This is a genomic window from Thiohalocapsa sp., assembly GCF_022340605.1.
Classification (GTDB): Bacteria; Pseudomonadota; Gammaproteobacteria; order Chromatiales; family Chromatiaceae; genus Thiohalocapsa.
In genome coordinates this window covers 1-57,671 of the sequence record NZ_JAJDNQ010000136.1, presented here as the reverse complement: position 1 = coordinate 57,671, position 57,671 = coordinate 1, and the positions used below count along the sequence as shown (strand labels likewise).

Here is a 57,671-nt window from a genome sequence, read left to right as displayed (position 1 = left end):
GGCCAGCTCGCAGTTGCCGGCCAGGAAGCGGCACGCCGCATCGCCCGGCGCCCGCGCGCCGAGGTGGCTGCGCCACAGCGCCAGGCGCTCGTCGAAGCCGGGTAGCGGGAACTCCAGGATCACGTCCAGCCGGCGGGTGAAGGCGGGGTCGATGCGCTCGCGGCTGTTGGTGGTGAGCAGCACGATGCCGGGATGGGTCTCGATGCGCGCCAGCAGAAAGTCGGTGAGCATGTTGGCGTAGCGCTCGCCGGTGTCCTTGCCGTCGGTGCGCCGCCCGAAGACGCCGTCCGCCTCGTCGAACAGCAGCACCACGTCCGCCGCCGCGGCCCGGTCCAGGAGCTGCGCCAGGTTCTTCTCGGACTCGCCGATGTACTTGTTCATGACGGCGGACAGGTCCACGCGGAACAGCGGCGCGCCGAGCCGGGTGGCGATGTGCCCGGCCGCCAGCGTCTTGCCGGTGCCGCTCTCGCCGACGAACAGCGCCCGCACGCCCGGCGTCGCGGTGGCCGCGAGCGTCGGCCCAAGGTGCTGCCACAGGATCTCGCGGCGGCGGGCGCGCAGGATCACCTCCTCGACGCCGGCGGCCACCGCGGCGGGCAGCACCAGCGCCTCCGCGGCCACGTCGCGCCCGAGCGGCTGCGCCAGGAGCCGAAGGTCGGCCGCCGCCTGCTCGCGGCGCGCCGCGGCCACGTGGGCCAGTGCGAGATCCTGTTCCGACTGCGCCGCCCGGGTACGCGCCTCGGCGCCGAGCCGCAGAATGACCGGGGCGCTGAGGCGGGCGCTGGCGAGGGTGTCCAGCAGCTCGGCCGGCGGCGGCCCGGTGCGCGGCCGGGCCTGTGCCGACCCGGTGCCGCGCGCCTTGGCTGGCGCATGGAGCCCGGCGCTCGCCGGCCCGGCCAGCGCCGCCAGCCAGAGGGCGCGCCGCTCCGCCGGGTCCGGCAGCGGCATGACGAGCTCGACGGCGCGGGCGCCGGCCACGCTCCCTTGCTCGCCGAGCAGCAGCACCAGCGGCAGGCGCGGCTGCACCCGCGGCAGCGCCAGCGCCTCGCCGGGGCCGGGTGCGGCGCGCAGCGCAACCAGCCGGCCGGCCAGCGCACAGCCGAGCCGCAGCGCGGGCTCCGCGAGCCAGTGCGCCAGATCCACGAGCAGTCCGCGCCGCCCCAGCAGCGCGGCCAGCGCCCCGGCCGCCTCGGCACGGCCGGAGCCCGGACCGCCGCGCAGCAGCACGCAGTCCGCGGCGTCGCCGCCCAACCCATCATCGGGCCCAGCGTCGAGCCCATGGCCCAATCGGGCCGCGAGGCCCGGCAGGGCGGCCTGAGCGGCGTTCGGCAGCACGTCGGCGGTGGGCAGGGGCTCGCAGCCGGGCCAATGCGGCTCGCCGCCGCAAAGGAGCTGCCACAGTCGCGGGTCCATGCGCAGGGTGCGCAGCGGCATGGGCAGATCGCCGGGGTGCTCCAGCAGGCCCAGATGCAGCGGCCGGCGCAGGGTCGCCTCGGCGTCCGGGGTTGGCTGGCCTAGCACGTCGCGCAGCAGGGCATTGCACAGGTGCAGCGTGGGCCGGGGCTCCCGCGCGGGTGCCTGCAGCGCGGCCAGGGCCACGCAGACCAGGTGCTCGCGCTCGACGCTCCCCACGAGACAGATCAGCAACAGCGCCGCGTCGGACAGGTGCTGCGTGTCGGTCAGCCGGGCCAGCGGCCGGTCGCCGTCGCGCAGTGCCGCCAGAGCCGCGACGATGTGCTCCCGCAGCAGCGCATCGGGCCAGTGGTCACCGGCAACCGCCGGCAGCGTCGGTGCTGTCTGCCGCAGCGCGTCGAGCAGGAGCCGGTAGCAGTCGTCGTCACGCGGCAGCGCCCGGCGCCAGAACAGCGCCAGCGTGGCCAGCACGAGCGAGCGCGCGAGGTCCGCAGGTGACGCGTCCCGGTCCGGCTCGGTGGGGATCGATGGGGACAGCACGCAGCTCATACCGGTGCCGGTTCGTCGTAATGGAAGGTCACGACCCGGCCCAGCCACGGCACCCAGCCCGGGTCGATGTCCAGCGCCGCCAGGCGCACCGGCAGCCGTACCGCCGCCAGCGGCCAGTGCAGGTCCAGGTGGGTGGGCGTGTGAAGCAGCCGCCCCGGCACCTGGAGCAGGGCGGGTTGCCAGACGGCGTCGACCGGGTAGAGCCGGCGGGCCAGGTCCATCAGCGGTGGCACGGCGGGCCAGGGCGGCAGCTCGAGCAGGTCCACGGGATCAGCCACGCCGATCCGCTCCGCCAGGAAGCGCGCCGCGGTACCGTCGGCGGACAGCGCCAGCGCGCGGCCCAGCCACCAGAGCCGCAGCCAGCCGTCCTCCGGCGTGCCGGATGCCGCCAGCAACGGCGCGACCTCCGGACGGTTCAGGAAGTTGATCAGGTAGAACAATCCGGCCTCGTCCACCGGCGGCCCGCCGGGCTCGGCATCGGCGGACGGTGACGATGGCCGCGGCTCCGACCGGGCCTCGGCAGCAGACGTAGTCTTGGACCTCGTCTCCGCCCCGGGTTCGGCCCTGATCTCGGTCCCGGTCTCGGTTGGCGCGGCGGCCGGCGTGACGGCAAGGGCTGCTCCCGTGGGCGGCTGGTCTGCGTGCGGCAACTCGCGAACGCGCAAGAGCGGATGCGGCCGCGCCGCCGGCGGGCGTGGGTTGCCGGGGGTTCCGGGCCTGTCACCCAAGCGGTGGTGCGAGAGAGGTTCCAATGCGGGGTCAGAGCCCATTGTCGACAGGGGCTCTGCGCCCCTTGGGGATGGCGGTGGCGCTGCTGTTGTCAGCGCCTCGTGCGTCGAAACGGGCTCTGATTCCTGGTCGCGGGGTGCGGTGGCCGGGGATGCGGTGAGGGCCAGCGTCACGGCATCGATGGCGGCGGCCGGCCCCGCCTGTGCTTGCGCCCGTGTCTGCGCCTGGAGGCGGCTGGGGCGCCACTCCAGCAGCAGCACGCAGGCCGCGAGCCGCGCGCGCTCGTCGCTGGTGGACAGGCCGGTGAGCGCCGGACGCCAGCGCTGTTCCTGGTGCGCGGGCAGCGGGTCCGTCCATGCCGGCGGCGGGGATGCCAACCGCCCGTCCGCGGCTGGGAGCTCCAGGCCCGTGGCGTGGGCCAGGCGCAATTGCAGGTCGCGGGCGGCGGCTTGATCCAGCAGCCGCCAGACCCGCGCCAGCGCGTGCAGCTCGCTGAGCCGCGCGCAGACGCTGCCGAGCCGCAGTGGCTCGCGCGCCAGCAGGGCGTGGATGGCGACGGCCGACGCCGGATCGCCGGCATCATTGGCCCGGCCTTGTAGCCGCAGCCGCGGGAGAAGCCGCCGCCAGTACCAGCGCGCGCCGGCCAGCCCGCGGGCGAGGTCGGCACAGAGCAGGGCGAGCAGGTCGTCGTAGTCGTCGAAGTAGACCGCCGGGGCATCGGCGGCACCGACATGCCCCGCGTGCACCGCGCCGTCCAGCAGGACGCGCGTCCGGGCCGCCGTCTCGCGGGCGACGCGCCCGAGGTCGGTGCGCACCCGGAGCTGTCGCAGGACCACCCACCGGCCGCCGCCGGCGCCCGGGCCGGACAGCCGCGGCCAGGCCGTGCGGTCCAGGGCGGCCAGTGCCCGCTCCCGGCGCGCGGCGTCCGCCCGCAGCCGCAGCCGGCCGACGACGACGTCGTCCGCGGCGAGGCGGGCCGGGTCCCGGGTTGGGGCTCGGATTGGGTCCCGGGCTGGGTCCACGCTGGCGGGGGATGGGCCGGTCATGAGCGGCGGCCTAGGCGAGCTTCTGCACCGCGGCGTTGGCCAGCACGGTGAAGCGCGTGGTGACCGTCGCCTGTACCGCGTCCAGGCGCACGATGTCGGCGACCGCGCCGCGCTCGTCCTGGTCCTGCACCCGGATCAGGCCGACGGGCCGCCGGGCGTCGTCGAGCAATTGCAGTTGTGCGCCGATGGCCGCCGGTCGGTTGAGCTGCACCCGCAGCACCTCGCCGAGGGCGAGCCTGCGCGGCGGCACGGCCACCTTGCCGCGGAGGATTTCCTGCGGGTCGGCACGGGCGGCGACGATAACGGTGGCGCGGATCATGTCTCTCAGCGCCGAGCGGGCGTCGGCGCCGGCCGCGTCGGCGAGCTGGCGGAACCACCAGCCCACCAGCTCGGCGGCGGTGCGGGTGTTGTCGAAGTCGGCCGCCTCGGCGTCGGCGAGGCCCGGCCAGCGGCCCACCTGGTCCACGAGCAGCCGGTCGTCCTCGGCGAGCTGCGCCCAGCGCAGCCGGAGCGACGGCTGCATGGCCGCGAGGCGCCGGCGCAGGCAGCCGATGCACTGTTCCAGCCGGTTGTGCAGTTGCTGCGCGGCGCGCTGGAGGCCGCCGCTGCCGCCGCTGAGGAGGTCGGACAGGGACAGCACCTGGGCGCTGGCGTCGTTGTAGCCGGCCAGGGAGCCCGCCGGCCGCGGCGCGCGCTTAGCACCGAAGGCGCCGAGCAGGGTGGTGTTGGCCAGCAGCAGCGGCGCCAGGTGGCCGGCGAGGGCGGCGCTGTAGACGGGCGCGACCGCGCGCTGGGTGCGCTGCTTCAGCCGCTCGCCGCGCAGCGCGTAGAGGTATTCCTGGCGCACCGGGGCCGGCAGTTGCTGGCGCAGCGGCCGCAGCACCGCCCAGGCGTCCATGGGCACCTCCAGCAAGGCGTCGAAGAACGGGCTCAGCTCGGCGTCCAGCGCGATGTCCGTCTCCCAGTCGCAGCCGGGTACCGGGTCGCCGGGGTTGGCGTGGCGCAGCGACAGCGGGTCCGCCAGCGCCATGCTCACCGGCGCGGCGCGCTCGCGCACGTAGAAGAGTCCGCGCACGCGGGTGCCCAGGATGTCCATGCGTTGCAGGTGCTCGCCGCGCACCCGTGCGAAGTCCTCGGTGCTGAGGGTGCGGGCGACGCCGTAGTCGCCCAGGCGCTCCTCGCGGCGGCGCTCGAGGCCGTCCAGGCGCTGGCGGCTCTCCTCGATCTGGCTGGCGAGCTTCTCCAGGCTGGTCTCCTGGCTGATGCGCAGCCGCAGCGCCGCCTCCAGCTCCGACTCGATGGCGTCGTAACGCCCCTCCATCAGCGCGATGCGGCGGGTCAGGAGCTGGCCGGCGGCGAACAGCCCCTGGTAGCGCGCCTGGATGCCGTTGATCTCGCCGCTGTCGGCGCTCGCGCCACCGGCGGGCAGGTCGGGCAGGTCCTTGGGGTCCGTCAGGCCGCCGAGGCCCTCCAGCTCGCCGCGGATCTGCGCCGCCTCGGCCTCTTCGAACTGCGCGCCCAGGGTCTCCAGCAGCTGCGTCATGCCGCGGAAGGCCACCGCGTAGGCGTTGACCTCCGGGCGGATCTGGTCGAGGGCCCCGAAGCGGTAGCTCTGGCCCTGGAACGCCGGCTCGGTGATGGCGCGCTTGGGCGCTGCCTTGAGCCGGTTCAACTGCGCGAACTTCAGGCCCAGCTCCACGGTGGAGGCATTCGCGTCCCGCAGCCTGGAGCTGGCCGGGATGCCCTTCACGGCGGACTGGAGGAAGCTCCCCCGCGCGCCCGCGGCCTGGATGCCGGAGCCGCTGGTATTGGTGCTGCCGCCGGTGGTGGCCCTCGCCGCCTGGACGCCGCTGAAGGCGTTGGCGAAGTTGAACGAGTCCGCGAGCTGCACGGGCTGGTCCAGGCTGAGGGTGCCGATGGAGCTGAGCGAGATCCCGGCGCCGGTGCCGCCGCTCGGGGGCGCGCTGCCGCCGCTGTCGCCGCCGCCGTCGGCCTGGCCACCCCCGCTGGCGTCGCCGCCGCCGTCGCTGCCGCTGGCGCCCACCAGCTCGGTGAAGGGCAGCCAGCGTGCCACCTGCAGCCCGCTGCCGTCGCCGGCGACGCCGCCGGCCAGGGACGCGAGCGACACGGTCTGGCTGTCGAGCTGCTGGCGTTGCAGCAGCACGTAGTCGCGGGTCTTCTCCAGACGCTGGCGCAGCGTGCGGATGCGGTTGTCCGTGCGCTCCATCTCCACCTGGGTGGTGCGGTACTGCACCACCAGGCCGTTGACGGCGGGTGTCGGCGGCGCCGGCGGCGCGCCGTCGTTGGCGGCGAGCCAGTCGGCGTAGCCCTGCGGCGCTGCCGGATTCGGCGCGTCGTAGGGGTAGAGATCGGGCGGGTCGGCCGGCCCGGCCGTCAGCGCATCGCGCCGGGCGCCCTTGAAGCGGTCGTAGAAGGCCGCCGGCGTCTCCAGCACGGGCTCCGGCGTCGGCAGCGCCAGGGCCTTGACCTCGGCGGTGCTGAGGTCGCCCTGGTCGAGCAGGTGGTAGAGCCGGTCGAATTCCCGGTGCCAGTCCAGCCAGGCCAGGTGGGCGCGGCGGTGGCAGCGGTACAGGTCGTCCGCGAGCTTGGCGTCGATGACCGGGATGTCCAGCAGGTCCGGCCGATAGTCCGCGGCGGATAGCGCCAGCAGCAGGCGCAGGCGCTCGCCGTTGGGTTGGCGCAGGTCCACCGGGTTGCGCTCCAGGTGGCGCTGCACCAGGTCCGGCACGGCGGCCTCGCGCACCGGCACCATGTCCACGGCGACGTGCGCCGGCAGCCAGCGCAGCCGCGGGCGCGCCGGCGCGCGGGCGGCCGCGTCCTCCAGCAGCTCCAGCGGCAGCTCGCCGGCGGCGGGCAGGAGGCCGAGCTTGAGGCCCGCTTCCAGGGCGTCGCCGACATTGCCGCCAGCGCCGAGGGCCGCGTCCCGCGCCGCGAACAGGGCGTCGCGGCTCTGCGCCAGCAGCACCCGGTGGCCGGCGCCCGCCAACGCCGGGTAGCGGCCGGCGGACTGGGAGAACCAGCCCAGCGCATAACCGAGGTCGGCAAGCGGGGTGTCCGCATCGGCGTCCTGCCAGCGCACCGTGGGGTCGCCCGCGAGGGCCTCCAGGCGCAGCAGGCCCAGCGGCACCGCGTGGCCCATGTCGCGCAGGAAGGCGCCGTCCACGTTGTCCGCGGCGATGCGGTTGGCCAGCTCCGCGGCCGTCATCGCGGCGAGGGCCGCGGCGCTGATGGGCAGGCGCCGCAGCGCCAGGCTGCCGATGGCCACGGTGCGCAGATCCCGGTTTGGGTCCAGCTCGGCGCGCTGGCAAGGGTCGATGCCGGGGCTCGCGTCCCAGGGCAGGTAGCGGCGGCCGAGCACCAGGTAGTGCACGCCGGCGGCGCTGCCGGCGCCGGTGTCGCGCAGGTAGCGGCGCACGAGATCACACCAGGTATCCCGCACGGTGCCGTAGAGCCCGAGCGCCCGGCCGTTGCCGGCCACCGCGAGCCCGGCGCGCACCCGCAGGCCCTCGCCGGCCGGGGCGCCGTCGCGGGGCGGCAGCAGATCCACCTCCAGGCCGTGCAGCACGCCCGGCGCGTGGCCCGCGAGCAGCGGTGCCAGGCGGGCGTCGGCGTATGCCTGGAGCTGGTCGAAAGCCTGCTCGCCCATGGCACGGCTCGGGAACAGGTTCGGGCGGGACAGGGCGCCGGTGTCGAGGGCGGTGAGTTGGATCATGCGGGGGTGCTCCTCGTGCGGGGCGCGGCGGGTCAGGCCTCGGCGCGGGCGGCTTCGTCCCAGCGCTTGCGCAGGTCCGTGTCGGCGCCGAGGTCTTTCAGCACTTGCGCCATGGCCGCGGCGGTGCCGGTGTCGGCCAGCCGCTCCACCAGCAGGTCCAGCGCCTTGCGCAGGGACTCGGCCTTGGCCAGGGCCAGCAGGGTCTGCCAGGTCATGGCGTCGTAGCGCTGGCCGATGACCATGAGCAGCTCGGCGCAGGCGTAGACGGTGTCGGCGTCGTCCTTGGCGCCGGCGCGGAGCTGCTTGAAGGCGTCGGTGGCGGCCGTGCCCTGCGGCGGGCGCAGGCGCCCGAGGTGCGTCCAGTCCAGGCGCTCCAGCAGCAGGGCGTTCTCGTCGACGATGCGCTCCGGGACTTCGGTGGGTGTGGCGGGCGGCGTGCTCGTGCTGTCCCCGGGCGGCGCATCCGGTGCCGGCACGCTGCTGCCGCGCGCCAGCACGATGCCGCTGATGGTGGTCTCGGCGGTGCGGGTGGGGCGGCGCACGTAGCGCAGCCCGTCTTGGGGCACCAGCGCCCAGATGGCCTGCCAGGTGGTGGTGTCGAGGTCGAGCTGATGCCGCGCCGGCAGCGGGTTCAGGCGCAGGCTGAGCGGGTCCAGGCGTGGCAGGAGCCGCGGCGGCGTGTCCGTGGGCTTCGGCGCCGCCGACTCCAGCGCGGTGGCGTAGCGGCCGAAGTCGAGGTTGCCGAGTGGCGCCAGCACGATGATGTCGGCGCCCTCGGCGCTGCCACCGGCGCTCAGGTTGAGCGGCGGCAGCGGCATGGACTCGCGCAGCACCAGGTCCAGGTCGGCGCGGCGGATGGGGCTGATCCAGACATTGTATTGCTCCGGGAAGAAGCCCTGACGCCCGCTGACGGGGTCGAAGGCGTCCTTCGGCGCGCTGCCCGCCGGCGGCAGCAGCGGGAAGTACTCCGCCGCCGGGAAGTCGGCGCCGAGACCGCCGGCGCGCCGCCGCGCCAGCACGTCCGCGAGCAGCGCCTGGTAGCGGCGGTGCAGGTCCCATTGCACGTCGTCCGGGTCCGGCGCCGTGCGCGCCGGCTGGCGCAGCAGCTCCGGGTCCAGCCACTGCGGGCGGTCGTCGGCGATGGCGAGCACGCCGAGCGGCAGGCCGTCCTCCGGCAGCGTCGGGATGGCCAGCTCGCCGACGGCGGCGCGGGCCATCAGCTCGGCGCGGATGGCGAGCGGCTGACCGATGGGCGAGGCGCCGGGAATCGGCACCAGCCCCAGTGTCGCGCCTTCCACGGTAATGGCGTACTGTCCGGTGCGCGGCGCGGCGAGGTCCGTCGGAAAGACCTCGGCGCGGCCGTCGCCCTGCTCGGCGTACTTCAGCACCAGGGCGTAGAGCCCCCGCGGCAGGCGGGTGTACTCGCCGGCGTTGAGGCTGGCGATGGCGGCGCGGTCGCCCAGGTCTACCGTGAGGGGATCGGTCAGCTCCAGCACCCGGCCGGCGCCGCTGATGCCGAGGCCGGGCGCGACGGTGAGGACGCTCGTGTTGGTGTCCAGCACCGCCGCCAGCCCCTGCACGACGCCACTGCCGACCACACGGCCGAACTCCCGCAGCCGCCGATCCAGGTAGATCTGATCGCGGGTGAGGTCGTCGGCGGTGAGCAGGCGGCCGTCGAAGTAGCGGCTGCGGGTGAGCCGCGGGTCGAGGTCGGCGCTGCCCTGGACGGTCTCCGCCGCGAGACCGGCGGTGCCAAGGGGGACGAAGGCGGGCGTTGTGCTCATGCTTGGCCTCGTTTCTCTTGCGGGGCGGTGGCGGCCGGGCGGCGCTGGCATCAGCCGCCGCGCGCCAGGCGCGCGAGCTGGGCGGCGGTGGTGACGAAGGGCCGGATCAGGTTGTCCACGGCGATGTGCGCCGGGTTGACGACGATGTTGTCCAGGTCCGGCGCCTGCATGCTGAGCCTGGCCAGCGGCACCTTCGCCGCGGCGGCCGGGTCCGGCGGCTCCGGGGCGGGCGTGGCGTCGTCGTCGAACAGGTGCAGCAGTCGGGCGTGCAGCCGCAATTGCGCCGCGGCCTCCGGCGTGTCGGTCGTCGCCTGCACGGCGGCTTCCTCGTCGGCCGTCAGCTCCGGCACTGCCGGGTGGCGCGGCCAGGGGTGATAACCGGCCGCGGCGGCGGCGGGCGGCTCGGGCGCCAGGGTCAGTGCCACGCCGTCGGCGATGCGGCTCGGCTGTACCGCGTCGGTGGAAAGGTTGAGCTTGCGTGCCAGCACCGGCTGCGCCGCCACCGGGCAGTCCGCGTAGCGCACCGTGAGCAGCAGCCGCAGCGTGCCGCCGTCGGTGCCCTCGGCCAGCGCCGTGGCGGATTGCGCCTGGAGCCAGGCGCGCAGATCCAGGCAATGGGTTTCGGTGATCATGAGCTCACGGCCCAGGGCGTCGATGGCGAGCCCGGGGCCCACCAGCACGCGGGTCAGCATGTCCGCGTCCGGCGTGTCGCTCTCGGCCGGGTCCAGCCAGACCCTTAAGCCTGCAATGGTGCCGGCGCCGTGCAGCCAGTACTGCTGGCGGGTGAGCCGGCGGCGGTGATACGTCTGCTCGGCGCGGGTGGCCTCGAGCCCGAGCAGCATGCCGGCCTCGTAGGCGACCCGGCGCAGCGGCTCGTCCAGCGCGCTGTCCTCGCGCAGCGTGGTGTCGTCGCCCGGGCTGGAATCCGTGCTGCTCATGGGTTGGAACCTCCGGTGCGGGCGCCGGGTATGCGGCTCATGCCGCCGGCCCCCGTTGCAGGTGGATGGGCGACAGCGCGGGGGCGTTCACCAGCAGACCCTCCCGGCCGATGTAGGTGTCGTCGAGCCGCACCCGGCGCGGTGGTGGCCGCCGCTCGAGGAAGGTGTCCACGGCCAGCAGCGGCGCCAGGCCCAGCACGAAGGGGTGCTCGGTGGGCACGATGCGCCACTGCACCCGCGCGGGCATCTCGGCGGCGAGGCAGTCGCGCACCTGTGCCTCCTGCGCCCGCGCCGGGCCGTGCAGCAGCACGCTGACGCGGTGGGCGTAGCGCTCGAAGAACGCCGTGACGGCGGCCTGCTCCTCCAGGCCGGCGACCTCGGGGGCGAACAGGGCCAGTACCTCCGGCACGTCGGCCTCGGACAGGAACAGGCTGTCGCCGACGATGCTGTTGGCGTTGGCGCCGGTGCCGAGGGTGAGCGGGTGGTCGCTGTCGTCCATGTCGAGCCCGAGCACCGTCGCCATGGTGCGTCGTAGCCGAAAGTTCTCCACCACGACGACCTCGCCACGGCCGACGCCGCCGTCGGTGACGATGTCCAGCGCCAACTGCACGCCGGCCAGGGTGCCGCGGCGGCGCTGGATCTCGGTGCCCTCGCGGAGTTGCCGGCGGCGGCGCTGCTCCGGCCACCAGTCCGGCGCGCTCATGCCGAGAGCCTCGGCGAGCCAGCCGATCTGCGCTGCCGGCATGCTGTCAGGGTGCAGCAGGGCCTCGCCGGCCTTGATGCGCCCCTCGATGGGGGTCAGCACGCCCTCGAAGGCGGCCAGCAGCCGCTCGCGCACGTCGGCGCCGTTGGCGGGTGCATCGGGCGTCGGCGGGGCGTTGGGGTCCAGTTGCTGGCGGAACAGCTCGGGCAGGTACGCCTCTTGGTAGGAGAACCGCGGCGCGTAGACGCGGATGCCGTGGATGGCCGGGGTCTGCCTGCCGTCGGAGGTGAACAGGAAGCGCAGTTGCAGGAAGCGCCCGCGCAACCCGCGGCTCGCGCCGGTGCGCCGCTGCAGCAGCAGCTCGAACAGCCCGGACTCGCCGCGCACGGGCGCCAGCAGCGGCCGGCTGCCGGGCAGCTCGGTGCCGATGGGGTTCCAGGCGAGCGCCGGCTGCTCGATGAAGGGCAGCGCCGCGCGGGTGTCGGGGTCGTCGAAGACCTTGGCGAAGATGCGAATGCCGCAGCCGGGCGGGATGCAGCCCTCGAGGTACAGCCGGTGCCAGAGGTTGCCGGCGGCACCGGAGTCCAGCCCCTTGCCATGGTCACCGAGCCTGGGCGTCACCCGGGCGGCCGAGTGGTATGCGGGCCGCGGCAGCGAAAGCAGCACCGGGGTTGGTTGCAGCGTTGGTGCCGGGCGAGCCGGCTCGGGCCGGGCCGGGTAGCGCAGGCGCCCGTCCGCGGAAGCGATCAAGCGGTCGCCGGCGGGCCGGCGCAGCGGGTGGCGCTCGCGGATCAGGCGGGCCGGGGGCGGGGCTTCGGCGGCGTCGCCGTCTGCCGCCAGGTCGGGTGACAGCTCCCAGACGGGACAGTCCGGGTGGCGGAGGGCGCTGGCGGGCACGGCCTCGGCGGGCGGCTCCGGCGTGGGCGGCAGGGTCGCGAGCCGGCCGTCCGGCAGCAGGCCCAGATCGATGCAGAAGGGGGCGCCGGCCAGCGTGAAGACCTGCCAGGGCGCCGCCGGGTCGTCGCTCGCCGGTCGCGTCAGGATGGCCTGGTCGTCGCCGTCGTGGGCGAGCAGGAACAGGGCGTCGGCGTCCGCCGCCAGCGCCAGCGGCGCCCAGGGTGCCGGCAGCGGCCAGGTCCAGTCGACGCGCAGCGGGTGCGGGTTGACGGTGCGCGGCTCGAAGCGCTCCGGCCGCGGCTGGTAGGGCAGCGGCAGGGGCTCGCCCAGCAGGCGCAGCAGGGTGGTGTCGCTCAGGGCCCAGACGGTGGCGTCCGCGGCGACGACCGCCCGCAGCAGCGGGGCGTCCAGCGCCAGCGCCACATGCCAGCGCCGGCGCAGGTCGAACAACAGCAGCCCGTGCGCGGCGGCGCCGTCGCTGTAGGGCGCGGCGAGCCGGGCGGTCTGGCCCGGGCCGTCGTCGCCGACGGTGCCGATAGTGAGGTCCGTGAAGCGCCCGGCGGGGGCGGTGACCGGGTGCAGGTCGCCGTCCAGCAGCGGCGTGGCGCCGTCGCCCACGTCGATGTGGATACCGCTGCCGTCCGCGGCGAGCCTGCCGAGCTGGCCGAAGGCGTCCCGCACCAGGGGTTTCGCATCGCGCCAGCGCGTGAGCGCCTCCGCCATCGGCAGGTCCGGCAGGTTCAGGGTTTGATCCTGGGCCAGCACCAGCGCGCGGCGCCCGGCGTCCCAGCGGAAGCGGGACGAGCCGTGCGCGAGCTCCTCGGGCTCGCGCATCAAAAAGAACGGGGTGCCGTTGATGTCCACGCGCGTGCGGCTCCGATCAGCACAGGTCCGGGATTACCGGCGCCGGCACGCGGCGGTGGTCACCGCCGCCGGCCGGCAGGTCGCCGAGGCCGGCGGGCAGGGTCGGGTCGGCGCTGCCGCCTCGCACCTGCACGCCCACCAGGTCGGGCAACTGATAGTCGGTGAGCACCAACTCGCCGGTGGACACCGCGCGCCAGGGTCCGGCATTGGGGCCGGCGTTGGACGGGCCGCGGGCGAACAGGGTCAGCTTGTTCACCGCGCGTACGCCGCCGACGCGGGCGACCTGCACCGCGATCTCCGCCGCCCGCACCGCGGTGCCCAGCCCCCAGCCCTGGCCGCTCGCGCCGCCCGGCGCCAGCGGCCACAGGAAGCCGGCCAGCGCCTGGCGCACGGCGAGCAGGGTCGCCTGCTCGGTGGTGGCGTCCGCCACGTCCACGGCGACGCCCAAGGCAAGCTGCACGTATTCCGCGCTCAGCACGTAGAGCTCGGTGCCGACGCTGACCCGCGCCAGCAGGTAGTCGAAGACGTCCCGCAGCAGCCCCGGGGTCGGGCGCGGCGTGGCGGCCACCGCCGCCGGCGGCCCCGGCGGCACCACGAAGACGCTCACCACACCGGGCACGTCCCGGCGCAGGGTGCGGATGCTGGTGCCCGGTAGCAGTCCCGGCACGACCTCGGCGCGGGCGACGGGGTTGATGGGGTTGTCCGCTGCCAGCAGCCGGAAGTCCGCGGCGGTGACGGCGCGGTTGCGGTGGGCGAGGAACTGCGGGATGCGGCGCTCGGCGCGGGCGACGTCCTCGGCGTCGATGCCGCCCTCGAGCGGGCGCTCCTGGCGCACGCGCAGGTCCGGCGTGCTGGCGACGGACTTGAGGCTGTCCTTGGGCAGGTTGGACGCCGCACCGCCGCCGTGGCGGTAGCGGGCGGCGCGGATGCGCTTGCCGGCCCGCGGGCGGCGGCCGTTGATGCCGTCGCCGAAGTGCACGCGCCCGGCGCGGGCGTCGAGCCGGTAGACCTGCGCGCTGTCCGGCTGGCCGTAGAGGATGTCCACCCCGGTCCAGTCCACCCAGCGGCCGGTGTCTTCCACTTGCAGCGCCAGGCTGGCGGGGTCCACGTCCAGGTCCGGCAGGTCCAGCACCTGGTCCGGCTGGCCGGTGCCGAGGCCGAGCATGAGGTCGGTGCGCAGACCCTGGGCGGTGACGGCGACCGCGTTGATGCCGATCCAGCCGAGCGGGAAGTCCGGCTCGCCGGGGCAGGCGAGCCTGAGCCAAAGCGCCACTCGCGCCGGGTCCACCTGCTCCGGCAGCTCCGGCGGGCGCTGGCCGACGCCGGCCTCCAGCGGGTCGGCGACGGCGAGGTCCTGCATCAGCGTGGCGTTGCGCGGCAGTCTGAGCCGCACGACGCCGGGGCGCCGGGCGCCGCCGCTGGCATCGGCCGCCACCTCCAGCGGCAGGGCGCGGATCTGCTCGACCCCGGCGCCGTCGGTCTCGCGCACCAGGAGCTCCCAGGTGAGCGCGCGGTCCGGCAGCTCGGCGGCGAGGCCGTCGGCGTCCGTGCCGGTTGCGGCGGGGGGCATGAGACCGATGTTCAGCACCTTGCCGGCGAGGTCGGCGCGCAGCTCGCCAATGTTGCCGCCGGCGCTGCGGGGCAGCGCCAGGGCCAGGTAGTAGCAGTGATCCAGGCTGCCGGCGAGGGTCAGGGGCTCGTCGGCGGGCTGGAAGTGCCGGGGTCGGAAGGCCTGCGGTGTCTCGTCGGCGGCGAGGCCGTGCTGGGCACGCAGGTCCTCCAGCGTGTAGCCGAGGGTCTCCAGCAGGTCCGGCGCCAGGGCCTCCTTGGCGACCACGTGCAGGAGCAGCGGCAGCGGCTGCACCTCGCCCTCGGTGGTGCAGTCGATGCCGGCGCCCGAGACGGTGCTGTCCGCCGGCACCAGCGGCTGCACCCGGCTGCTGCGCGCCGGTGGGTCGATGCACGCCAGCCCGCGGGCCGGCCGGGCGGCGCGGATGGGCACCTGGAGCAGGTTCAGGACCACCCGGCGCTGGCGCTCCGGGATGGCGTTGGCCCGGAACAGGATGGTCTCGGTGAGCCAGGCGAACAGGTCCGTGAACGCGTGCAGCGGGTCGCCGGGGGCGATCTGGGTCAGCTCCGGCAGGTGCCCGGCGAGCCGCGCCCGGGCCTCGGCCACGAGGTCGTCGAAGCGGCGGTCGTCCAGGTTCGGCACGGGCAGTGGCATGGTGAGGGGCTCCGTTGTGCTGCGCGCGCTGCTCAGGCGCCGCCGGCGCCGAAGGCGGGTGCCCCGGCGGCCGCATCGCTCAGGGCGAGGCTCAGGGTGAGGCCGAGCGCCGTCGGCACGCCGGTGTGCTTCGGCAGGTAGCGGATGGTGATGTGCGCGGCGGCCGGGTCCTGCGGGTCCGCGACCACCTCGACGGCCTGCACGCGGATGCGCGGCTCCCAGTGCGCCAGCGCCTTGCGCACGCGGGCGGCGATCATGGAGCGGGTGGTCTCGTTGTTCGGCTCGTGCACGAAGTCCAGCAGCCCGGCGCCGAAGGTGGGCCGCAGCAGCCGCTCGCCCGGGCGGGTGAGCAGGATGGCGAGGATCACCTGGCGGAAGCTGTCGTCGTCCCGTGCCCAGGCGTAGCGGCCGTCCTTGTTCAGGCCGTCGAGGCTCCAGCTCAGGATGGTGGGCGTGGCGGTGCTCATGCGGGCGTCGGCTCCGGGCCGTCAGGTGCGCTTGGGGAAGGGCAGGCAGATGCGCACCCAGGGCAGCCAGAAGAAAAGGATGTTCAACAGCGCGATCATGATCATCAGCAGGATCATGGCCACCAGGGTGATCACCGGCAGGCTGAAGGAGCAGATCCACTGGATACCGAGGCCGGGACCGCCGGGCTCGCCGATGACGTCTTCCGACGCGCCCTTGTTGAGCTTCAGCGCGTTGATCAGGTTCTGGGTGTCCGGCGGAATCAGCATGGCCGCGCCCTTGGCCATGCCGCGGCGCAGATCGTCCAGCGACGGCATCTGCACCAGGGTCGGGCGGCTCGCGTCCGGGTCGAAGGGGGCGGCGACGCGAAAGCGCGTGCTGCGCACGGCGTTGCCCCAGGTGACGCGCTCGCAGCCGTCGTCGTCGCGGGTGCGCAGGAAGGGCAGCACCTGGAACAGGTCGTCCGGACCCTGCTGGAACTTCGGTACCGGGACCTCGCTACCGAGGCGCTCGGCGATGGCGAGGACCCGGCCGCCGAGGGCCTCGCGCAGCTCCTCGGCGTCGTCGGCGGTGATGGTAAGCGAGGCGTCCAGCGCGCCGCCGTCTCGGGGGCGTGCCGGCAGCGGCGTGTCGGCCGTATCGCCCGCGCGGTCGCGTTCGGCGAGCCAGCGCACCAGGGCGTTGGGCTGTCCGCTCGACTGGACGGCCGCGTGGGCGGACAGGTAATCCAGCAAGCTGAAGCCGGCGCTGAAGCGCTGCGCCGCGGCCCAGGCGGCGAGGTCGAGGTTGTCGTCGTCGCGTGCCGGCGCCTCGCCCAGGTGATAGCGCTGCACCAGGAGCCGCAGCACGGCCACGAAGATCGCGTTGGGCCGGCCCGCCTGCACCAGCCGCGCCTGGCTCGTGTGCCAATGGCGGGCCAGGCTGCCGGTGCGGTTCAGCGGGTCGGGGAGCGTGCCGCGGTCCGCGGCGATCAGCGCGTTGCCGGCGGCGTTGTCCAGTGCCTTTCCCGGCGGGTGGTACTGTCCGCCGAGGGGCAGGAAGCCGAACAGCACCGTGCGCGGGCGCCCGTCCGGGCCGGTCACCGCGAGCGGTTGCAGCGGGTGGGTCTCCTCGCCGGTGTAGGCGGCGGGCGCCGGCGCCGGGCGCGGGCGGGCGCGGCTGCCCGGGTTGCGCAGGCGCTCCAGTTTCAGGCGGCGCTGGTGGAGGCGGCGCTTGAGGTCCGGGTCGCGGTCGGGCGCGGCCGCGCCGCCGGGGCTGTCCTGGGCCAGCGGCTGCCAGCCGGCGGGGCTGCCGTCGTCGATGCGCCAGAGCCGCTCGGCGCCGCCGCCGACGCGGCGGATCACGAAGCCGGCGGAGACGATGCGCGCCGGGTCCAGCGCCGGGCGGCCGGGGCGCTCGCAGACCGCCTCGCAGGCGATGAGATAAAACGTCCGATGCAGCGGCAGCCGCAGCACCAGGGCGTCGTCGTGGCGGCTGAAGCGGTCCGTCTGCTGCCAGTCGGCCGCGGCCGGGTCGGCGAGGGTGCCGGCGTCGAGCGCCTGGCGGAAGCGCGGCACGAAGTCCGTGTCCAGGTAGCGGTGCAGCGCGCAGCCGCCGCCCGGTGCGTAGTGCGGCGCGGTGAGCAGGACGGGATGAGTGCTCGCTGGCATGGCCGTCACCAGATGTTCCCGGCGCCGGGGCTGTAGCTGGCGCTCACCACGGCGTTGGCGATGAGGGTGTCGGTCTGCACCACACCGGAGAAGCGGCTCATGGCGGCGTTGACGGAGACCATGGACGCGTTCACCTCCACGTCGGCGCCGGCGTTGACCGTGACCTTGGCGCTGCTGGTGATGCTGATGCCGTCGGCGGCGAGCTTGACCTCGTCGCCGTCGCGGTTGATGCGCACCTCGCCGGCGCCGTCGTCGATGACGACGCTGTGGCCGGACGGGGTCTGCACCGTCACCCGGGGGCCGTCGCCGTCGTCCAGGCGCACGACGCAGCCCCGCGGCGTGCGCAGCAAATAGTGCTCGTCCAGCGGGTCGGCGTCCTCCGGCGGGGTTCTGGCGCCGTGCCAGACGCTGCCCAGCACCAGCGGCTGGTCAGGGCCGACGAAGGCCACCACCACCAGCTCGTCCACCCGTGGGATGCAGGCGACGCCATAGCCGCCGCCGGCGCCGAGCGTCACCACCGGCGCCCAGAGCGCCAGTTGCAGCGAGACCAGGTTGACGCGGATGCGCCCCCGGTCGTCGGGGTCGGCGGTGTCCGTCACCACGGCGTAGTGCAGGGCGTCGAGCGCGCCGATGCCGTGCAGGTTCATGCCGCACCCCCGCCCGCATCGCCCCAGCCGCCGCGGCGGAGCTTCAGCCGCGCGCGGTAGCCGCTGCCGGTATCGAAGCTGTGCACGCAGTGGCTGACGCCCCAGGTGCCGGCCATGCGCGGGGAGACGTTCTCGAGCCGCACCTCGCGGCCGGCGCGCAGCCGCGGGTCGCCGGTGCAGACCACCTCGCCGCTGCAGAAGACGCGGGCGCGGCGCTCGAAGTGGCCGCGGGCGTAGGCGCGGGCCAGCGCCGCGGTCGCCGGCCAGGGCCGCGGGACGATCTCCGCGCCGTCCCAGCCGAGGGTGCCGAGCAGGTCCGCCGCGCTACTGCCGGCGGGTGCGGGCTCCAGGCGGTCGCGCTCGCCGGCGACCGCGCTGCCGGCGCCGAGGTCGAAGCCGTTCACCGCGCTGCGCGTGGGCTGGTGGGCGAGGTCCGCCAGCAGCCGCGCGGTCATGGCGTTGTCGGCGGTATCCAGGGTGATGGGCGCCGGGTCCGGCTCCTCGGCGCGGGCGCGCAGCACGCCGTTGTGCATGCGCAGCGCAATGCCGAACGGCCCGATCACCCGCAGCAGGAAGGCGAGGTCGCTTTCGTTGAGCTGGTGCCAGTCGCTGGCGGCGTCGGAGACGGCAACGTCGTGCGCCAGCCCGGCGCGCTCGGCGACCGCGCGCAGCAGGTCGTCCACCGTGGTGGCCGCGTAGACCCGCGGCGCGCGGGCGCGGCCCAGGCGGTGCAGCGGGTCCTGGAGCAGCAGCACCAGCCGCGGGGCGCCGTCGCCGTAGCGCTCCTCGATGCCGGTGATCTCGCCGTCGAAGACCCGCAGCGCCGCATCCTCGCCGAAGCCCACCTGCACCCGGTCGCCCAGGGCGATGTCGGTGAAGCGGAAGTCCGGCGCCGAGTCGTCCGCGTCGGCGCCGAAGAAGTTGAGCAGCAGTTCGCCGTGGGCCATGCCGTGCAGCGGCATGTTCAGCGTTGCCGCCTGCAGGGCGTCGGCGAGGTCCGCGCGCTCGGCATCGCCGACCTTGAGGCGGGGGCGGGCGCTGCTGTAGGCGGGATCAGGCATGGGTCATCACGTCGGCGGGCGCGTGGGCTCAGTCCACCAGCAGGCGCGCGCGGCGCTCGTCGGCCAGGGCCAGCAGGGTCAGGACCTCCTGCTCCGCGGGCGTGACCGGCGTCACGCTTGCCAGCGGGTCCGTGGCCGGCGCCGGCTCGCCGCCGGGCTCGATGTCCAGTTCCAGCTCGTCGATGAGGATGGGCATAGTGGGTCTCCGGTCAGTCGAAGCCGACGCTGGTGGCGGCGGAGGCGCGGGCGCCGGTGGATGCATTGGCCGATGCATTGGCCGACGCATTGGCCGACGCATTGGCGGATGCGCTGGCCGAGGCGCTGGCGCTGGCGCCCGCGGATGCGCCGGCGGATGCATTGGCAGATAGGCCGGCCGATGCCCCGAGGGATGCACCGGCCGAGAGATTGGCCGACGCCCCCAGACCCGCGCCGCCGCCGAGCCCGGCGGACAGCGACGGCCCGGAGACGCTGAGCGAGGCACCGGCGAGCCCGCCGCCGAGGCTGGTGCTGGCGCTCGCCGACAGCCCGGCGGCCGAGAACGCCCCGGCGATGCCGGTGCCGATGGACGCCGAGGCGCCGAAGCTGAAGCCCGCGCCGGCGACGCCGGCGCCGGCCTTGAGCGACAGCCCGGCCGTGCCGCCGACCGCCGCCGCGGCGTCCACGCCCGGCAGGCTGAGCGCGCGGCCCAGCGCATCGCGCGGCGACTCCAGGCCGTTGAAGGCGGTGTTGCTGCGCCAGTCGGTGCTGGGCGCCGGTGGGCTCCAGTCGGGCGGCGCCGTGCTGAGGTCGGCGAAGGTCGGGTCGCTGCCGCTGGCCGCCGGCGCGGCCGTGCCGGCGCGCGGCACGTAGCGGTCCTGCTGGAGCTTGAGCGCGACGGTGGCCCGCAGCGGCACGCCGGTGGCGGAGAAGAAGTCCAGGGTCTCGTCCATGCTCAGCATCAGCCCGACGAACTCGAAGGCGCCCCACTGGAACAGGCAGCGCGACGGCGCCTTCAGCTTGTTGCCCGCGGGCACGGGCTGCATGAAGCGCTCGTAGATCTGGCGCGTCTCAGCGCGCACGTCGTCGCCGCTGGCGCTGGTGTCGAACACCAGCTCCGCGGTGAGCGTGCCGGCGCTCTTGTCCAGGTATTGGGCGGCGTTGCCGTTCTTGTTCTTCTCGTTGGCGGACAGGGAGTTGGCCAGGCTCACCTTCAGGCTGCTCGGATTGAAGTGCACGTCGATGGCCCGGTTCGGATCACCGTGGTCCGTGGGGCCGCTGACGGACAGGAGCTTGGCGCGGGTGGGGTCTGGCATGGCGCTGTGGCGGCTGGTGAATGTCAATGACTCACGGCACAGGACGCTGCAGCTCCAGCCCCTCGTGCACCAGGTGCAGCTCCTCGATGGCCACCTGGTTGGCCGTCGCGGACAGGTCCGGCCCCTTGAACTTGATGGGCAGGGCATTCAGCAGCGTCCACTTCATGATGGTGCGCGGGCGTGGCGGCACCGGCGGGCTCGCGTCCGGCTGCGCCGGGTCGGCGTTGCCCTGCACCTCGATGACGCCCACCAGGCGGTAGTCGTAGTTGGCCTGGCGGCTCACCACGTCGAACCAGGCCCACAGGTCGTTCACCGTGGTTACGCCGCGCTTGAGGATCACGGTGGAGAACTTGGTGCGGCCCGGGAGCTGGATTTCGCCCCAGTTGCGCCCGCCCTCCTGGAGGGTCTTGGGCTCCATGGTCAGCTCCAGGCCGCTCACCTCGCTGAAGGCGCCGGCGCAGAGCACGTTGCTGGTGCGCCCGGCCGCGGCGGCCAGGGTCGCCTGCGCGGTAGGCGCGGCGGCGTCGGCGGCGAACAGGGTCACCTTGAAGCGGAAGGGGATGAAGTGCTCGATCACGGCTGCGCTCCTGTCGCCATGCCCATCAGGCCGCCGCGCGGGCAGTGCCTGCCTGCGGGCCACCGGTGACCCACTCACCGGCACGGTTGACGAAGGTGAGCCGCAGCCGGTCCAGCGGGAATGCCGGTGCCAGCTCGATCTCGAAGCCCAGCACGCCATCGCCGGCACGCCCCGCCGGCCGCAGCGGGCGGATCGTGAAGGCGTCCTCGGGCCTGGCGCCGCGCAGGGCGCCGCGGTCGTGCAGGGCGCGGAAGAAGCGCTCCAGCAGCAGCGCCACGCGCGGGTCGTCGGGGTCGGCGTCGAACACCAGCGCCTCGCCGAGGCGGCGCAGCCGGCGCATGAGCCAGCCGAGGAAGCGCTGCACCTCGCCGGAGCGCCAGCCGGCGGCATGGGCGCCGATGGCATCGGCCGCGGGCAGCGCCGGCACCAGCAGGCGCTCGTCGTCCAGCCGCAGCACGCCCGCGCTGCGATACAGCACCCCCACGCCGGGGTGCTCGCGCAGTGCCACCACCAGCTCCCGCGGTGTCGGCGGGTAGGGCGTGCCGGTGCTGGAGAGGGACACGCCGGCGGCGGAGCGCCAGGGGCCGAGCCGCGCCGACACCGCGGCCTGGGCGCCGCCGACGGCGCCGCTGGGGCTGCGCAGGCCCTGGCGGTCGTCGCGCAGGTAGGGCCAGAGCAGTTGCAGCCGCCGCGCCGCGGACCAGCCGCGAGCGGCGCGCGCGCCCAGGTCGGCGAGCAACACGGGGTCGGGTTGGGGCTCGCGGTTGACGCCGCCCGCCGCCAGCGGCAGCGCGAAGAGGCATTGGAGGTCCGGCCGGTAGCCGGCGAGTGCACCGGCGATGGCGTCGAGGATGGTCAGCGTGCTCACGGGTGGCGCCGGCGTGAGCATCTCCGGGGCGTCGCGGCGCTCGCGGTGGCCGTCGTTGTACTGCGCACTGCACGGCAGGAAGCTCGGCGCCGGGTTCGGCAGCCGCACCCGCGCAGGGCCCGCGAGCTGCGCCGGCACCTGCAAGCGCTCGAGGTCCGGTAGCGCCAGCAGGCCGATGTCCGGGATGGCCAGCGCCAGCGCCAGCCCGCGCAGGCCGAGCGGCTCGTGCAGGGCCAGGCGGCCGCCGGTGGCTCCGGTCGCGCCAAGGTCCGCACTGGTGCCCGCACCGGCTTCCGCCGCGAGCGCGTCGCTGCCGAGCCCGAAGAAGCCGCCGCGGCCCTCGGCCTCGGGTACGACGATGAGCCACAAGAGCTCGCCGCCGTTGGCGAACCAGTCGTCCACCGCCCGCGGCAGCCAGGCGCCGGCGCCGCCGAGCTTGCTGGCATAGCTGGTGGGCGCGGTGCGGGCGTTCGGGAAGAGGTCGTCCAGCTCCGCGGCGGAGCGCAGCGGCAGTGGCAAATGCTGAAGCGCGGCGAGCCTGTCTCGCGTGGCGTCATCGAGCTCCGCGGGCAGGTCCACCGGCGGCGCGCCGGGGAGCGGATGGGCCGCGTCCAGGTAGTCCACCGCGCGGCCGAGCCCGATGCCGCGCAGCGCCGCCCGGGCGGGCTGGCGCAGCCGCTGCGGGCGCACAGCACCCGGGCAGTGCCCGATAAAGCACGCCGCGAGCACCGGCTCGGCGCTGCCCGCCGGGCGTGGGGTCAGGCTGACTCTGCCGCCCATGAGGTCCATGATCGCTGCGAGCCCCTACGCCTGCTGGATGGTCTCCACCGCCAGCACCAGCTCCTCCATGGCCACGTCGGTGCCGCCCTTGGCGGTGAGCGTCGGGCCGGTCCACTTGATGGGCATGGCGCCGATGAGCCGCCAGGACACGACGGTCTGGCTCTGGCTCTCGTCCTGCAGGCGCACCTCCACGTTGCGCTTGGCGTCCACGGCGCCGCCGCGCACCTGCTCCAGCCACTCGTAGATGTTCTGGGCGCCGATGACGCCGCGCTTCAGGGTCACGTCGCCGGCCTTGTGGATGCCGGGGATCTTGGTGACGTAATTCACCGGCACGTTGCCGTTGCGGTACTCGGCGACGGTGACCTCGGCGTTGAGGCCGGACACCTCGGCGAAGCCGCCGGCCACCTCGGCCTCGGTGCCGTCACCGAGGGCGACCAGGAAGTTGAAGGCGGAATAGGGGGTTGGACGCTGGACGGGCATGGCAAGGGGCCTCAAATAACGGGGTTGCGGCGGTTGATGCTCGGTTCAGGGAATTACGCGGTTGCCTCTCAACTCTTCAACGCCGCCCGCGGCGCTGATCCGTGTCACCTTGGAAGCCGACACTCCGGCCGACACTCGGACCGTGGGTCGCGATGGCCGGAGTGTCGTCCTCCAGGGCGACACTTGCTCGCGCCGGACAGCGAACGGCATCGACAATTCCAAGGCCGTGCACGAGTCCCTTCCGCTAAGCATCAGCAGTCTTCTGCCCGATCCGGAACACCACGAACTCCGCCGGCCGCAACGGGGCGACGCCCACCAGGCACACCAGGCGGCCGTTGTCGAGGTCGTTCTGGGTCATGGTGCTGCGGTCGCAGCGCACAAAGAAGGCCTCCTTCGCCGAGCCGCCGAGCAGGCGCCCGTTGAACCACTCGTTGTAGAGAAACGCCTCCACGGTGGCGGTGACGTTGGCCCAGAGGCGCTCGCCATTGGGCTCGAACACCACCCACTGGGTGGAGACGTCGATGGAGCGCTCCAGGTACAGGAAGTAGCGGCGCACGTTGACGTACTTCCATTCCGGGTCGCTGGACAGGGTGCGTCCGCCCCAGACCCGGTGGCCGCGCCCGGGGAAGGAGCGCAGGCAGTTGATGCCGTTGGGATTCAAGAGCTCCTGCTGAAAGCGGTTGATGTCCTGCGCAAAGCGCAGCGCGCCCAGCACCACCTCGTTGGCGGGCGCCTTGTGCACGCCGCGGGTGACGTCGGTGTTGGCGTAGACGCCGGCGATGAAGCCGCCCGGCGGCACCGTGATGGTAGGGCGCCGGCCCGTTGGGTCCGCGGTGACCACCCAGGGGTAGTAGAGAGCGAGCCGGGAGTCGTCGAAGTTGGCGGCGAAGTCGCGTACCTCGGACAGGGCCATGCCCTCCTGCGGGTCGACGATGCCCACCCGGTAGCGCATGCGCCGGCAGTGCGCCTGCATGGCGGCCACCACCGCCTGGTGGCTGTCGGCGTGGGCGGCGGCGGCGGGGGTCATGACGATGGCGATGTCGTCGATGTCCTCTAGCGCGGCGAGGCCGGTGCTGCCCTGGACCTCGTCCACCTCGCCGGCGTAGTCGGTGCTGCCGGGTACAGCGCCGTCGCTGCCGCCGGTGAGCCGGATCAGGTAGCGCGGGCCAGTGAGGTCGGTGGGCGGCGGGTTCAGGAAGTCGGACTCGAACAGCCCCTCCAGCGCGCTCAGCACGTCGTCGCCGGTGACGGCCACGGCGCCTGGGTCGCGGGTGTCGGCGATGGTGCAGGCCACCGGTGAGGTCAGCGCATCCAGCCGCCGCTCCGGCGTCGCGGCCATGACGGTCTCCATGCTGGTGTCGCCGCCGGGGGCCGTGGTCATGCCGGTGTAGCTGTAGAGGATCTCGCCCTGCTCGCCGTCGGCGTCCGCCAGGCGCACGTCGATGTCGAAGGCGCGCTTGACGATGACGGCGGAGGCCGCACCCGGCGCGGCCGCCAGCGCCGCCAGGCGCAGGGTGACCGGCGCCGTGACGCCGGGGTTGACCGGGTCCGCGGCGATGGTGAGCGTGGAGCCGGCGGCGTCGATGGTGCCGCGCAGCCGGGTCAGCGCGCCCCAGTGGTCGGCGCCGGTGAAGTCGGACAGGTCGGTCTCGGCGGTGAAGGCGATCTCCGCCGAGGTGCCGTCGGCCAGCGCTCCGCCGGCGGGTTGGCGGGCGTAGACGCGGGTGAAGGTGGCGGACGCGGCGGCGGCGACGCCGGCGCGCATGAGCTGGCCCTCGGTCTCGCCGTCGGGCGCGAGCTGGTCCGGGGTCGTGGTGCCCGATGCCGCGGTGATCTCGGCCAGGTTGTCGACGATGACGTAGTGGTCGCCGTTGCGCCTCACCAGGCCGCGAAAGCTCATCGGGAAGCGCGCCGGCGGCACATCGCCGGCGACGCCGGTGGCGCGGACCTCGGGCGGCAGGCCGGTGGCTTCCAGGAACACCACCTCGCCCTCGTCGGGCACGTTGACGCGCTCGCGCTTGAGCAGGTTCTCGCTGTCGCGCCAGCGCAGTTCCAGGGTCAGGTCCCGGGCGCCGGGGAAGCGGCCCTGGAAGCCGACGATGCCGGCGTCGTCCGCGGCTCCGGCGAAGTCGGCGCTGCTGCCGGCGCCCTGCGCGTCGGTGCCGTTGACGCCGGCGGCGACGCGGGCCACGTAGAGCTGCTTGCCGCCGTTGTCGAAGAAGGCGCGGGCGGCGATGGCGGTGTGGTTGAGCACCGCCTCACCGTCCAGGGTCAGGTCCTCGGCGTCGCCGTAGGTGCGCAGGAAGTCGGCGAAGCTGGTGCAGACCTCGGGTTTGCCGCGCAAGGGGCCGGTGCGCGTCGGGCCGACGATGGCGGCCACGCTCGTGCCGACGCCCTCGATCGACTTGGAGCGGAAGCTGACTTCCTCGACGAAGACGCCAGGGGCGAGATACTCGGGCATGGCCTTGTGCCTCCTTCAGGGTGCGGCAGCGAGCGGATGTGGCTTGGGGTCGTGCGGCTTATGCGGCGGGGGTCACCGCCAGGTGATCGCGGCCGGTGGAGTCGATGCGCTTGACGCCGCCGGGGCTGATGTCGAGCGCCAGCGCCGGCGCGAAGCCGAACGGTGCTGCGACGGCGCCGATATGCATGGCGTCGAGCCCGGCCACCGGCGGCGCATCGGCAGCGGCGCCGACGGGCGCCTGGATGCTCAGGCTCGCGCCGTAGTGATCGACGCCGTCGGAGAGCGGCGGCAGCCGGCGCAGCAGCAGCCGGAAGTCGCCGTTGGCGTCCGCCTGGGCGACGAAGCTGCGCACCTGCGCCGGGTTGTCGGCATCCGCCGGCACCAGGGTGACGTCGAGCCGCAGCAGTGCCCAGCGTGCCGGCTGGCCATCCAGCGCCGGGTCGCCGGTGGCCTCGTACCTGAGCGTGCCCTCCAGCACGCCGCCGGCGCCGGTGTCGGGCCCGCTGGCGGTGTGTGCGCCGAAGGGCGAGCGATACAACAGCAGCGGCTGTCCGGCGCTGCCGGTGACGGTCAGATCGAAGCGCAGGGGATTGAAGCGGCCGGTCGGGTCCGCGGCGGTGCCGGCGATGCGGTAGGGCGTGAGCGTCGGCCGGGCAAGTTCGGCGTGATCGGCCTCGCCCCGAATCATCGGGCCGCTCGGGCGGCGCCAGAGCACCAACCGGCCGGGCTTGGCCAGCCAGCGCAGGTCCCGCGGGTGGCTGGTCAGGGTCACCGCCAGCGGGTCGCGGATGCTGCTCATGGTCTCGGTGTCGTCCGGGTCGCCGGTGGTGGCGTCGAGCCACACTAGCGCGCCGTCGGCGTGCAGCAGGTTGGTCTCCAACACACGCAGGCGCGGGGCCATGGTCACACCACCCCTGTCGGGAAGACCCGCGAGCGCACCGGGCCGTGGCTCGTGTCGTCCGGGTGCAGGCGCAGTTGCAGGGTGCGGATGACGTAGGCGGCGGTCAGCGTGAAGTCGGCGTCGAGTCGGTCCCAGATGCGCATCTGGTCCTCGATGCTGAGATCGTCCGGGGCGATGGTCGCCTGCTCGGCGCTGCGCCATTCGGCGTCGTGCTCTTCCAGCGCGGCGAGGTCCAGCAGGGGCTCGTTGGCGATCTCCAGCATGGCCCAGGCGAGCAGGTCCGCCTCCAGCGAGGCGCTGGCGGCGTTGGCGATGAGCAGCAGGTGCAGGTTCACCGGCAGTTCCCGATCCGGTGCATGCACGCCCGCGCCCGGCGGCGGGGTGCGCCGGTTGTGGCCGTGGGGGTCCACGCCGATGCGATACAGATAGAGCCCGAGCTGATTGCCACTCAGCGGCTCGGCGAGATCGGCGCTGCCCAGAATGGACACACGCGCCGTGGTGGTGCCGCTGCGCCAGGCGTCCGGCAGCCGGGCGTCGAGCCGGTCGGCCAGCGCCGCCATCGCACCATGCACGCCTTGGAAGGAGGCCATCGCGGTGGACCTCAGGCGCTGCCGCCGCTGCCGCCGCTGCCGCCGCTGCCGCTGCCTTCGGCCGAAGCGCCCGCGTCGGTGGCACCGTAGACCAGCTCGCCGCCCGGGGTGCGGCCGCTGCGCACGCGGCCCTGGGTCTCGAGCTGCTGCAATGCCTTCTCCACCATGCTTCGCGTCTCCAGCAGTCTCTGGCGGGCGATCCACCAGCGGGTGATGCCGTCCACCGTGTCACGCGCCCCCTGGTTGGCCTCCAGGTAACGGGCGATCTGCTCCGCCAGGGCCGCCACGGCGGCGTTGTCATCGCTGCTCATGTGCTGCGCGGGCTCCTCGACGGGCGGTTGTGACCAGTCAGCAAAGCGGATGCCAGGTCAGGAAGATTCGGCAAATCAGTCTGTTAAGCGGTCTCCGCCGGCGCCGCGGGCGCTGGGTGGGTGCTGCAAGACCCAGCGCGGTCGCGGACGACGGCCGCCGGCGGCGGGCGCGTTGCCGGCGAGGTTTGCGTAAGTGGCCGATCACGGGCGGGAAAATCAGGCGGCATGCCCAGCGTGGCGCGCGCCATGTCCGATGGGTCGCGGCAACACAGCGCCCGGGTCATCTCGGACCCACCCGGGTCGGCGAGGACCCGGCCACCCATGTCACGCTTCGCTATCGCTCAGCACGACCTACGGCGCCCGGATGGCATGCTTCTTCAGCAGCTTGCCGAGGGCGCGGCGCTCTTTGTCCGCTCGGCGGGCGGCCTCGGAGACGTTGCCGCCGGTGGCGCGCAGCAGCGCCGTGAGATAGCTGCGCTCGAAGGCCTCGATGGCGCGCGCCTTGGCCACCGCGAAGGGCTCGCCCGGTAGCGTGGACCCCTGGGATGTGTCCTGTGGCTTCGCATCTGCCGCAGCGGGCTGCGGGAAGAGCGCGGGGCCGTCCGCGAGCAGCACGCTGCGGTGGATGAGGTTCTCCAGCTCGCGCACGTTGCCCGGCCAGTCATGGCCCTCCAGCATCGCCAGCGCGCCGGGCGCGAGCGCCTTTCGCGCCTTGCCGTACTCGTCGCAGAAGCGCTTGACGAAGTGCTCCGCCAGTAGGCCGATATCCCCGCGGCGCTCGCGCAGCGGCGGCAGGCGCAGCGACAGCACGTCGAGCCGGAAAAACAGGTCGGCGCGGAACGCGGGGCCGGCACTCAGCGCGCGCAGGTCGGCGTTGCTGGCGGCGACGACGCGGGCGTCGGAGCGCAGCGCGCGGCTGCTGCCGAGCGGGCGGTACTCGCGGTCCTGAAGGAACCGGAGCAGCGCCGCCTGCGCCTTCGGCGACAGGGCCTCGATCTCGTCCAGGAACAGCGTGCCACCGGCGGCCGCGCCGATGGCGCCGGTGCTCGCGGTTCTCGCATCGGTGTAGGCGCCGCGCTCGTGGCCGAACAGCTCGTTCTCCAGCAGGTGGTCGGGCAGGGCGCCGCAGTTGACGGGCACGAAGGGCCCGCCGGCGCGCGGCCCCAGGTAGTGCAGCGCGCGGGCGACCAGTTCCTTGCCGGTGCCGGTCTCGCCCTCGATGAGCACCGGCGCGGCGCAGGGCAGCATGCGCCCCAGCGCCCCCATGGCGTGGGTGAAGGCCGGCGAGCGGCCGATGAGGTTCAGGTCCGCGAGGGTGCCGCGCAGGGTCGGATCGAGGCCGTCGTTGCCGGTGGCGGCCGGCAGGCGCCGGCACAGGCGCGCGAGCCGGAAGGCGAGCTCCGCGTGCTCGCAGGGCCAGCGCACGCAGTCGCAGCAGAGGTCCGCCAGGCGCTCGTTCCAGCAGCGGGCATCGCCGCTCAGCACCGCCAGCAGCGGCGTGCCCTGGCGGCGCCTGAGATCCTGCAGGGCGTCGAGCATGGTCAGATCGACGTCTTGCGCGAAGATCGCCACCGGCAGCGGGGAGGTCTCCTGCGCGGGGGGCGCGAGGGAGCGGTCGCGCACGCGGAAGCCGAGACCGGCGCAGGCGTCCGCGAAGCTCGTGGCAGCCGCGCCGCGGGCGGCCAGCAAGATGAGGGACCTGTCGGGCATTAGGGCGCTCCGCGTGGCTGCGGTGCCGCGGGCGCCCTTGTTCTTGTCGGGGTCGGCGCCGGCGAGCCGAATCAGGAAGCACGCCGGGGTGGGGTAGGCTGCACCGCCGATTCGCGATGCGGACCTCTACCATGCCCCCGGTGTGCGACCCCGCGCCCGTGCGGCAACGCGAGGTGCCATCAGTCTTCGCGCCGCGGACCCGGGCCAGACAGGGGCAACCCTAAGGGCGGTGATACAAGCGGGTTCTCGCGGCAGTGGGCGCGGATTATGGCGGTACCCCTATTAAATTGCCAGGGAATACCTGATTCGTGTTACCGCTGTGACGCCGGGCGGTGCATCCCGGGCGACCGGGGGCGGGTGCGATGGCGGCGTGCACCCGGGCTTGCCAATGGCACGACTGGCGGCACGACTGGCGGCATGGACGGAAGCGGGTTACTCAACGTAGCGAAAGTCGTGTCGGTCGCAAGCTGCCGCCCCGGGGGTTCTGAAGCGGAACTACGAAATACGCGAAAAGCGCGAAAGGGCCCGCGCTCGTGACTCATCCGCCCCCTTTCGCGTGTTTCCGGCATTGCGCAGGAGGGTGGATGAAGCGAAGCGCATCCACCGCAGTCAAGACGGTGGATACGCTCCGCTTCATCCACCCTACGATGTTCACATTGTTTCTGAACCGAGACTTAGTAAGCTGTGCGGCCAGCACGAAAACCCCGAGTCAGGAGATCCGATGCCCCATCCCGATTCTGCCGCGGTGGCCGCGATGCGCTTGGCCGGCGCGTCTCGGTGGACACGCTGGTGCCTGCTCCGCAACGGGGGTTGGCAGCGCGCCGCCGGCCTCGCCGGCACCCTTGCCGGCCGGACGATCCGCGCCATGCGCCGGCGGCTTGAACTGGTCTGGCGCCCGGCGATGGCTCTGGCGGGGGTGGGGCTGGGCCTGCTGCTGCTCGGCGCGCCGGCGCTCGCCGACGACGCATCCACCGCCGCGGGATACGTCGGCAGCGCGCGTTGCGGCACTTGCCATGCCGGCGAGTTGGCCGCCTGGCAGAGCTCGCACCACGACCTAGCCATGGCGGAGGCGACTGCCGCCAACGTCCTCGGCGACTTCGACAACGCCGAGCTCACGGCCCACGGCGTCACCACCCGGTTCTATCGCAAGGGCGACGAATACTGGGTCAATACGGGCGGCCCGAACGGCAAGCCGGCGGACTACCGCATCGCTTACACCTTCGGCTGGACCCCGTTGCAGCAGTACCTGGTGCGCTTCCCCGGCGGGCGGCTGCAGGCCCTGGGCATCGCCTGGGACGCCCGGCCGGCGGCGGAGGGCGGCCAGCGCTGGTTCCATCTTTATCCGGACGAGCCCGACTACGGCCCCGACAACCCGCTGCACTGGACCAATCGCGACCAGACCTGGAACTACCAGTGCGCCGAGTGTCACTCCACCGGCCTGCGCAAGGGCTACGACCCGAACACCGACCGCTACGCCACCACCTGGGCCGAGATCGATGTCGCCTGCGAGGCGTGCCATGGCCCCGGCGCCGCGCACGTGGGGCAGGCCGAGGCCGTCGCCGCGGGCAACGCCGGCGCCTGGGATGCGCACAAGGGGCTGGTGGTGGACCTGGCCGATCGCGACAACCCCACCTGGGCGCAGGACCCGGCCACGGGCCTGCCGCGCCGCGAGCCCGCGCGCGGCGGCCATGCCGAGGTCAACGCCTGCGCCCGCTGCCACGCGCGCCGCGGCCAGCTCCATGCGCCCTATACGCCGGACGCACCCCTGGCGGACACCCATCGTCTGGCGTTGCTGGGGGAGGGGCTCTACTACGCCGACGGGCAGATACAGGACGAGGTCTTCGTGCACGGCTCCTTCATCCAGAGCCGCATGTTCCACCAGGGCGTCACGTGCAGCGACTGCCATGATCCGCATTCGCTCACGCTGCGCGCGCCCGGCAATGCCGTCTGCGCCCGCTGCCACGCGCCGGCGCGCTACGACACCAGCGCGCATCACCACCACCCGCTGGGCGACGGTGCGCGGGCGAAGGGCAGCGGCACCGCCTGCCTGGACTGCCACATGCCGGAGCGCAACTACATGGTCATCGACGCCCGCGCCGACCACAGCCTGCGCATCCCGCGGCCGGATCTGTCTGTGGCCCTCGGCACGCCCAACGCCTGCACCGGCTGCCACACCGACCAGACGCCCGCCTGGGCGGCCGCGCAGATCGACACGTGGTACGTCAATCCCAAGCGCCCGGCGCACTACGCCACCGCGCTGCACGCCGGCCGCAGCGGGGCACCGGACGCACCCGCGCTGCTGGCGAAGCTGGCCGCGGACCGGGACGCGCCCGCCATCGCCCGCGCCACGGCCGTGGACCTGCTCGCCGAGCAACCCGAGCCGCTCGACCCGGACCTGCTGGAGGGCCTCGCCGGCTCGGCGTCCCCGCTGCTGCGCGCCGCCACTGCCCGCGCCCTGGAGCGCCTGCCGCCGGACGCCGCGCTGCGCATCGGCCTGCCGCTGCTGGACGACCCGACGCGCCTGGTGCGCATCGACACCGCGCGGGCGCTGGCCGCGTTCGCGCGGCTGGAGGCGAACATCCCCGGTCGCGCATCGCCGCTGCGCCGGGCGCTGGCGCCGGCGCTCGCGGAGTACCGCGACGCCCAGCTCACCAACGCCGAGCGCCCGGAGGCCTGGCTCAACCTCGGCGTGCTCGACAGTCTGCTCGGCGACGCCGCGACGGCCGAGGCCGACTACCGCAAGGCCCTGGCGCTGGAGCCGGGCTTCACGCCAGCGTACGTCAACCTGGCCGACCTGGACCGGGCGCTGGGCCGCGACGACGACGGCCGCGCGGTGCTGGAGCAGGGCCTGAACCACTCACCCGACGACGCCGACCTGCTGCACGCGCTGGGCCTGCTGGAAATCCGCGCCAAGCACCTGCCCGCCGCCGCCGAGCTGCTGGGCCGAGCCGCTGAGCAGGCCCCCGAGCGGCCACGCTACGCCTACGTCCACGCCCTGGCCCAAGAGGCGGCCGGCGACCCGCGCGCGGCCATCGCCACCCTCACCGCCGCCACCGACCGCCACCCCAACGACCGCGACATCGCCCTCGCGCTGGTGAGACTCAACGCCAAGGCCGGCGACCGCGACGCCGCCATCGCCTGGTGCGAGCGCTACCTCGCCCGCTTCCCGGACCCGGGCGGGCAGGTGGCCGCGCTGCTGGCGCGGCTCAAGGACACTGGCGGCTAGGCCGCAAGCGCGGCCAAGATCATCAGCCCGTCCACCCCCGTGGGAGCGCCGTCCCCGGCGCGACTCCCGTGGGAGCGCCGTCCCCGGCGCGACGGGCGCCCGGTCGCCGCGCTGAAGTCGTTCCCCCACGGCGAGCGCTTGGTCGGAGTCGTGATCAACCCAGAAGGCGCCTCCAAGCCGAAACGGCGGCCTCAGTGTCGCGGACGGGCATTGCCACTTGGCAAGTCGAGCGCCGCGAGCGCGAGTGCCCGTCGCCGCGGCGGTGTCGAAGGGCGTAGGCGTAGGGACGAACCTCATCTAATTTCAGCTCGCAAGGCAGTAGGTCATGAAGAAAGAGCATGGTCACAGCGTTACCGCAAAGGGCGCTAAGGGTAAATGGTGACCCTCGGTTCCTGACCCTCGGTTCCCCGTGATTGGAAGACCTGATGGTAGACCCATTTTTGCACACAAGAGCTGCCGCACAAGAGCTGCGCGGGTAACGGCTACTTCAGGCGCGCCGGTGTGGGAGCGCCACTGTCTTTTGTGGCGCGATGGGGGCTGGGAGTCTGGTCACGGCTTGGCAGCGACTCGGGGCGTGGTGGGCTGCTTGGCGCCGGTCGCGGCACCGAGAGTGCCGCTCCCACAAGAGCTGCTCCACAAGAGCTGCTACGCCGAATGCTTGCCCCGTCTCTCTACGGTGGAATGCACTCTGCGGCGCTAGGTGCCTTGGGGGCGCTGCGGATGTCAGGGAGCCCGCTCTGGAGCAGAGCGTCTCGAGTGCGGAGCAGCGTCGCCTGCGCAGAGCGCCGGCAGGCGAGGGTCGCCACTGGAGCGGTGTGACCAGGCACGCCCGAACCGCTACTGCGGCGCGTTTGCTCGCCGCCGGCCACGGCCACATGTGTTGCGGGTGAGAAGAGATTGACCGAGCGGTCCGACGCGCTCGGCTTGGTTCGCGCAGTTTCGGTATGGCCGTCGCGCGCCGCCGGCATGGGCCGGCAGCGGGCGGCGGCCGCGGGCGCTCGCCGTCACCACCGTCACGAGGATTTCGCCAATCATGTGCAAGCTCTGCATCCCGCTCGCACGCCCACTGCTCGCGGCCGCGCTGCTCGCCATCGGCACCACGGGCGCCACGGCGGCCGCGGCGCGGGCGGACGACGACGCCGGCAATGAGGCGCGCCTGCTCGCAAATACCCGCCAGCTCATCTTCGAGGGCCGCCGCTCCGGCGAGGGCTACTTCAGCGCCGACGGCCGCCAGATGGTGTTCCAGAGCGAGCGTGCGCCGGGGAATCCCTTCTACCAGATCTATCTGATGGACCTGGAGACGGGTGACACGACACGCATCTCCCCCGGCATCGGCAAGACCACCTGCGGCTGGATTCACCCTGATGGCGGGCGGGTGCTGTTCGCGTCCACCCACGAGGACCCGGACGCGCTGGCCGCCCAGCGCGCGGAACTGGAAAAACGCGCGTCCGGCCAGGGCAGCCGCTACTTCTGGAGCTTCGACCCGGCCTACGAGATCTACGAGGCGGACACGGATGGGAACCTGCTGCGGCGGCTGACCCACGCGCGCGGTTACGACGCCGAGGGCTCCTGGTCACCGGACGGCAGGACCATTCTGTTCGCGTCGAATCGCGATGCGTATGCGCGGGCGCTGTCCGCCGAGGAGCGCAAGGCGCTGGCGGAGGACGCCTCCCGGTTCATGGACATCTATGTCATGGACGCCGACGGCGGCAACGTCCGCCGACTCACCGATGCCCCCGGCTACGACGGTGGCCCGTTCTTCAGCGCCGACGGCCGCCGTATCGTCTGGCGCCGGTTCGACCTGTCTGGCCGCGTCGCCGAGATCTGGACCATGAACGCCGACGGCAGCGACCAGCGCCAGATCACCCACCTCGGCGTCATGTCCTGGGCGCCGTACTTCCACCCGAGCGGCGACTACATCATCTTTTCCAACAACGCCCGGGGCTACGGCAATTTCGAGCTCTACATCGTCGATGCCGAGGGCCGCTCGAAGCCCGTGCGGGTCACCTTCACGGACGGCTTCGACGGCCTGCCGGTGTTCACGCCGGACGGCAAACAGCTCGCCTGGTCCAGCGCGCGCACCCCGGGCGGAGAGCCGCAGATCTACATCGCCGACTGGGACGATGCCGCCGCCCGCAAGCTGCTCGGTCTGCCGCCGGCTGCAAGCCAAACGCCGGACGCTGCCACCGCGCCGGCGGCGACCAGCCCGGAGATCCGCCCGGAAGACCTGGCGACTCATGTCCGCGCGCTGACCGCCGCCCCCATGGCCGGCCGCCTCACCGGCACCGAAGGGGCCAGACTCGCCACCGATTACGTGGCCGCCGTGATGGCCCGCATCGGCCTCGCCCCCGCCGGCGACCTCGGCGGCTGGTTCCAGCGCTACCGCTTCACGTCCGGCGTCTCGCTCGCGGACGGCAATCGGCTGACGCTGACCAGCGGCGACGGTGCGGCGGTCCAGCTCGCCGCCGACCGCGACTGGCGCCCGCTCGCGTTCTCCGGCACCGGCACCGCGGCGCCCGCGGGCGTCGTCTTCGCCGGCTATGGCATCGTCGCACCCGGTGACGACGAGCACGCCGCCTACAACAGCTATCGCGACCTGGACGTGAGCGGCCAATGGGTGCTCGCGCTGCGCTACCTGCCCGAGGATGTCTCACCGCAGCGGCGCCAATACCTCGACCAATACGCGGAGCCGCGCTTCAAGGCCATGGTCGCCCGCGAGCACGGCGCCCGCGGGCTGATCCTTGCGAGCGGGCCGAGCGCCCGGGTCAAGCATCAATTGATTGCGCTGGAGAACGAGGCCGGCGCCGGCAGCGGCAGCCTGCCGGTGATCTCGGTCACCGATGCTGTGGCGCAGCAGTTGCTTGACGCCGCGGGCAAGAAACTCGCCGACGTGCAGCGGGCGCTGGACGCGGGCGAGCCGGCGGCCGGCTTCGCGCTGCCTGGCCCGCGCCTCGGCGCCGACATCCGGTTGCACCTCGAGCACGCGACGGACCGCAACGTGCTCGGCCGCCTGGTGGCGGGGGGCTCACCGAGCGATCAGGTGGTCATGATCGGCGCCCACGCGGATCATATCGGCACCGGCATCGGGCTCGAATCGCGCGATCCCGACGCCGGCAAGGTGCACCCCGGCGCCGACGACAACGCCTCCGGTGTCGCGGCGCTGCTGGAGATTGCCGAGGACATGGCCGCGCGGCGCGCCCGCGGCGAGCTGGCGCTGAAGCACGACATCGTGTTCGCGGCCTGGACCGGCGAGGAGCTCGGCCGGCTCGGCTCCTCGGCGCTCGTCGAGCAGCTCGCCGACGGCGGCGACGACATCACCGACCAGGTGCTGGCGTATCTGAACATGGACATGGTCGGGCGCCTGACTAAGCAGCTCAGCGTTCAGGGCGTCGGCTCCAGCCCCTTGTGGCGGGTGGAGCTGGAGCGCGGCAACGCGCCGGTGGGTCTGCCGCTGCGGTTGCAGGAGGACGCCTACCTGCCCACCGACAGCACCTCGTTCTACCTGGCCGGGGTGCCGGTGTTGAGCTTCTTCACCGGCGTGCACGCCGACTACAACACCTCCCACGATACCGCCGACCGGCTGAACTACACGGGCCTCGGCCGCGTCGCCCGCCTAGTCGACCGGCTCACCGCGGCCGTGGCGAGCCGCGAGGAGGGGCCCGAGTACGTGGCCCAGGAAAAGCCCGGCACCGGTGCGAGCCGCGCGCATCTGCGCGCCTACCTCGGCACCATCCCGGACTATGCCGGCAACGAGGTCAAGGGTGTGCTGCTCGACGGTGTCGCCAAGGGCGGGCCGGCGGAGCGAGGCGGCCTGCGCGCCGGGGACGTCGTCGTCGCCGTCGCCGGGCGGCGCATCGAGAACATTTACGACTACACCTATGCGCTAAACGCGCTGAAGCTGGACGAGCCGGTGACGGTGACGGTGCGCCGCGGTGGGGAGGAGCGGAAGCTGAGCGTCGTGCCCGTGGCGCGGGAGTAAGCGCTCCTCGTGACAGCTCTCTGCGGTACGACGCATCCCCTGGCGGTGCGGGTGCGTTACGGAGCCCGCTCCGGAGCACGGAACCCTCGGGTGCCGGGAGGCATCATCAGTACCCCGCTTCAGCCAACTTTGCAGGGCGCCGACCCGGGTGGGGCCGGAACCCGAGAAGCTGGTCGAAGTTTCTGCTCGTGGTCGTGGTCGTGGTCGGATACTCGACAACGACAACGACAACGACAACGAAAGCAACGTAAGGAGAAACGCTGCACTGGAGCGCCAGCAGACGGGTCAAGCATTGGGGCGTGGGAGCGGCGTCCCCGCCGCGATTGCGGACAGGGGCCGGCGCCCATCGCGGCGGGGACGCCGCTCCCACAACGCATGTGGCGACGCCTGGCGCGCCGTGCTCAGCCGTCCTTGCCGAGCAAGAGCCCCGCGATGAGCCGCTCCACCGGCGCATAGTCATCGGTAAGAACGGGGATCTGATCCGGTGGGGTGCCGAAGGCCATGATGTCCTCGGTCATGCGGCTCCAGGCCCGGCGGAAGCCGCGGCGGGCGAGGACGGTCTTCGGCAGCCGTGGGCCATTGCTGGCGGTGACGATGAAGGTCACCCGCTCGGCGTCCGGCACCCGGTCCATCCAGATGTCTACGTGCCGGAATTGGGTTTCCAGGGTCTTGGCGATGGCCTTGATGAGCCGAGGGTCCGGAAAGGCGTCCACTACGTTCATCAGGTACAGCCCGTCCGGGCGGAGGCGCTCGTGCACCAGTGTGGCGAATTCGGCCGTCACGAGGTGGAATGGGATCGCGAGATCATGGAAGACGTCGCCGACGATCACATCGAACGCGCCGTCGGCGTCCGCCAGTGCCAAGCGCGCGTCGCGGTGCTCGATGGTCATGCCCGCGGGCGCTAGTCCCAGGGACTCGGCCGCGGTGAGGGTCACCATGGGGTCCAGCTCGGCGACGGTTACGCTGGAACTCGGGCTCAGCGCCTGCACCGCCCGCGGCTGGCTGTAGGCGCCGCCGCCGGCGAAGAACCACGCGAGTCCATCGTCGTAGCGATCGGCGAACTGCGCATGGGCCAGTTCGTCGAGACCGTGCACGTAGGGTGCGATGAGCAGGTCCGGCTCCGCCAGGTCGTTGATACCGTGCAACAAGTGGTCCAGCACTAGGCCGCGGGCGGCGCCGGGCGGGGCCAGCTCCGGCTGCTCCACCACGCGGATGCAGAAGTAGGCGCTCTCGCGGTCGCAGGCCGGCGTCAGTGCGCCGCGCAGCGCCACGAGCCCGCCTGCCGCGAGTCCGACCACGGCGACCAGCCCCAGCACCGCCGGCCGATTGCGGCGCAGGAAGGGCAGGGCGAGGGCGAGCAGCGCGAGGCCCGCAGTCAACACGACGACGCGGGTGCCGAAGCTCTGCACCAGCCAGTAGCCGGCGGCGAATGTGCCGGCGATGCTGCCCAGCGCGGCGAGCGCGTGCATGCGCCCCACCACGTGCCCGGCGCGCGGATCCAGGCGCAGCGCCAGCGTCGTCAGGAGCGGCGTCACCACGCCGATGAGCGCCGCGGGTACGAAGAACAGCGCGGCCGCGAAGGTGAAGCTGGCACTGAGCAGCGACAGCCCGTTCTGCTGCACCGTGGCGCCCAGCGGGTCCAGCAGCGTGAGGCTCGCCAGGCAGTACAGGCCGCCTGCCGCCAGGACCCAGCCCACGCTGCGACCCGTGGCGCCGCTGTCCGCCCAGACGCCCCCGAGCCAATTGCCCAGTGACAGGCCCGCCAGGATGACGCCGATGATGGAGGTCCAGGTATACAGCGACACCCCGACGTAGGGCGCCACCAGCCGGCCGGCAACGATCTCCAGCACCAGCAGTAGCGCGGAGCTGAAGAACACGGTGGCGGTGTAGCCCCAGAGCGCGCGGCGGGCGGCTGCGGCCGGCAATGCCGGCCACGGCGGGTCGGGCGGTGGCGTGATGGTGTCGGTCATCGGCCTGAAGGTCCTGTGCAAGGGAGAGTTCGCGTGCGCAGTGTCCGCCAAGCGCGCCGTGTGGCGGCTCTTCGAGCGTTAACCGTGGGTGTGCGCACCCGAAGGCGTGCACAATACCCCCTATGGCTGAGCTCCGGGTGCTATCCCACCGTACATGATCGCGCCGGCTCGCGCGTCAACCCTGACCATGATGTCGCTGCGTCTGTTGCTCCTGCTGCTGATCGCGCTGCTGCCGTCCGCCGCGTCGGCGAGCGGCAGCAACGCGCAGAGCGCGGACGCGCCGCCACGGCCCGTGAGCATTCAACTGCAGTGGCGCCATCAGTGGCAGTTCGCCGGCTTCTACGCGGCATTGGCACAGGGCTACTACCGCGAGGCGGGGCTCGACGTGACCCTGCTGGAAGGCGGTCCGGACATCGATCCGCTGGATGCGGTGCTCGCCGGACGCGCCGACTTCGGCACGGCAGCGGCGGACCCGCTGCTGCTCCGGTATGCGGCAGGCGAGCCCATCAAGCTCCTGGCGAGCTATTTCCAGCGCTCGCCGCTGGTGCTGGTGGTGCACCCGGACCTGGTGCTGCCGGAGCAACTCAACGGCAAGCGCATCATGATGACGCCGGGGCTCATGGACAGCGTCAATTTCCAGATGCTGCTGCGGCGCGCCGGCATCACGCCTTCGGCACTGGACACCTTGCCCTACGAGCCTGGCATCGACGCCTTCGTCCGCGGCGACGTCGACGCCATGGCCGCCTACCGCAGCAACGAGGTCTACCAGCTCTACCGGCGCGGCGTACCCTTCAGCATCATCGATCCGGCGGAGTACGGCGTACCGGTGCCGGACCTGAACCTCTTTGCCGCGGCCGACACCGTCCGCGCCGACCCCGACACCGCCGCCGCGCTCGTGGCAGCCACCAACCGCGGGTGGGCCCATGCTTTGGATCACCCGGACGAGTTGGTGCGGCTCATCCGCGCGCGCTGGAATACCCAGAACAAGAGCGCCGAGCACCTGCGCTTCGAGGCGCACCAGACCCACAGCGCCGTGCTGCCGGAGGTGCATCCCATCGGCCAGCCGGATCGCGGCAGCCTCACGGCTGTCGCCCGGCTGCTGGTGGATGCGGGACGCATCGACGCACCGCCGGACCTCGACGAGCTGCTGTTCACATCCGGGTCTCCATTGGACCTGACGCTCGCGGAGCGGACCTTCCTGCGCGAGCACCCGCGGCTCAGCGTGCGCTATGTGCCCGTCGCGCCCTTCGTCGCCAGGACCTCGGCGGGTCCATCCGGCTATTCGGTAGAGCTGATGGAGCGCATCGCCCGCCGGGCGGGCTTCACGCTGAGCTGGCGCGAGGCCGAGGTCGATCGCATCAGCGAGGAGCTGCGCACGGGCAGTGCGGACCTCGTCGTCAACAGCATCCGCACCCCCGAGCGCGAGCGCTACGTGCTGTTCAGCAAGCAGTCCTACCCGGTACACCTGGTCATCGTTGTGCGCCGCGGGCGCGGCGACCTGGGCTCGCTGGAGGCATTGCGCGGGCATCGGGTCGCGAGCCTCGGCGCCGACGCCGCCGGGGCGTTGCTGAGCCGCTGCTGCAAGGACATTCTCCGCGTGCCGGTGTCCGATTTCACCGAGGCGCTGCACGCCGTCGCCAGCGGCCGTGCGGATGCTGCGGTCATGCCGCGACAGGTGGCGCTGCATCAACTGGCGGCGGAGCGGCTCACGGACCTCGCCGTCGCCGGCGAGCTGAAGCCCCCGGGAATCAAGCTGCCGTTGGAGGCCCACCCCTTCGCGGTGCGCCGCGATCTGCCGGCGCTGCGCAGCATCCTGGACAAGGCGCAGGCGTCGCTGGACCCCGCCGCCCTGATGCGTCTGTGGACGCGCTGGTTCGGTGACAACGACTCGCTGACGTACCTGCGCCCGGGGCCGTTGCTGCCGCTCACCGAGACGCAACGGGATTGGCTGAGCGGGCGCAAGCGGTTGCGGCTGGTCCATGCCGAGATGCCGCCCTACGCGATGACCCGCAATGGCCATGCGACGGGCTATACGGTGGGGCTGATGCGCAACGCCGCCGCGCTGCTCGGGCTTCAGGTCGAATTCACCAGCGCACCCATGGAACAGGCCCTGGCAGCGATACAGGATGGCCATGCGGATGCGGTGCTGAACCTCATGGCGACGCCGGAGCGCCAGCGCTGGCTGCGCCTTGGCGAGCTGTCCGGAAACCTCGAGTTTCGCATCTTCAGCCGCACCGGCGCCCCCGTGCTCGCAACCCTCGACGACCTCTCCGGCCGGCGCTTGGCGCTGTGGCCGGACGGCGCGGCCGACGCGCTGGCAACGGGCATCGAGCCACCGCCGGTGCGCGTGCCCGTGACTGACGCCGAGGCGGCCCTGCGCGCGGTGGCCAGCGGCGATGCGGACGCGGCCGTCATGGAACAGACCCATGCGCGCTACGTGATGGCGCAGAAGGGCATCGCCGACGTCGTCGAAGGCCCCAGCAGCCTTGCCGGCGGTCTGCCCAAACAGCGCGCGAGCTTCTTCGCGGTGCGTGCGGATCAGGCCGTGCTGGGCGAGGTGCTCGATGCGGCCGTCGCCGCGATTCCGCCTGCGGTGCTGCACCGGCTGCACGCGGAATTTCTGGGCGGCGAGGCCGCCGCGGCCGCGACGCCGCCGGTCGCGCTGACGCAGGAGGAGCGGGATTTTCTCGATGCCCATACGGACATCACCTTCGGCGCCGACCCGGACTGGGCACCGCTCACCTACCTGGATGCGCAAGGCGAGCCCGCCGGCATCGACCATGACACCGTCGAGGCCATCAATGCGTTGCTCGGCACCCGTATCCGCCTGGTGGTCGGGGACTGGTCCACGCTGGTGGAGCAGGCGCTGAACCACGAGATCGACGGCCTTACGGCCTCGCTGCCACAACCGGAGCGTGCCGATCGTCTCGCCTTCAGCGATCCCTACACGGAGATGCTGCACACCGTCTACGTGCCCGCCGGCAACCCGCTCGGCATCCACGGCCGGGCTGATCTTGCCGGCCGCCGCGTGGGGTATGGCGCCGGGGTGCTGGTGAACAAGAAGTATCTCGCCGCCATCCCGGGCGTCGAGGCGGTGCCCATTAGCACCGGTGCGGGGGCCATCAACAAGCTGCTGGCGGGCGATCTGGATGCGGTCATCGGCAACGAGATCACCGGCAACTTCCTCGCCCCCGAGGGCGGCGCGCCGTTGACGGAGTCGGCCTACACGCTCGACCACAAGGTGCGGCTCGTGTTCTCCGTGCGCCGGGACTGGCCGCTGCTCCTGAGCGCCATCGACAAGGCCCTGGCGGCGCTGCCGGCCGACCGCCGCGAGTTGATTCGGCAGCACCATCTCGCGGCCTTCCCGCCGTTGCTGCCGGGGCAGGTGCGGCTCAGCTTCGTGGAGCGCGAGTACCTGGCGTCCAAGGGCAACCGGCTGCGGTACTGCTTCAATCAGGTCTGGAGACCATACGACTACCTCGCGGACGGGGAGCACCGCGGCCTGTTCCGCGATTACCTCGAGCTTTTCGCCCACAAGCTCGGCGTCGAGCTCGTCCCCGTTCCGAGTGAGAATTGGACCCAGGCGCAGGCGTTCGTGCGCCAGCGCCGCTGCGATCTGCTGTCCGGTGCCGTGCGCACGGACGAGCGCGAAGCCTATCTCGACTTCACTACGCCCTACTTCAACCTTACACATGTGCTGGTGGCGCCGAGCGAGACGCCGTTCGTGCGTGGCATCGCGGCCCTGCGCGGGGAGGCCATCGCGGTGCCCGAATCCTCTGCCATCGAGTCCGAGCTGCGCCGCCGGGACCCGGACCTGGATCTGGTCCCGGTGGTGTCTCCCGCGGCCATGCGGGAGGCGCTCGCCGCCGGCCGGGTGAGGGCCGCGGTGGCGACCCTGGAAAACGCCGGGCGGATGGTGGACGACAGCGCCGGAGGTCTGCACATCATCGGCCAGCTGGAGAACCGCTATCCGATCTCGGTCGCCACCCGCAGCGACGAGCCGCTGCTGCATCTGGTCATGGAGAAGGCGGTGGCGGCGGTGACGGCCGCGGAGCGCGACGCCATCGAAATGAAGCAGACCAGGTTCACCATCGAGCAGCGCACGGACCTGACCCTGCTGCTGGAGGTGCTGGGGGTGGCTGCCGTGGTCGCCTTGTTGCTGCTCTATCGCCAGCATGAGCTGACCCGCCTGAACCGCGACCTGGTGGCCGCGCGGGATGCGGCACAGGTGGCGGCGGCGGCCAAGAGCCAGTTCCTGGCCAACATGAGCCACGAGATGCGCACGCCCATGAACGCCATCATGGGCATGGCCCGGCTGTGCCTGGACACCGAGCTGGACGCCCGCCAGCGGGGCTGGCTGGAGCGGCTGCACGGCGCCTCGCGCTCGCTGCTCGGTCTCATCAACGACGTACTGGACCTCTCCAGCATCGATGCCGGCGGCATGGTGCTGAAGCATGCCGCCTTCTCGCTGGACGAGGTGTTGGAGAACCTGCAGGGCGTCGCCGAGGTGGAGGCCCGGCAGGCGGAGCTGCTGCTGTGGTTCGACGTGGACCCCGCGGCGCCTTCGCGGCTGGTGGGCGACGCGCTGCGCCTGGAACAGGTGTTGCTCAACTTGACCTTCAACGCCATCAAGTTCACGCCTCGCGGCGAGGTCTGTGTGCGGGTGGAGGTGGTCGGTGCGACGTCCGCCGACTGCCGGCTGCGCTTCTCGGTGACGGACACCGGCATCGGCATCGCGCCGTCCCAGCGTGCCGGCCTGTTCCAGCCGTTCCGGCAGGCCGATGCCTCGTCGACGCGCCGCTTCCAGGGCTCCGGGCTTGGCCTCAGCATCAGCCGGGAGCTGGTGGGCCTGATGGGCGGCGACATCCAGGTGGACAGCGAGCCCGGGCTCGGGAGTTGCTTCAGCTTCATCATCGCACTACAGCGCACCGCCGATGGGTGCCCGGACTGGCACCTGGCCCCGCCGGACGAGCCGGTTGCCGCCCTGATCTGCGATGCGCACGCGGGTCGGGCGGCGGCCCTGGCACGGCAGATCGCCGCCTTCGGGCTGGCCGTGGAAGTGGTGGGGAACGCGCACGCGGCGCTCGAGCGGCTGGCGCCGTCGTCCGCCGGCGATGCGCAGGCGCGTGGTGCCCGCGGCTGGGCGGTGCTGCTGGCGCTGCGCAGCGCGAAGGCTTCGCCCTTGCTGCAGCAGTCATTGTCGGCAGCCGCGGCGCAACAGGGCGTGCCTGTGCTGCGCTTCGCGGGCGACGGGGAGTCGTCGGCATTGTCGCTGCCCGCGTCCCGCGCACGGTTGTATGCGCAAGTGCGCGCCGGATTGCACGGCACCGAGCCGGCGGAGGGAGCAACGGCGGCCAAGGCGCTCGGCGCGGGTGCCTGGCCTGGCCTGCGTGTGCTGCTGGCGGAGGACAATGAGACCAACCGCACGTACGTCCGCTCACTGCTGGAGCGTGCCGGCTGCCGCGTGAGCACGGCGGTGAACGGCCGTGCGGCGGTGCGCCGGGCCGTGGACGAACCCTGCGACGTGATCCTGATGGACGTCCAGATGCCGGAGCTGGATGGTCTCGCGGCTGCACGGATGATCCGCAAGGCCCTCGGCGGCCGCGCGCCGCCCATCATTTCGCTGACGGCGCACGCGCTGCCGGACGATCGGCGGCGCAGCCTTGTCGCGGGAATGACCGCACATCTGGTGAAGCCCGTGTCGCCGGAGGCGCTGCATGCGGCGTTATGCAGCGCTCTGGAGGTTGTGCCGCAGGCGCCGACGGACCGTGATCCGGCCCCCGCGGACACCGACCGGGGCCGGCAGTGGCTCCGATGGCCACGGGCGCGGCGCACGACGGAATCCGCGTCCGCTGACGAGGTGGCGATGTTCGGCGCTGCCGACCTGTCCGGAGCGGCCGGGATTCGGCCGATGGCGGTGGATTTCGCCCTCGGATTGAGCAGGGCCGGCGGGGATGCCAGGCTGTATCGACGCGTGCTCGCATCCTTTCATGCCCAGCACGGCAAGGATCCATCGGCGCTGCGGGCGGCGCTCGGGAGCGCCGATGCCCAGGCCGCTGGGCGCATCGTGCACGGGCTGAAGGGTGTCGCCGGTGTCATCGGGGCGGAACGCTTGCAACGACGGGCGACTGACGCGATGACGGTGCTGCGTGACGCGGGCAACTGGGCCGAGCAGGCACACGCCGTCCTCATCGAATTGGAGGCGGTGCTGAACCTGGTGGATGCGGCTTTGGCCGCTCCTTCGACAGCCTCTGAACCGGAATGTGAGTCCGGCGGGCGTTAGCCTAGATTTGCCTGTTGCACAATGCCGCCCGCGACGCGTGCGGGAGGGTGCGCAGACCGACGGTCCGGATTGAGTATGCCGAGGGCTGACAGGCGCGCCAATGTCAACCTGAGGCCGACATGATGGCAGCGGGTGTTGCCGTAGCCTCAAGAATTTGCTGCCAAAGGTGTCTGCACACGCAGGCTTCCCGCGCCGGCCGCTCCGTCGCCGGCTAGCCTTCTTGCACGGATTCGACACATTGATGGAGTCAGCCCAAAAGGCCGAGATATTGGTGGTCGATGACGACGAGGCCACGCGCCTCTATGTCGCGGGACTGCTGTCACACGAAGGCTACGCGGTGGCCACCGCGGCGTGTGGCGAGGATGCAGTCGCGGCGGCAGCGGCGCGGCCGCCGGACCTGATCCTGCTGGACGTCATGCTGCCTGACGCGGACGGCTATGCGCTCTGCCGCAGACTGCGGCAGGTGAATGCCACCAGCCGGACCCCGGTCATTTTCCTCACCGCCAAGGGCGACGAGCCCGAAATCCTCCGCGGCTTCGAGTCCGGCGGTGTTGACTATATCGTCAAGCCCTTCGCCGTAGCGGTGCTGCTGGCGCGCGTGGCCACCCATGCCACGCTGGCGCGCCTGTCGCGCGGCCTCCACACCGCACTCGACGAGCGCAGCGCGCGGCTGCAGCAGGCCAACCTGCGTCTGCGGGAGCTGAACGTGCAGATGGCCACCGTAGAGGAGCGCCAGCGGCGGCAGTTGGCGCGACAACTGCATGACACCACAATTCAGGACCTGGTGCTGGCGCGCATCCTGCTCGAGGGGACGGCGGACCTGGGCCAGCGCCGCGAGCAACTCCTGAAGCTCGTGGAGGGCTCCATCCGGCAGCTGCGCTCGCTGGTATTCGAGCTGAGCCCGCCGTTGCTCCAACACGGCCTCTGCCCGGCCCTGGCATGGCTGGCGACGAGCATTCGCGAGCAGTGGGGGCTTCAGGTCCGATGCGAGTGTGCGCACGCGCCGCCCCTGCCGGACGTGCTGGCGGTGATGCTGTTTCACGGCGTACGCGAGTTGCTGATCAACGCGGCCAAGCACGCCGAGGCCGAGCGGGCGGAGCTGCGGGTGGACTGTGACGACGACCTGCTGCACATCAGCGTCGCCGACGACGGCCGGGGCTTTCCCCCGTCCTGGCTGACTGAGGGCCAAGCCACGCCGAGCCCGGGCCTTGTCGCGGCGGCTGCCGATGGCAAGCGCGGCGGCTTCGGCCTGTATAGCCTGCGCTCGCGCATCGAGCTTTTCGGCGGTTGTCTGACGCTCCGCAACGGGTCGCGCCGCGGTGCCGAGGTTCGCATCAGCATCCGTGTCGGCGGCAACCCCGCCGACGGCAGCTGCCGCTGAAGGTCGCCCCGCCGCTGATACCAGGCATCTCGCTTGGTAGTGGCTCGCCGTCACGCCGCGCCCGGGAAGCGCCGGTCAATCGTTGCCTGCCTCTCGCCGCATGCGCCGTGGGAAGCTGCTCCTGCCGTCCGGCACGAAGCGCCCGTCGTCCGCCGCGCGCCAGTGCTCCACGACGATGCGCGCGCGGTCCGCATGCAACAGGTTGAAGCCGTTGGCGGCCCCCACCAGCCGGTCGGACACGCTGGTGCCGGCATGGGCCACCACGACACCGTTCACCCGGCCAGCGTAGGGCAAGTGCACATGCCCGCCGAGGGCGAGGTCCAGCCCGGCCCGGGCCAGACGCCGCAACGCTAGCGCCGCGCCTCCCACCAGACCGCGATGCCGGCCGGCGTCGGTCAGCAGCAGCGGGTGGTGCAGCACGAGCACGCGCAGGTCCGCGGGCGCCGACGCCTCCAGGCGCCGTGCCAGGCGCTCCACCTGCGCCTCGTCCAGGCGGCCCCGGGACCAATCCAGGTAGGGGCCGCCCACGCGAACACTGTTTGCCCCCACCACGGTGAAATCCGCACCCTGGAGCACGGGCTCGAAGCCGTCTGGAAAGACCCGCCGCCAGCGCCGCCAGGGCGTCAGCAGCCGGCGCGGGGTAACGCCCGGGATGTCGTGATTGCCGGGCACTACCAGCACCGGCGGCGGCAGGGCATCGACGAAGCGGCGCGCGGCGGCGAGTTCGCGGCGGCGGGCGCGCTGGGTGAGGTCGCCGCTGATGGCCACCAGGTCCGGCGCCAGGTGCCGGGCCTGCGCCAGCAACGCCGCCACCAAGTCTGGCCGCTCGCGGCCGAAGTGCAGGTCGGATAGGTGCAGGATGCGGGGCATGGCTGTGTGGCACGGCCGGCGCGGCGCTCAGTCAGGTACCGGCGCCAGCACGGGCAGGGCACCGGGCAGCACATCGAACGCCAGCGGCGCCCGCAGGGGCTCGTGCTCGCCGTCCAGCAGCGCCGTGGTGCGCGCGGGGCGCATGGTCTCGATGCGCAGGCGCCGGCATACGCAGTGGAACACCCTGGGCTCGTCCGGCCAGGTCCCGCTGAGGAGGGTCAGCGCCAGCCGCGGCAGGTCGTAGAGGGGGCCTTCGCGCACGCCATAGACGCCGAAACTTCCGGCGTCCAGGGATGCTCGCGGCGGGTAGAGACCGGCCCGGGGCTCGAGCGGGTTGTTGGTCACCATCAGCGCGCGGGTGGTGAGCATCATCGGCTCGTCGTCGATGTGCAGCCGGATGCGATGGAACGGATAGCGCTTGAGCACCCAGTAGGCCTTGCGCAACAGCTGCGGCAGCATGTGCCGGGCGCCGAGTCCGCGGGCCGCCTCGCGCGCCCGGGCGAGGTCGGTGGACATGCCGAACATTGCGGCACAAAGGAAGATCGCGCCGTTGCAGCGGGCCACATCGATGTGCCGGACGCGGGCCTCTGCCAGCGCGTCGATGGCCTGCTCCGGCGCCGCCGGCAGCGTGAGGTCGCGTGCCAGCAGATTGGCCGTGCCCGCGGGTACAATGCCGAGCGGCACGTCCCGGCCGAGCAGGAGCTGCGCCACCGTGCGCACGGTGCCATCGCCGCCGAGCACGTAGACCCGGTCCGCGCCGGCGTCCAGGTTCTGCATCAACTCGCTGCGCGTCCGTGCGTCCGTCGCCACCTCCGGGAAGGGGAGGGTGACGGCGTTGCGCCCGCCGCGCTGGATGCTCTCGGTGAGTTGCCGCAGCAGTGTCTCACCGCGCTCCAGGGCGGCACCGGAGCGGGTGTTGCCGATGACGACGGCGGTGGCGGTCATTGGCGGCGTCCGCGGGGTCAGGGCACCGGCCTAAACGCGCGTGTGACGAGCAGCGTGGGCGGGGGCCGGGGAAACAGATACTTGGCTGCTTGCCGCGGAGACAGCGCCGTGGCATGGCCGTCGATTCGCTGCGAGAGGTGATTGATGCATATGGTCGAAGTGAGCGGCTTCTTTAGTCTTCTGCTGCTGATCCTGGTGGTGTACGCCATCGTCAAGACGGTGCAGAGCGATGCGGGCACCATGGGCAAGGTCATCTGGGTGGTGCTGCTGCTGATGCTGCCGGTACTCGGCTTCATTCTCTGGCTGTTATTCGGGCCGAAAGGCTAAGCGATCACGTGGGAGCGCCGTCCCCGGCGCGATCGCGCGCGGAATCGCGCCGGGGACGGCGCTCCCACGACGGCGCTCCCACGACGGCGCTCCCACGACGGCGCTTCCGCGACAGCCGTCGGCCGTCGGCCCCCGGCCCTTCCTCAGTACATGTGCTGCCCCCCGTTCACCGACAACGTCGCGCCGGTGATGAAGCTGGCCTCGTCCGCGACCAGGAACACGACGGCGCGGGCGATGTCCTCCGGCTTGCCGAGGCGACCGACCGGGATACGCTTGATGATCTTCTCCAGCACCTCCGGTGGCACCGCGCGCACCATATCCGTGTCCACGTAGCCGGGGGCCACCGCGTTCACCGTGATGCCCTTGGCGGCGCCTTCCTGGGCCAGGGCCTTGGTGAAGCCGTGGATGCCGGACTTGGCGGCAGCGTAGTTCACCTGCCCGTACTGGCCGGCCTGGCCGTTGATGGAGCCGATGTTGACGATGCGCCCGAAGGCGCGCTCGCGCATGCCCTCGATCACCGCGCGCGAGCAGTTGAAGCAGGAGCCCAGGTTGGTATCGATGACCGCCTGCCACTGGTCATGGCCCATCTTGTGCATGGTGCCGTCGCGGGTGATGCCGGCGTTGTTCACCAGCACCTCGATGGGGCCCAGGTCCTGCTCGACTGCCTTGACGCCGGCGGCAACGGCGTCGAAATCGGCGACATCGAACTTGTAGGCCGGGATGCCGGTGCGTGCCGTGAAATCTTCCGCCGCCTGGTAATTGCCGCCGTAGTTGGCAGCGACGTTGTAGCCCGCGTCTTTCAGTGCCACGCAGATGGCCTCGCCGATGCCGCGGGTGCCGCCGGTGACCAGTGCTGTTCTCGCCATGATGTCCTCGCTTATTGGTGGTCGGTGGTACGGGGAAAGTGATGTTGACGCGCGCCCGCTCTTGCGGGTCTTGGAAAAATACTGCCCCGGTGGGCCAGGGTGTTGAAATCCGGCGCCGGCCGGAACGCACGATTGGTCCGTCTCCGCTACAGAATGGCTGAAAATGCGGTGAGCTAGATATCGGGATCGAAATCGCGATCGAAATTGACGGCGATCCCGGGCGCGATCCCGGTCCCGATTTCAGTCCCGATTTCGGTCTCGGTCTCTACGGCTGCGCAGGGGCGGATGGTAACGCAGCCCCCTGCGGGATGGCAGCGGAGCCCGTACCGAGCACGGCGGCCGCGCGAGGGAGCGGGCACCGCGTGCGGATTCGGTACACTAGGCGCATGGGCACCCGCATCGGCCGGTGCCCGGACAACACCAACAACATCCGCCACGCGGCTGGTCCACGGGCCCGCCAACGGCGGCCATAGCACCAAAGGCAACCGTACCGCCGCCGTCGCACGAGCCGGCGGCACAACGGCTTTCGGAGGACTCGGCCGTATGCTGAGCAAAGAGCGTATCACCGCCATTGTCACGACCCTGTTCGTCTGGAGCCTCGCCGGCGCCCTGTTCGGCGGGCTCTTCATCGGGCTGTACGAGGTCCTTCAGGTGCTTGGCCTGCACGGCTGGCAACCGGTCGTGGTGGCCGCGGTGTCGGCTGCCATGACCACGGCGGCCTTCTATAGCGCCATGCCGGTGGCGCTGATGGGCGCCATGTCGGGTGTGCTGGCCTCCATCGGCTATCTCATCGTCGCCGGCCCCAAGCTGGATGTGCGCATCATCGCCGTGGTGGCGGCAGGTCTGGGCGTGCTGGGCGGTGCCTTCGTGGCCTGGACCTCGCCGTCGGGTGCGCGACCGCTGGCGGAGACCCTCACCGGGATGCTCGCGGGCCTCGGCGCCGGGATCATCCTGGTGGTGGTGCTGGCGCTGTTCCCGCAGCCGGTGGGCAGCTTCGTCCTGGCCGCTGGTATCGTTGCCTTGGTGGGCTCGCTGTTTCAGCTCAACGAGCACTGGATCGTGAAGACCTGCCACGGCTGGCTGCCAGCCACCGTGGCCGCGCCGCTGGTCGCCGCGATGGTGGCCGCCGTGGTGGGTGCAAGCATGTGGATGGTGGCGGGTACCACCGCCGCGGCGCTGGACCTGGAGACCAAGCTCGCCGTTGACCGGGTGCTGGCAGAGGTGCCCTCGGGCTTCCTCGGCGGGCTGCTGGGGGGGGCCGTCACCGGTATCGTGCTGGAGATCCTTGGCTTCCGGCTCGAGGAGCACGAGACGGTCTGAGCGCTGCCGCGGGCGCGGCGAGCGTGCCCGGCGCTCGTTGCACCAGCATCGGGCGGTATGCTCGTCATCACGCTGCCGAAGCTGACCAAGACCTCGAGGAAGCGGGTCGAAATCGACTGACGGCCAGCGGCCGGCGCCGCCGGCCGGCGGCGTCGGCTGACGTCCGCGGTGCCGCGGTGTTCTAATCCGCTCTCGTTTCTACGACGACTTGGTGCGATCGGTCGCGCGCAGCAGGTAGTCCGCGGCGGCGCCGAGGCTCGTGAGCTGCGGGTAGTCCAGCTCCGGGATGTCGACGCCGAGGCGCTTGTGCAGCGCGGTGATCCAGTTCAGGAAGTCCATGGAGTCGAGGTCGAATTCCTCACGCAGATCGGCATCGATGGGAATGGTCTCGTCGGCCAGGTCGGGGGCCACGTTGGTGAGCTCCTCCCGCACGATGGCCGTCATCTCGTCGCGTGTCATGTGGCTTGTCATAGGGTGTCGGGGTCCTGAAGGCGCTGCGCCAGCCGGGCCAGGAACAGCGCGCCGCGGTGGCCGTCGCTGTGGCGGTGGTCGGCGGCGAGGGTCGCGCTGACGACGGTGCGGACCACCACGGCATCGTCAATGATCCAGGGCCGCGCCCGCGGCGTGCCGAAGCCGACGATGGCCACCTGCGGCGGGTAGATGATGGCGTAGAGGCGGTCGACGCCGCGCTCGCCGAGACTGGAGACGGTGATGGTCGGGTCCGCCAGCTCGGAGGCGCGCAGCCCGCCGCCGCGCACGCGGCCCACCAGGTCGCGCAGGTGGGCCATCAGCGCGTCGAGGTCGAGCCGGTCGGCGTCGTGGATGGCGGGTGCCACCAGCCCGCCGCCGCGGATGGCCGTGGCGGCGCCCACGTGGATGGCCGCGGACGGCTCGAAGCGGCCGTCGCGGTCGAAGCCGTTCAGCTCCGGAAACCGGCGCAGGGTCAGGGCCACGGCCTTGATGAAGAGCGCACCCATCAGCAGGCGCCGGTCCGGCGGCAGGTCTGCGTTGCGGCGGGCGAGCCAGTCGGTGGCTGTGGTCAGGTCGATGTCCTCGGCCAGGTAGTAGTGTGGGATCTCGCGCTTGGAGCGGGTCATGGCCGCGGCGATGGCCTGGCGCATGGCGGCGAGGTCGAGTCCGGCGCGCGGGGGCGGGCGCTCCGGCGCGGATGGCGGCTGCTCAGCGTGGCGGGGTGCGGCGGCTTGCACGTCGGCGAGAACGATGGCGCCGTCGGGGCCGGTGCCGGTGAGCCGCGCGAGGTCGATGCCTTCGGCTTCGGCCAGCCGGCGTGCGGCGGGGGAGGCGCGTTGGCGGGTCGGGGTCGGCTCGGGCGCCGCGCGAGCCGGTTGCGGCTGGTCCGGTGCTGGCGGCGCGGGGCTACCGGCTGCACGCTCGTCGTCCTCGATCTCGGTTCCGGCTTCCCGGCCGGAACGCCGAGGCGCTTTCGTCTCGGCCGCGCCAATGGGTTCGAGCTCCGCCATCGGCGTGCCCACCGGCACCTTGTCGCCGATGTTGATCAGCGGCTTGCCCATCACCGCATCCTGGAACACCTCGACCTCGATGGCGCCCTTCTGCGTCTCCACCACGGCGATGGTGTCACCCTTGGCGAGCTTTTCACCCGGCTGCCTGGCCCATTCGATGAGGGTGCCGGCCTCCATGTCGGAGCCCAGCGAGGGCATGCGGTAGACGTCGCTCATCGTCCCGAGCTCATCGTCCCGAGCTCATCGTCCCAGCGCCGCCCTGGCCGCGGCGACGATGTCCCGCACCTGAGGCAAGGCTTCGTCCTCCAGGTGCTTGGGGTAGGGGATGGGCACCTCGGCGCTACAGACCCGACCCACCGGTGCGTCCAGCTCCCAGAACGCCTGCTCCATGATGCGGGCGCTCACCTCGCCGGCGAGGCTGCCGGTGCACCAGCCCTCATCGATGATGACGGCGCGGTGGCTCTTGCGCACCGATGCCATGACGGTGGCGTCGTCCAGCGGGCGCAGGCAGCGCAGATCGATCACCTCCGCGGCGATGCCGTCGGCGGCGAGCTCCTCCGCGGCGTCCAGCGTCTTGAACAGGCAGCCACCGTAGGTGATCAGGCTCAGGTCGGTACCCGCGCGGCGCACCGCGGCGCCGGTGATGGGCACGGGGCCGGCGTCGGCGGTCAGCTCGCCCTCGCGGTTGTAGAGCATCACGTGCTCAAACAGGATCACCGGGTCCGGGTCTTCCAGCGCGCTCCAGAGCATGCCGCGGGCGTCCTCCAGCGTCGCCGGCGCGATGACCTTGATGCCCGGGACGTGTCCGTACCAGCCCTCCAGGCTGTGCGAGTGCTGGGCGGCGAGCTGCTTGCCGGCGCCGCTCGCCATGCGGATCACCAGCGGCACGTGGAACTGCCCGCCGGACATGTGGCGGATGGTGGCGGCGTTGTTGACGATCTGGTCCAGCGCCAGCAGGCTGAAGTTGACCGTCATGATCTCGACGATGGGCCGCATGCCGCCCATGGCGGCGCCGATGCCGGCGCCGGTAAAGCCGCATTCCGACAGCGGCGTGTCGCGGATGCGCTCCGGGCCGTACTGGTCGTAGAGGCCCTTGCTGACGGCGTAGCAGCCGCCATAGCGGCCGACGTCCTCGCCCATCAGAAACACGCGCCGGTCGCGGTCCAGCGCGTCGCAGATGGCCGCGCGCACCGCCTCGCGGTAGGTGGTGCGAATGGTCTCGGTGCTCATGCGGCCTGCCTCCTCACCGGTCTTCCGTGTAGACGTCGCGCGCCAGGTCCGCCACCGGCTCCCAGGTACCGGCCTCGGCGAAGGCGATGGCGGCGTCGAGCTCCGCGTCGATCTCGGCCTCGATGCGCCCGGTCTCGTCCATGCTCAGGATGCCCGCCTCCTCCAGCCAGTGGCGGAAGCGCAGCAGCGGACACTTTTTCTTCCAGGCTTCCACCTCAGCCTTGTCGCGGTAGAGCTGGGCGTCGAACATGGAATGGGCCCGGAAGCGGTAGCTGCGGCACTCCAGGAAGCGCGGCCCGCCACCGGCGCGGATCTCGGCCACGGCCGCGTGGGCGGCGGCCTCGATGGCGATCACGTCCATGCCGTCCAGCGCCATGGCCGGGATGCGATAGCAGGCCGCCTTGCGGGAGATGTCGGTCTCGGACTCGGAGCGGGCCAGCGCGGTGCCCATGGCGTAGAGGTTGTTCTCGCACACGAAGAGCACCGGCAGTTGCCAGAGCTCGGCCAGGTTGAGGCTCTCGTGGAAGGCGCCCTCGGCGGCGGCGCCCTCGCCGAAGAAGCAGGCGGTGACCCGCGCGTGGCCCTGCATCTTGTCCGCCAGCGCCAGCCCCACGGCCAGCGGCATGCCGCCGCCGACGATGGCGTTGCCGCCGTAGAAGCGCCGCTCGGCGTCGAACACGTGCATGGAGCCGCCGCGACCGCGGCTCACGCCCTCGCGCTTGCCGTACATCTCGGCCATGAGCGTGTCCATGGCGATGCCACGGGCGAGCGCGTGGCCGTGCTCGCGGTAGGTGGCCACCACGGCGTCCTCGGGCTTCAGTGCCTGCATGACGCCGACCGCGATGGCCTCCTCGCCGGAGTAGAGGTGCAGGAAGCCGCGGATTTTTTCCTCGGTATAGAGCTCGGCGCAGCGCTCCTCGAAGCTGCGAATGCGCAGCATCTGCCGCAGCAGGTGCAGGGCGTGCGCGCGGTTGAAGTGCGGCTTGGCGGCGGTGCTCACGTGGTACTCGGACGGCGGCTCGCTCATCGCTCGTCGCTCTCCAGCGTGGAGATGTCGCCCTCGGGCAGGCCCAGCTCCCGCGCCCGCAGCAGCCGGCGCATGATCTTGCCGCTGCGGGTCTTGGGCAGGTTGGCGCGGAAGTCGATCTCGCGCGGGGCGACGGCCGGGCCCAGGCGCTTGCGGGCGTGCGCGAGCAGGGAGCGGCGCAGGGACTCGTCTGCCGCGAAGCCGGGCCGCAGCGCCACCAGGGCCTTGACGATCTCGCCGGCGGTGGGCTCCGGGATGCCGATGGCGGCGGCCTCGGCGACTGCGTCGTGCTCCATCAGCGCGCTCTCCACCTCGAAGGGGCCGATGAGGTGGCCGGCGGACTTGATCATGTCGTCGGCGCGGCCGAGGAACCAGAAGTATCCGTCCGCATCGCGCCGCGCGAGGTCGCCGCTCAGGTACCAGCCGCCGGCGAAGCACTTGGCGTAACGCTCGGGCTCGTTGATGTAGCCGCGGAACATGGAGGGCCAGCCGGGGCGGAGCGCCAACTGGCCGGGCGTGTCGGGCTTGTCGATGACCGTGACCTCGCCGGTGGCGGGGTCGCGCTCGACGATGGCCGCCTCGATGCCCGGCAGCGGGCGGCCCATGGAGCCGGGCTTGATGGGCAGGCTGCGACAGTTGGCGATCATGATGCCGCCGGTCTCGGTCTGCCACCAGTTGTCGTGGAAGGCGAGGCCGATGACATCGCAGCTCCAGACCACGGCCTCCGGGTTCAGCGGCTCGCCGACGCTGGCGAGGAAGCGCAGGTGGCTGAGGTCCGTGTCCTGGACGATGCCGGGGTGCTCCTGGTCCGCGATCTTCATCAGCATGCGGATGGCCGTCGGCGCCGTGTACCAGACCGTCACCTGCTGGCACTCCAGGATCATGAGCCAGCGCGCCGGGTCCATCTCGGCCTCGTCCACCACCATGGTGGCGCCCAGCACCAGCGGCGCGATGATGCCGTAGCTGGTGCCGGTGACCCAACCGGGGTCCGCCGTGCACCAGTAGATGTCGTCCTGGTGCAGGTCCAGCGCCAGCAGGCCGGTGAGGCGGTGCACCACCACCGCCTCATGCACGTGCACGGCGCCCTTGGGCAGGCCGGTGGTGCCGCTGGTGAAGTGAAGCAGCGCCATGTCTTCCGGCTTGGTGTCGGCGAGGCCGCCGCTGTCCGGGCACTCCGCCAGCGCCTCGGCGAGCGAGAGCGTGCCGGCGGGCAGATCGTCGCCGGCGGCATCGGTCAGCAGCACGTGCGCGAGCCCCGGCAGCGAGTCGCGCCAGGGCGCCACCTTGCGTCGGTACAGGGAAGCGGAGGTCACCAGCACCCGCGCGTCGCCGATCTCCATACGCGAGCGCACCGGCTCGGGGCCGAAGGCCGAGAACAGCGGCGAGAACACCCGCCCGGCCTTGAGCGTGCCGAGCGCCGCCGTGTAGAGCTCCGGCACCCGCCCCAGCAGGCTGAAGACGCGCTCGCCGCGGGCCACGCCGAGGCGCTCCAGCAGGTGTGCGAAGCGGCTCGTGAGCGCGGCCAGCTCCCGATAGGTGATGTCCCGGTGGGTCAGGTCCTTGGCCAGCCAGCGGATTGCGACCTTGTCCGCCAGGCCGTCGGTGAGGTGCCGGTCAACGGCCTCGAAGGCGATATTGAGCCCGCCACCGGGCAGCCCCGCCAGCGCCGCGCGCGCCGCCTCCCACGAGAAGCCCCCGCACGCCGCCGCATAATCGGCCAGGTTGGGCGGCGGCCAGTCCGAGTGATCGGTCTTGTGCATGGTCTCCCAGGCCAATTCTGCGCTCCCCGCAAGCCGGGGACGCGGGTGCGTCCCCATCTGTTTCAACCTAGGCGAGGGGAGGCGGGGCGTCTACGGGACTTACCCCGATTTCGATGTGCAGCGTCGGGGCGGTCGCGTGCGCAAATCGGGGTAAACTTTGGACAGTTATAAAATTTGGAGTCGAAGCATGGCTAGAATCTCGCGCTCCGTCGGGCGTGGTGGCCGTAATCTGGACGCCGATGTCCGCAGTTCGGTGCTCAGCCGCGCGCGAGGCGCGCGCCCGCCTCGAGGCGGCGCGCGGCCTCCAGCAGCGGGTGCCAACTGCGCTCGCTCGGTGCCCGGCAACTGGAGGCGACGGCCGCCTCGCCGGTCATCGGGCGCGCGATGAGGAAGCCCTGGACCGCATCGACGCCGGCGCGTACCGCGGCATGCAGCTGCGGCTGGCTCTCGACGCCCTCCAGGACCAACTGCAGCCCGGCGGTGCGGGCCAGGGTCGTGACCGCCTCGAGAAAGGCGAGGTCTTCGGCGCTCGGGGAGGCGTCCGGCGGCGGCAGAAAGCTCCTGTCCAGCTTGACCACGTCTGCCGGCAGACGCCGCAGCGTCGACAGCGACGAGTAGCCGACGCCGAAGTCGTCCACCGCCACGAGCACGCCGAGTGCCCGCGCCGCGGCGATGGCATCGAGCGCCTCGCGGTCCGCGAGCACGCTCTCGGTGACCTCCACGCACAGACGCTCCGGTGCGAGGCCGGCAGCCTCGAGCTTGGCGGCGAGGTCGTCGGCGAAGCCCTTGCGCGCGAGCTGTAGCGGCGAGACGTTGACCGATAGATAGACGTCCTGCTCCTCGGGCGAGGCGGCGGGCGGCGCATCGACGGCGTGGCGCAGCGCGGCATCCATGACGAGGTCGCCGACGGTGTAGATGAGCCCGCAGTGCTCGGCGATGGGGATGAAGATGTCGGGCGGCACGTTGCCGAGGGTCGGATGGTTCCAACGCGCCAGCGCCTCCCAACACCGCAGCTTGCCGTCGGCGACACTGACGATGGGCTGCAGCGCGATGTGGAACTGCTCGCGCGACATGCGCAACGCCGCATCCATCTCCTGCTCCAGCATCAGCTGGCGCTCGGACTCCGCCTGCACCGATTGGGCAAGATCGGACACGCGGTTGCCGCCCTGCTGCTTGGCACGGCGCATGGCGGCCTCGGCCGCGGACAGCAGTCCAGTCGGGTCATGGTGCAGGGCGAGGCTATCGGCCACGCCGATGCTCGCATAGAGCTGGAGCTTGCGCCGAGCGGTCTCGAACGGCTGCGCGAAGACGCCGAAGACGCGCGTGGCGAGGTCGCTCGCCGTCGAGCCGTCGGAGGTCAGGATCACGAATTCGTCCGCACCGAGCCGGACAAGCAGTTCGCCCGGTGCGGCGGCGAGGCGCAGGCGGTTGGCGACCTGCACCAGCAGCGCGTCGCCGGCGGCATAGCCGAGCGACTCGTTGATCTTGCGGAAGCGGTCGATGTTGAGGAATACCAGCACCGTCCGCGGCCGGTCGGGCATCGCGGCGAGGGCGCTCAAGTGCTCCTCCACCGCGGAGCGATTGCCGAGGCCCGTGAGCGGGTCGGTGTCGCGCAGGTGCATGAGGAGGTTGGCCTCGCTGCGGCGAGCCAGCGCCTCCTCGACGGCCCGGCGCAGGTCGCGGGCGGCGTCGATGTCGGTCTCGGTCCAGGCGGCGGACTGGCCGTGGACCTCTTCCTTCCAGGCGGCGAAGGATTCCCGGGGCTGCAGCCGGCCGCTGGCGTCGTCCGCGATGGGCTTGGCCGGATTGCCGGCCCAATGGACCGTCCGGCTCAGCTCGTTGCGGAGCCAGACCACCGAGCCCCCGCCGCAGCAGGGGATCGGCAACAGCAGCGCGCCGGCAAATCCTTCCAGGGACTCCGGCCGCTGGTCCATCGCCGCCGCGAGCGTCTGCGTCGCCGCGACATCGTCCGCACCGAGTGCGCCGACTGCGCTCGAAATGGCGCGAAAGGTGCCCGCCGCCGGCGTGCGGCCGATGGTGATGCAGCGATCGTCGAGGGTGATCACGGCGCCGTCGGCGGGCACCAGCTTCAGCAACTCGCCGCTTGCCGCGGCCAGGGCCTCGGCGAGGCTCAAACCGTGTTCGCCCAGGCGCGACGCGATGGCCCCAAGCGCGCGCTGGCGGCGCAGCCGGTCCTCCGCCAACGCACGCTCGCTCAACGAGCCGAGCATGACCGACATGACCTGTCCGATCAGGTCCAACACCGCGCGCAGCTCCGCACCCACCTGGCGCGGGCTGCTGTGGTGACAGACCAGCATGCCCCAGAGTCGCCCG

Annotated in this window: 37 protein-coding genes (1 of these 37 running past the window's edge); 6 read left to right on the top strand and 31 right to left on the bottom strand. The window is 72.4% G+C overall.

Features of this window, described 5'->3' with window-relative positions:
- From LJE69_RS16665 to LJE69_RS16565, 21 genes are all read right to left on the bottom strand, one after another.
- On the bottom strand, window positions 1-1,962 hold the 5' portion of the coding sequence (locus tag LJE69_RS16665) for an ATP-binding protein (RefSeq protein ID WP_296927150.1). 189 nt of this gene lie to the left of the window's left edge; 1,962 of the gene's 2,151 nt are visible here — the first part of the coding sequence; its start codon is at window positions 1,960-1,962; the stop codon falls past the left edge of the window.
- Entirely contained in the window at window positions 1,959-3,737 is a 1,779-nt protein-coding gene (locus LJE69_RS16660) for a hypothetical protein (RefSeq protein WP_296927149.1), read from the bottom strand. The genes LJE69_RS16665 and LJE69_RS16660 overlap by 4 nt, the downstream gene beginning before the upstream one ends.
- A gap of 10 nt (window positions 3,738-3,747) precedes the next feature.
- On the bottom strand, window positions 3,748-7,470 hold the full coding sequence (locus LJE69_RS16655; RefSeq protein WP_296927148.1) for a hypothetical protein: 3,723 nt from the start codon (window positions 7,468-7,470) through the stop codon (window positions 3,748-3,750).
- 32 nt (window positions 7,471-7,502) lie between these two features.
- Window positions 7,503-9,254, bottom strand: coding sequence for a hypothetical protein (locus LJE69_RS16650; RefSeq protein ID WP_296927147.1), 1,752 nt, complete (start codon window positions 9,252-9,254; stop codon window positions 7,503-7,505).
- Between the two features lie 50 nt (window positions 9,255-9,304).
- Window positions 9,305-10,192: a hypothetical protein gene (locus LJE69_RS16645; protein ID WP_296927146.1), complete on the bottom strand. Its 888-nt coding sequence runs from the start codon at window positions 10,190-10,192 to the stop codon at window positions 9,305-9,307.
- Between the two features lie 37 nt (window positions 10,193-10,229).
- A complete protein-coding gene (locus LJE69_RS16640) occupies window positions 10,230-12,656 on the bottom strand; it encodes a phage tail protein (RefSeq protein WP_296927145.1) in 2,427 nt (808 codons plus the stop codon).
- 16 nt (window positions 12,657-12,672) lie between these two features.
- Window positions 12,673-14,880 (bottom strand): baseplate J/gp47 family protein, encoded by a 2,208-nt coding sequence (locus tag LJE69_RS16635; protein ID WP_296927144.1) that lies wholly within the window; start codon window positions 14,878-14,880, stop codon window positions 12,673-12,675.
- Window positions 14,881-14,912: 32 nt separating this feature from the next.
- Window positions 14,913-15,347, bottom strand: coding sequence for a GPW/gp25 family protein (locus tag LJE69_RS16630; protein WP_296927143.1), 435 nt, complete (start codon window positions 15,345-15,347; stop codon window positions 14,913-14,915).
- 21 nt (window positions 15,348-15,368) lie between these two features.
- Window positions 15,369-16,994, bottom strand: a complete 1,626-nt coding sequence (locus LJE69_RS16625; protein ID WP_296927142.1) for a hypothetical protein — start codon at window positions 16,992-16,994, stop codon at window positions 15,369-15,371.
- Window positions 16,995-16,999: 5 nt separating this feature from the next.
- Window positions 17,000-17,641 carry a phage baseplate assembly protein V gene (locus tag LJE69_RS16620; RefSeq protein ID WP_296927141.1) on the bottom strand — a complete coding sequence of 214 codons (642 nt, stop codon included), beginning with the start codon at window positions 17,639-17,641 and terminating at the stop codon, window positions 17,000-17,002.
- Window positions 17,638-18,702 (bottom strand): phage late control D family protein, encoded by a 1,065-nt coding sequence (locus tag LJE69_RS16615; protein ID WP_296927140.1) that lies wholly within the window; start codon window positions 18,700-18,702, stop codon window positions 17,638-17,640. Before LJE69_RS16615 ends, LJE69_RS16620 begins: the two co-directional genes overlap by 4 nt.
- A 28-nt stretch (window positions 18,703-18,730) precedes the next feature.
- Window positions 18,731-18,898, bottom strand: a complete 168-nt coding sequence (locus LJE69_RS16610; protein WP_296927139.1) for a hypothetical protein — start codon at window positions 18,896-18,898, stop codon at window positions 18,731-18,733.
- A 13-nt stretch (window positions 18,899-18,911) separates the two neighbouring features.
- Window positions 18,912-19,994 (bottom strand): hypothetical protein, encoded by a 1,083-nt coding sequence (locus tag LJE69_RS16605; protein ID WP_296927138.1) that lies wholly within the window; start codon window positions 19,992-19,994, stop codon window positions 18,912-18,914.
- Between the two features lie 31 nt (window positions 19,995-20,025).
- Complete coding sequence (locus LJE69_RS16600) at window positions 20,026-20,571, bottom strand: phage tail protein (protein ID WP_296927137.1); 546 nt, start codon at window positions 20,569-20,571, stop codon at window positions 20,026-20,028.
- 25 nt (window positions 20,572-20,596) lie between these two features.
- Window positions 20,597-22,219: a hypothetical protein gene (locus tag LJE69_RS16595; protein WP_296927136.1), complete on the bottom strand. Its 1,623-nt coding sequence runs from the start codon at window positions 22,217-22,219 to the stop codon at window positions 20,597-20,599.
- A gap of 24 nt (window positions 22,220-22,243) precedes the next feature.
- Window positions 22,244-22,699 (bottom strand): phage tail protein, encoded by a 456-nt coding sequence (locus tag LJE69_RS16590; protein ID WP_296927135.1) that lies wholly within the window; start codon window positions 22,697-22,699, stop codon window positions 22,244-22,246.
- A gap of 244 nt (window positions 22,700-22,943) precedes the next feature.
- A complete protein-coding gene (locus LJE69_RS16585; protein ID WP_296927134.1) occupies window positions 22,944-25,160 on the bottom strand; it encodes a phage tail sheath subtilisin-like domain-containing protein in 2,217 nt (738 codons plus the stop codon).
- Between the two features lie 58 nt (window positions 25,161-25,218).
- A complete protein-coding gene (locus LJE69_RS16580; protein ID WP_296927133.1) occupies window positions 25,219-26,061 on the bottom strand; it encodes a carboxypeptidase regulatory-like domain-containing protein in 843 nt (280 codons plus the stop codon).
- Between the two features lie 2 nt (window positions 26,062-26,063).
- Window positions 26,064-26,651 carry a DUF4255 domain-containing protein gene (locus tag LJE69_RS16575; RefSeq protein WP_296927132.1) on the bottom strand — a complete coding sequence of 196 codons (588 nt, stop codon included), beginning with the start codon at window positions 26,649-26,651 and terminating at the stop codon, window positions 26,064-26,066.
- An 11-nt stretch (window positions 26,652-26,662) separates the two neighbouring features.
- Window positions 26,663-26,962, bottom strand: coding sequence for a hypothetical protein (locus LJE69_RS16570; protein WP_296927131.1), 300 nt, complete (start codon window positions 26,960-26,962; stop codon window positions 26,663-26,665).
- 351 nt (window positions 26,963-27,313) lie between these two features.
- A complete protein-coding gene (locus LJE69_RS16565; RefSeq protein WP_296927130.1) occupies window positions 27,314-28,672 on the bottom strand; it encodes a sigma 54-interacting transcriptional regulator in 1,359 nt (452 codons plus the stop codon).
- 721 nt (window positions 28,673-29,393) lie between these two features.
- On the opposite strand from LJE69_RS16565, the gene LJE69_RS16560 reads away from it, so the two are divergent.
- Window positions 29,394-31,898 carry a tetratricopeptide repeat protein gene (locus tag LJE69_RS16560; RefSeq protein WP_296927129.1) on the top strand — a complete coding sequence of 835 codons (2,505 nt, stop codon included), beginning with the start codon at window positions 29,394-29,396 and terminating at the stop codon, window positions 31,896-31,898.
- Between the two features lie 1,033 nt (window positions 31,899-32,931).
- Window positions 32,932-35,877 carry a M28 family peptidase gene (locus LJE69_RS16555; RefSeq protein ID WP_296927128.1) on the top strand — a complete coding sequence of 982 codons (2,946 nt, stop codon included), beginning with the start codon at window positions 32,932-32,934 and terminating at the stop codon, window positions 35,875-35,877.
- Between the two features lie 401 nt (window positions 35,878-36,278).
- Here LJE69_RS16555 and LJE69_RS16550 read toward each other — a convergent pair whose 3' ends face one another.
- Window positions 36,279-37,847 carry a fused MFS/spermidine synthase gene (locus LJE69_RS16550; protein WP_296927127.1) on the bottom strand — a complete coding sequence of 523 codons (1,569 nt, stop codon included), beginning with the start codon at window positions 37,845-37,847 and terminating at the stop codon, window positions 36,279-36,281.
- 187 nt (window positions 37,848-38,034) lie between these two features.
- Here LJE69_RS16550 and LJE69_RS16545 point away from each other — a divergent pair, with 187 nt between their 5' ends.
- A complete protein-coding gene (locus LJE69_RS16545; RefSeq protein WP_296927126.1) occupies window positions 38,035-44,130 on the top strand; it encodes a transporter substrate-binding domain-containing protein in 6,096 nt (2,031 codons plus the stop codon).
- Window positions 44,131-44,371: 241 nt separating this feature from the next.
- Window positions 44,372-45,511, top strand: coding sequence for a response regulator (locus LJE69_RS16540; RefSeq protein WP_296927125.1), 1,140 nt, complete (start codon window positions 44,372-44,374; stop codon window positions 45,509-45,511).
- Between the two features lie 75 nt (window positions 45,512-45,586).
- On the opposite strand, the gene LJE69_RS16535 is transcribed toward LJE69_RS16540, so the two are convergent.
- Window positions 45,587-46,381, bottom strand: a complete 795-nt coding sequence (locus tag LJE69_RS16535) for a metallophosphoesterase (RefSeq protein ID WP_296927124.1) — start codon at window positions 46,379-46,381, stop codon at window positions 45,587-45,589.
- 27 nt (window positions 46,382-46,408) lie between these two features.
- The gene (locus tag LJE69_RS16530; protein ID WP_296927123.1) at window positions 46,409-47,326 is read right to left on the bottom strand and encodes a diacylglycerol kinase family protein; all 918 of its coding nucleotides are present in this window, start codon (window positions 47,324-47,326) and stop codon (window positions 46,409-46,411) included.
- A 150-nt stretch (window positions 47,327-47,476) separates the two neighbouring features.
- Here LJE69_RS16530 and LJE69_RS16525 point away from each other — a divergent pair, with 150 nt between their 5' ends.
- Window positions 47,477-47,653 (top strand): PLDc N-terminal domain-containing protein, encoded by a 177-nt coding sequence (locus tag LJE69_RS16525; protein ID WP_296927162.1) that lies wholly within the window; start codon window positions 47,477-47,479, stop codon window positions 47,651-47,653.
- Window positions 47,654-47,796: 143 nt separating this feature from the next.
- On the opposite strand, the gene phbB is transcribed toward LJE69_RS16525, so the two are convergent.
- Window positions 47,797-48,519 carry an acetoacetyl-CoA reductase gene (gene phbB, locus LJE69_RS16520; RefSeq protein ID WP_296927122.1) on the bottom strand — a complete coding sequence of 241 codons (723 nt, stop codon included), beginning with the start codon at window positions 48,517-48,519 and terminating at the stop codon, window positions 47,797-47,799.
- 543 nt (window positions 48,520-49,062) lie between these two features.
- Between phbB and LJE69_RS16515 the strand changes: the two genes are divergently transcribed.
- Window positions 49,063-49,839 (top strand): spermidine synthase, encoded by a 777-nt coding sequence (locus LJE69_RS16515; protein ID WP_296927121.1) that lies wholly within the window; start codon window positions 49,063-49,065, stop codon window positions 49,837-49,839.
- 198 nt (window positions 49,840-50,037) lie between these two features.
- Here the strand turns inward: LJE69_RS16515 and LJE69_RS16510 are convergent, their stop codons facing one another.
- From LJE69_RS16510 to LJE69_RS16485, 6 genes are all read right to left on the bottom strand, one after another.
- Window positions 50,038-50,298 carry an acyl carrier protein gene (locus LJE69_RS16510; RefSeq protein WP_296927120.1) on the bottom strand — a complete coding sequence of 87 codons (261 nt, stop codon included), beginning with the start codon at window positions 50,296-50,298 and terminating at the stop codon, window positions 50,038-50,040.
- An 8-nt stretch (window positions 50,299-50,306) separates the two neighbouring features.
- Window positions 50,307-51,536 carry a dihydrolipoamide acetyltransferase family protein gene (locus LJE69_RS16505; RefSeq protein ID WP_296927119.1) on the bottom strand — a complete coding sequence of 410 codons (1,230 nt, stop codon included), beginning with the start codon at window positions 51,534-51,536 and terminating at the stop codon, window positions 50,307-50,309.
- A 24-nt stretch (window positions 51,537-51,560) separates the two neighbouring features.
- Complete coding sequence (locus tag LJE69_RS16500; protein WP_296927118.1) at window positions 51,561-52,550, bottom strand: alpha-ketoacid dehydrogenase subunit beta; 990 nt, start codon at window positions 52,548-52,550, stop codon at window positions 51,561-51,563.
- A 13-nt stretch (window positions 52,551-52,563) separates the two neighbouring features.
- On the bottom strand, window positions 52,564-53,577 hold the full coding sequence (gene pdhA / locus LJE69_RS16495) for a pyruvate dehydrogenase (acetyl-transferring) E1 component subunit alpha (RefSeq protein ID WP_296927117.1): 1,014 nt from the start codon (window positions 53,575-53,577) through the stop codon (window positions 52,564-52,566).
- Window positions 53,574-55,337, bottom strand: coding sequence for an acetate--CoA ligase (acsA, locus tag LJE69_RS16490; protein ID WP_296927116.1), 1,764 nt, complete (start codon window positions 55,335-55,337; stop codon window positions 53,574-53,576). Before acsA ends, pdhA begins: the two co-directional genes overlap by 4 nt.
- Before the next feature lie 257 nt (window positions 55,338-55,594).
- Window positions 55,595-57,671: EAL domain-containing protein (locus LJE69_RS16485; protein ID WP_296927115.1), on the bottom strand; the 2,077-nt coding region annotated here is incomplete at its 5' end.

Bases quoted from the DNA above. Each gene is read 5' to 3' on its own strand.
- LJE69_RS16660 (WP_296927149.1), bottom strand. From the start codon at position 3,737: ATGACCGGCCCATCCCCCGCCAGCGTGGACCCAGCCCGGGACCCAATC.
- LJE69_RS16655 (WP_296927148.1), bottom strand. From the start codon at position 7,470: ATGATCCAACTCACCGCCCTCGACACCGGCGCCCTGTCCCGCCCGAAC.
- LJE69_RS16650 (WP_296927147.1), bottom strand. From the start codon at position 9,254: ATGAGCACAACGCCCGCCTTCGTCCCCCTTGGCACCGCCGGTCTCGCG.
- LJE69_RS16645 (WP_296927146.1), bottom strand. From the start codon at position 10,192: ATGAGCAGCACGGATTCCAGCCCGGGCGACGACACCACGCTGCGCGAG.
- LJE69_RS16635 (WP_296927144.1), bottom strand. From the start codon at position 14,880: ATGCCACTGCCCGTGCCGAACCTGGACGACCGCCGCTTCGACGACCTC.
- LJE69_RS16630 (WP_296927143.1), bottom strand. From the start codon at position 15,347: ATGAGCACCGCCACGCCCACCATCCTGAGCTGGAGCCTCGACGGCCTG.
- LJE69_RS16625 (WP_296927142.1), bottom strand. From the start codon at position 16,994: ATGCCAGCGAGCACTCATCCCGTCCTGCTCACCGCGCCGCACTACGCA.
- LJE69_RS16620 (WP_296927141.1), bottom strand. From the start codon at position 17,641: ATGAACCTGCACGGCATCGGCGCGCTCGACGCCCTGCACTACGCCGTG.
- LJE69_RS16615 (WP_296927140.1), bottom strand. From the start codon at position 18,702: ATGCCTGATCCCGCCTACAGCAGCGCCCGCCCCCGCCTCAAGGTCGGC.
- LJE69_RS16610 (WP_296927139.1), bottom strand. From the start codon at position 18,898: ATGCCCATCCTCATCGACGAGCTGGAACTGGACATCGAGCCCGGCGGC.
- LJE69_RS16605 (WP_296927138.1), bottom strand. From the start codon at position 19,994: ATGCCAGACCCCACCCGCGCCAAGCTCCTGTCCGTCAGCGGCCCCACG.
- LJE69_RS16595 (WP_296927136.1), bottom strand. From the start codon at position 22,219: ATGGGCGGCAGAGTCAGCCTGACCCCACGCCCGGCGGGCAGCGCCGAG.
- LJE69_RS16590 (WP_296927135.1), bottom strand. From the start codon at position 22,699: ATGCCCGTCCAGCGTCCAACCCCCTATTCCGCCTTCAACTTCCTGGTC.
- LJE69_RS16585 (WP_296927134.1), bottom strand. From the start codon at position 25,160: ATGCCCGAGTATCTCGCCCCTGGCGTCTTCGTCGAGGAAGTCAGCTTC.
- LJE69_RS16580 (WP_296927133.1), bottom strand. From the start codon at position 26,061: ATGGCCCCGCGCCTGCGTGTGTTGGAGACCAACCTGCTGCACGCCGAC.
- LJE69_RS16575 (WP_296927132.1), bottom strand. From the start codon at position 26,651: ATGGCCTCCTTCCAAGGCGTGCATGGTGCGATGGCGGCGCTGGCCGAC.
- LJE69_RS16570 (WP_296927131.1), bottom strand. From the start codon at position 26,962: ATGAGCAGCGATGACAACGCCGCCGTGGCGGCCCTGGCGGAGCAGATC.
- LJE69_RS16565 (WP_296927130.1), bottom strand. From the start codon at position 28,672: ATGCCCGACAGGTCCCTCATCTTGCTGGCCGCCCGCGGCGCGGCTGCC.
- LJE69_RS16560 (WP_296927129.1), top strand. From the start codon at position 29,394: ATGCCCCATCCCGATTCTGCCGCGGTGGCCGCGATGCGCTTGGCCGGC.
- LJE69_RS16555 (WP_296927128.1), top strand. From the start codon at position 32,932: ATGTGCAAGCTCTGCATCCCGCTCGCACGCCCACTGCTCGCGGCCGCG.
- LJE69_RS16550 (WP_296927127.1), bottom strand. From the start codon at position 37,847: ATGACCGACACCATCACGCCACCGCCCGACCCGCCGTGGCCGGCATTG.
- LJE69_RS16545 (WP_296927126.1), top strand. From the start codon at position 38,035: ATGATGTCGCTGCGTCTGTTGCTCCTGCTGCTGATCGCGCTGCTGCCG.
- LJE69_RS16540 (WP_296927125.1), top strand. From the start codon at position 44,372: ATGGAGTCAGCCCAAAAGGCCGAGATATTGGTGGTCGATGACGACGAG.
- LJE69_RS16535 (WP_296927124.1), bottom strand. From the start codon at position 46,381: ATGCCCCGCATCCTGCACCTATCCGACCTGCACTTCGGCCGCGAGCGG.
- LJE69_RS16530 (WP_296927123.1), bottom strand. From the start codon at position 47,326: ATGACCGCCACCGCCGTCGTCATCGGCAACACCCGCTCCGGTGCCGCC.
- LJE69_RS16525 (WP_296927162.1), top strand. From the start codon at position 47,477: ATGGTCGAAGTGAGCGGCTTCTTTAGTCTTCTGCTGCTGATCCTGGTG.
- phbB (WP_296927122.1), bottom strand. From the start codon at position 48,519: ATGGCGAGAACAGCACTGGTCACCGGCGGCACCCGCGGCATCGGCGAG.
- LJE69_RS16515 (WP_296927121.1), top strand. From the start codon at position 49,063: ATGCTGAGCAAAGAGCGTATCACCGCCATTGTCACGACCCTGTTCGTC.
- LJE69_RS16510 (WP_296927120.1), bottom strand. From the start codon at position 50,298: ATGACACGCGACGAGATGACGGCCATCGTGCGGGAGGAGCTCACCAAC.
- LJE69_RS16505 (WP_296927119.1), bottom strand. From the start codon at position 51,536: ATGAGCGACGTCTACCGCATGCCCTCGCTGGGCTCCGACATGGAGGCC.
- LJE69_RS16500 (WP_296927118.1), bottom strand. From the start codon at position 52,550: ATGAGCACCGAGACCATTCGCACCACCTACCGCGAGGCGGTGCGCGCG.
- pdhA (WP_296927117.1), bottom strand. From the start codon at position 53,577: ATGAGCGAGCCGCCGTCCGAGTACCACGTGAGCACCGCCGCCAAGCCG.
- acsA (WP_296927116.1), bottom strand. From the start codon at position 55,337: ATGCACAAGACCGATCACTCGGACTGGCCGCCGCCCAACCTGGCCGAT.